Below are 57,671 nucleotides of genomic sequence, written 5' to 3' on the forward strand. Positions count from 1 at the left end.
GAAGATAGACTGATGAAATATTGTGAGCAGAATCAAATTGCTGTCAAAGGAATCTTCAGAGAAGATTTTTCAGCAAAGGACTTTAACCGGCCTGAATGGAAAAAAATTATTACAACTTTAAAAAATAACAAAAGACTTCATAAAATATACTATTCAGTAAGTGAGATCGATTAGTCGGAATATTGAATATGCTCATAAAATGCATTGGTATGGTGGCGATTTTATTGGCTGCCGGTGCTGTTTTTTTTATAATAAAAGGACCGCAATCAGGAGCCTATGTCTTCGCTGGAATTATGTTTCTATTCGCATGTGAATTCATTGCCAAAGTGGGCAGTACTGTTGTCATAGATCTGAACAGGAAGACAATCGTCCAAAAATCAGGGCTACTTTCATCTGGGCAGACGATTGAGTTTGGAGATATCAAAAGTTTTTCCATCAATAACAAGATTTACGCAGTCTTGTTGATTTCATCGGCCTATGCGATTATTGAGCATTCCAAAAAACAAAGAGGTCTTCTGTTAGGACAGAGTTTGATGAACACCAAAGTTACGGAAGCGTTACTTTTAGAAACCGAGGCGTTACTTGGTAGACGATGAAAGAACAACTGATGCATTGGCAGGGCGGTGACCTTGTTGTGACACCGAACCGTTGTTATAGCAAAAAAACGAAAGCCTTTTTCTTTGTAGGTTTACTACTGCTTGTGCTGGCTTTTTACCTGTCTATAAGGGTCGGCGATTTCTGGCAGATGCCCTTAATTCTGGGCGGATGCCTTACCGTTTCTGCAACGGTGTATGACCTGTTGGCTGTACGAAAGCAAATCTACATTCCTAAAGATGGAAGCATGATCAGCGTGCAAACCATTTTCGGAAAACGGGAAATCTGGAATAAACAGGAAGTAGAAATCGTTGGCAGGTCAGCAAATTATAAGCAGTTCATGGCCATCGCCCATAAAAGCAATCCATACGGAAGAGCCTATCAAATCAGCCCTTATCTAACCAAACGGAAAATAACGGCACTTTTTGAAAAGGAAATCCTGCCCATTATAATTAATCAATTAGACGCAAAATGATAATAAATTATAGATATCTCATTCCAGAGGGGAACGATTACAAAATAAAAAACTTCATTTCACTGCATCATGTCGTTTTTGTAGCATGGTGGCTTGCCGGAATTGCGATGACAGTGTACAGCACCTATCTGAAAACTGCAATGACGATTATTGCTTTTACTTCGTTAATATTAATACTGATGTTGCTAAAGTCATCCAAAAACAGGATAATACCCTCCGAAAAAATCATCAACATTGATACGGGAGTATGGAGAAAAGCGCCTATACAATATAGCTTTTCAGACTTTGACGGTTTTGAACTGCAAACAGTTTATTATTTGCGTATTCCATTAAATACAGAGCTTCATGGACGTTTTATTAATGCTAACGGGAAAATCAACCGTCATCTTTTGGGACAATCTTTCGGAAAAAGGTGCATGCAACAACTATGCAATGAATTAGAAGAGTTTCTTAAACCATAAATTGTCTACATGAAACAACTGGATAAAATAATCGTTTCTGAAAAATCTTTCGATAGTAAGATCTGATAATACTTAACTCAAAATTATTAAGTAATCACCCTAAATTAGAAGTTCTTACAATCGAAAATATATTTTCGGAACCAGAGATTTATAGGACAAAAATGCAACAATAATATTAAGAACATGAAAAAAACAATTTTAACATTAACATTTTTAGGAAGTTTAACCTTCTGCTTCGGGCAAAGTATCACCGGAAAGTATGAAGAATCTGCAATCATCGCCCCGGACAAGATCAGGAACATGATGAAGAGCGATGTTGTCATCACTAAGGACAATACCATGTCCAAAAAGATCTGGATCAGTAACCTTATAGGAAGCACCGCTTTTTATGCGATAAGAAATGCTGCAAATGATGAAAAAGAAGTTTACAACATTCCTCCGCAGAACATAGCTGGCTATGCTGTAAATATGGGTTGTGTTGTATTTGACAAAGAAGAGGAACAGGTTGTCATCGCCCTTAACGATAAGAGCAGTTGCACAAGAATGTCCCAATCAGGCTATGGCGATATTTCTGTAGTAAAGGACGGAGTTAAAGCCGGCGGAGTAACAGTGCGCACCAATGAAAAAACTTCTACGGGTACTACAAAAATGAATAAGAAACGTGTAAGCGTGAATACCAAAGAAGCTATTTATGGCGTGCAATATGTAGGCGTTAAAATATAAATAAGCATTAAAAATATGAAAAAAGCAATTGGTGTTATCCTAATCCTTATTGGGGTTGTATTAGCGATTATCCTTAAAATGGGCCCTGCTGAGGAAACCAGTTTTTTGTTTACCTATGGTGAGTGGCCACTGATAATCGGAACATTGGCAATACTTATCCCGGGTCTTATTATTTATAACAAAAACAGGTAAATGAAAAATTTTACAATAGAGGGAAACTTGTATAAGCTGAAACCCCAATGGGGAATGAATATACCATTGATCGGGGCTTTCATCATTCTCACAATCGTAGGCTTTGCGAAAATACCCGAATCCTCTTTTAAGTGGTGGATGCTGGGCATCAGTATCTTGCTGCTGATATCAGTTTTAAGCAGTTACCTGATTATAAATTTAGACCAGAAGGAAATACGCACAAAGATTGGATTTTTTGGGAGAGCAAGAATAATCTCGCTGGAGAGCCTGGAGGATTTTACAGTTCTTAAGACAAAGCATTACGGCATCCTTACTATCAATGTAAAGCTCCTTGCAAACTATGTCAACAGCAAAGGCAAAGATAAAACAACTGTGCTGGCACAAGCTTTTTTTGCCAGGCCGATACAGCATATCCTGAACGATGTAAACGAAATATTAGGTGATGAGTATCAAAGACAAACTGAAATTTGAAATTACCTCCCACAGCATTTCACTGCAGCCCAACCGAAAAATTGTTACCAATTTTATTTGGGATATGGTGGGTATGGTAGTGTTAATCCTTGTTTTTCTGGTGTTTAAAGAAAAAATTGGTGAAGGTGGTAGATTCTGTTATCTTGCAATCATTGCCTGCATTATTGCCCACCTATTGATAACTGTCCTTTTTCGGGTACCGGTGCGTTATATTTTTGATAAGGACGATAATGCGATCTATCGCGAAACTAAACCGTTTGGCAGACGACAACTAATGCTCTTAGACGAAGCAATAATATTTACCCGCACCGAGTCTGGAGATTGGTATTATTGCTTAGGAAAAAAGAAGAAACAGTTTCTGAAAAGCTATAAAGTCAGTCCAATATTCAGTAGCGGCAAAGCCTCGCAAAAACGTGCCGAAGAATATGAGGTGGAAATTTTAGCACCTATAATGGAATTATTACCACATATCCATAATCTGCAGACCACGCCATTTTCCCTTATTAATAAAAACAATTCTTAACTCTGGATGTTGCTTTGATTTAATGGAATTGTCGTAGTTCAAATGGAAAAATATTCCACGCAAAATTCTGTGCATTTTCTAGAGAATTAACCTCATAAAATCCTCCAATACTATTGGAACCAAAACATCACGAGATGGAAACAGGTACCTTAAATTGCTTCAATTGGAATAATGGCAATTGTAGCCACTTATTTTACTACACCAGGATGTTTTATAAATCAGAAATGATGCATTCGTAAAAGTATTATCAAATAATTTTCATCACCGACTCCTAAATAAAAGTATTTAATTTCGCATTTACTTAAATAAGCGCTCTTAAAATCAGCGTATATCCTAGAAATTCTCCTATTAAATTGACCTGTTATTACTAAGAAGACATATTGTTTTCAATGAGATTACTTTCTCATGAAGCCCTATATATCATTCATAAGTCTTATCGTTTGTATAGGTGCCTAAAATATTTTTTTATTTTTGTTGTGGTAACAAAGGAAAACTTACCAATAGATAATTAACCTCTTAAGGATATCCGCAATGATTTGCACAATCCAGAATCAAATTTAACAACAATAAATCTAAAAAACTATGAAAAAAAACGCTAAGTATCGCTATCCTTTTACTTCTCGCACAATTGAGCTTCGCTCAATATTTTAAACTGATACCCAAGGGCTTTGTCTCAAATGACAATAGTGATTTTACGGTAGTCAACGTACCGAATGCGAAACAAAAAGATTTATACAAGAATGTACTGAATGCCATTAACTCCATGTACAGCAATCCACAAAAAGGACTTAGTGTCGTTGAAGGTGAAAGTATTAGTATAACAGCGTACGAAAAGGAAGTTCTGCCTATAAAGCTTTCTAATGGGCTCGGAAAATCAATTCGTAAATATGATTTATCCTATAAACTAACCTTTCTTTTTAAAGATGGTAAGATTCGCATCAACAGTCCTGATTTTGAGGCTAGACGATATGTTGAAAGTACTTACAGAGGGGCAAGTGGTTGGACTGGGGATGAATGGGTCACGCTAAAACTGGTAAAAGTCGGAAAATCTAAATTATATCTTTTTGAAGATGATGGAAAAGTAAGATTTGAAGATGCATATTCTGGATTGAACAATCATTTTAATTCACTTTTAAAACAAATCATGGAGAAATCTCAAAATATAAATAACTGGTAAAAGATTGGGTGCCCAATCTATGTAAGCCTCTTAATATGATACGAGGTGATGAAGCCCATAGCAGAAAATTGCAACGAGGATAAGCAGGAAAAACCACAAAACATTGATCCCATTTCACCAAAAATATGTAATTAGCAATCAACTGGTTTACAGTTAATTTCCCTATGCTTTAAAATTGGTGGAATGGGGATCAATCAAACTGGTTTATGCAATACGTACATGCTTTTAAAATAAATGAGATCTATCAAATCCAAATGTTTTACTTAACAGCTTCTGCATACTGTTCATCGCTTACTGGCTCCAACCACTGATTTTCATTTGTTTGCGGATTGGCTGTTATGGCAATATGTGAAAACCACGAGTCAGGAGCCGCTCCATGCCAGTGCTCCACATTGGGAGCGATTTCAACAATGTCACCAGATTCAATACGGCGAGCCTTTTTTCCACGTTCCTGATAATAACCTGCTCCACCTACAGCGATGAGAATTTGTCCTCCGGTATGACTGTGCCAGTTGTTACGGCTGCCAGGCTCGAATGTTACATTGTTTATTGGAACATTAAGATCTTTATTTGCAGTAAGAGGTGCTAGCCACGATTTTCCGGAAAAATATTGTGCATAAGCGGTGTTTTCCTCTCCTGTAGGAAAATCACTGATTTTTGGGACTGCTGTTTCCATAATTTATTATTGTTTAGGGTTGCGACAAGAAGTATCCTATTTAAATACAGTTGCCGCGATTATTGTTTATAAATATTTCATCTAACATTTTTGCTTTCAAGCAAAAGTACAAATTTCCGAAAAGTGAACCATCCAAATGTATAGAAGTAACGGAAGTTAATACCATTTTCACTTATTTATAACCTTTCTCAATGCTTATCTCCATTCCGACATGCTTAACATCCTAAAGTAAGTTATTTTGCCCCCGAACTCAATTTATCTGCCAATTATTTCGGAGACCTTATTAAATGTATATTTCGGTGAAAGTGACCCCTCTGTTTCGGGCCAAACTGTCCACCAATTTGATTACCGGGAATGTTACTGCATCTCGCGTCCTGCAGTCCGCCATTACGCTAAATTTCCGATTGAAGAAATCGGAAGATATCGCTGTAATATGGTTTATTAACATTAACAGAGAATTGTTTATTTAATACAACATCGTACAATCCATCATCCCAAAAATATTCTTTTCCATTTTGCAACTGTATTTCTACTCAGTTTAAAATGGTTTGCCAACTTAGTATTGTTCAGTTTATGTTTTTTCTGGTAACCTAATATTTGTAGTATATCATCTTTGCAATAGGAATGGAGCTGCTGGTTTATTTTTGAGGACTCTGGTTTTGATTGCCCAAAGATCTTTTGGTTAAGATTGAGGATATCGATGGCAGATAAACGTTTTTTATCAAGCAGCGGCAAACATTTCTCGATTTTATCCGGAAATTTCTCAATCAAAATATCCTTATAAATAGCTTTATAATCAGGATAGGTATCTGGGTTTTGTTTCATTTTTTTTGTAATAAATTATATTGCAATTTTTAATATTATAGATGCAGATATCTCTTCCATATTCCGAATAATAATTATCTCCAAAAATTGAAAGCATTTCCCCTTTGGCTTTTCCTTTAAGTTTACCAGGGGTTTTAATTACGGCAATGTTCATTTGTGCTTTTGTAAATTGATATTAGAACTTTATCACCTTATATTCAGGAGTCTGACCTTCATAGTGGAATATATTTTTATATTCTTTCCAAAAAAAATATTGCCCTATCATAATATCCGCCACACAATCTTTTTTTAAAATAAATGCAATCTCGTCTTTGAAAATTCCCCAACGGTATTGGCTGTAAAACCAAATTTCATTATCAGAGCTTTTAAATGTTTTAACTGGTTTTCCCCATTCTTTCAAAACATCTGTACTTGATCTATGAAGGTAATCATCTACCAGACTTTTTAATTTTTGAATTTGCTTATCCATTTGTATAAAGTAGTTTTGGGAATTTTATATTTTATCATGACATCATCCTTTGTCATTTTGTTTAGTTCAATTTGTTCCAATATAAAATCTATGACCTCTTTGGTATAAAGGTTTTTTTTGAATTTCGGGAGAGAAGATTTCTTCACCTTTACATTATCGTTTGTCGTATTTGGTGGTGCATATAAAATCAAATGTTGAGAATATAATCTGAAAAAATCATACTCCAGAAGTTTACTCCACCTTAGCAAAATTTCAGAGTCAAGGCTTTTCGCATTATACATTTCTTCAATTTTTTCTTCCGTACATTTTAAAAAGTTACAGATACGGGAACTTTCTATCCCTCTTTCCGCAACTGCTCTGCTGATTAAAATTCCTATATGGATTTCCTTAAAATTCATTCTGTGTACTTTTAGGATTACGTTGGTCTTACTGCCGAGAAATAGAAGTACTAATATTTGGTAACTCTACATTAGTAGGATTCAGTACCGAAGCATTATTATAAAAGAATTAGCAGCAGTATATCCTGTGGTATATGGATAGAAGTTGTGGTTTCTGTCTGCTGCCGATAATGCTACTCCTCCTACATTCGGGATATTATTTGCACTGCTCGAATTATCTTTCCATGCTGTGGCAATAGCTCCCGAATCATTGGATTTCACCCAGAAATCTGGTGCAGTAAATCCTCCCGGAGATTGCCCAAATACATACAGCATGGGCAAAACTGTACATAATGTTAGTAGAATTTTTTTCATTGGTATATCTTTAATAGTTTTTTAATGATTTTTTTAATGATAATGAACATAAAAAAATTATCAATTCTGTGAAGCCTCAAAGACTAGGGTTTCCAAAAAGACCACACGAGTGTTTCATTTGTTTGTATTATTTAATCATTATATATTTCATCATGCTGATAGAGGAAGCCAAATTCTTCGACTGTTTCGCTGTGCTCCCAACTCAGGATAGCATTATACTATTATCCTGAGTGTCACGAAGCATTTCTTTGCATATTGAGAATACTCAAAATATCATCTTAGCGGCATGGGTGTTAAGCTTTACGGGTAACGGAAAGAAATATTTTCTTGAAACCACTTACCTCCATACACCACCATTTGAATTCATACCACCTATAGGTGTTGGCATCTACCTGTACCTGCACATTGGTAGTTTCTACTTCTGCGTTTGCTGTATTCCAGTACACAATATTATCGTTATCAACACTAAGCCATCCGGAAGTAACATTACCAGCCCATAGATTGGAAGTAAATGTATTTGCTGCAAAAGGGCATGGTGAGAGCGATTGGTTCAGAAGAGTTTTGTTTGAATTTACTACAGTGGCAAAGGATTGCAAACTAACCAATTGAGCAGTTGAGGCTGTATTGATTATTATCGGAACGTAATAGTTTGCATCGTATCCTAACAAATCGATCTGAATTCCATCTAACGAAGGCAAAGCCGTGAGCCCATTGGCAGTTGCGTAAGCTCCCAATCTGAAAGCACCACTACCTGCAGTTGCTGTTGCATTCGGCACAGAATATACAGCTGAAATAGTCTGTCCGACATTAATAGATCCTGTAGGTGGGGTTCCTCCCCCAGTAGTTGGTAATCCCGTTACGTATCCCAAAACACCGTTAGCATCTGCCACAACGGTTCGTGTTGCAGTAAATGTTTGATCCTGGCTTGCAGAAGCCGTACCTCCGGATGTTGTATTAATGGCATTAGTGATGCCGTTCAAAGGAAGTGTTCTTATTCTTGCTATACCGTTTACATCCAATTTTTCGCTTGCAAATCCTTGTGTGTTTATTCCGAAATTACCTGTAGGTGTTATGCGGGCTCTTTCTGTTCCGTTTGTATTTCCTGTATTTGTTATAAATGTTATAGGGGCAGGCTGTGTCGTAAATGATGTGCCTATACTTAATCCACGGGAATCACTGCCGACGATTATTTGTGACAATTGTTCAGGGTCTTGGAATAATTGCATATTAGAACTTACCCCGTCGCTGTTATTGTCATTTGACGTTAATGTTATGCTTGCTCTTTTACCTCCTGCTATACCTGTCTGACTAATCCCATTGTTCGGGAAAAATGAAGTAGACTGATTGGTTCCTAAGAAAGCAAGACTAAAACCATTCTGTGTTAGTGTACGTCCGCTTGTAAGAGTTCCGTTTGCATTGTAGATATTTACAGGAGCTGCTGCACCGTTGCCTACTTTCTGCCATACAGCACCGTCAAAATAGAAATAACCAATGCTGGTTACATTTACGGTTTGTCCTGCAGGTGCCGTGTCTGCGGTGGTTACATATACCAGTGTTCCTGTCTGGTCTGTGGTATAGGTTTTGGCTCTCAACTGCACTCCTGTAAGCCGTGGTGCGATGATACCGTCTAACGAACTGGTGTCGGTTGCTTTTCCTACAACATCCAGTGTTGCTTTTGGTGCGTCCGTATTGATACCCACCTGCGAGAATGCAATACCTGAAATTAATACTGCTCCTAAAAGGATAATGTTATTTTTCATTTTGTTTATGTGTTAAATTTTGTTTGTTATTGATTTTCTATATTCAACAGGTTTGGTACAGGCTGAAGGAAGCATCTCCTTGTCATGTTGAGCCTGCCACATCTCTTTTTTTATGTGGAGATCCTTCGATTCCGCTTCTGAACTTCGTTCGCAAATTTCAAAACAAGTTTCACTTGCTTTTCATTTGTACTCAGGATGACAATGCACGTCTTCACTTTGTCATGCTGACAGAGGAAGCATCTCTTTGTCATGTTGAGCCTGCTGAAACATCTTTTATTTTTTATGTTGAGATCCTTCAGCTTCGTTCAGGATGACAGTGTACTGTCTTTACAGCATGAGCTCCGGCGGAGGCCTTTGAAAATTTTGTAAAAAGTAATTACCGGAGAATGACCGGCTTTTATAGAAATTGATAAGAAAAATACCCGTAATTACGAGCAGTATGCTAAGAATCTTCACTTCATTTGCTAAGATGCATTTGAAGCTGAACGATGGGCCTGCGAAACTGGTACCCCTAAGTATCGGATGGCATAAATGCGTATCTGATTTTGGATTATTACTGAAGTTATAGGCGGTTTTTGGGGTTTGCCTAGTTTTAGCGATTTTACGTTCCGTTTTTTGGGACCGTATTTTTTTTACAGTCTTTGTTTTCTTACTATTTTTAGACTGATTTTGAGTTTTATTTATTTCCACAGTAATAATACGAAGATTCTCCAATCCGGAAACTGATATGCCTTCTGAAATTACTATTCTTGCATCTCCATCAATTTCCGTTCGGGTATAGGCTTCTTTCGGACTGTCAGCAGCCTGAATGATTTGGCATCCTGTCAATAACAAAAACAACAGAAAAAATCTTACCCTATCACAAGACAGGGAAGATTTTCGTTTCATCGTTATATTTTCAGAATTCATATCAGTGCATCATTGTATAATTAAACCTTCGAACATATCTGGCGGTCAATTGAAATAATGCTGCAATACTATCATTTTAAAGAGGCGCACACAAGATCCAAATCGGTATTATTCTGGAATAATACCGACCATAATATTTTACAAAAAACTAATTATCAATACATTACAATCAAACGTAATAATAATAGTCATTCTAACAATCATTATTGAAAAAGTGTCAAGTAGGTATTCATATCTTTGTTAAAATTATTTTATGATATGAAATATTTATTTTTTATCCTCTTATTTTTAATATCCGGTCCCGGTATAAAAGCACAAAATCTTCCGAAAACGGAAATCTCAATTATTGACAAGAAACTAGAAGATATAAGATTTAATACTAAAATTTCCGATGTAGAAAAAGAAAAAGATTTATATAAACTAAAATCTGAATCTGAAAAGATAGGATATAAATGGGGAATTTTAAAAAGCGGACGCCGCATCATAGAAATATATGAAAAGCAAAATAAAAATAAGGAGATTATAAAACTGGCCACTGAATTAAAAAAGATTGACGCGGGCCCGCAAGCAGATAGAACAATCGCAAATATCTATCGATCTAATGCATTAGCTTTAGGATATTTAGGTTTTGATGATGCCAGCATAAGAGACTTTAAAACATCAATAACATATGCAGAAAAAATTAATAATTCTAACATTAAAAATTATACTTTAGCACTTGTATACGAACAGATGACAATTTATTTTTTTAACAAAAGACTTGAAAATAAAAGATTCAAAGATTCGGTTATCAACTACCATAAAAAAAGTCTTGAGGCAGCTAAGCTCATCAAAGATGGAGATCAAGAAATCACAACTGAAAAAAAATACAGTCTTATTTCCTTTAATTATATCCGCTTAGGAATACTTTATCTGGAAGAAGCTGATAAACCCAAAAATATTCAAATTGCTGAAAAATACCTTACAAAAAGTCTAAACATTGTGAATAAGTATAATTTAGTTGAAGCTGATAAAGTACTTTTATTGAATCAGCTCAGTTGGTTATATTTAGAAAAAAAAGATTATCAAAAAACAATAGAATATGCAAAGATGGCATGGGATCTTGAAAGACAATTTCCTGATCCAAATAATAGAGTAGAATCTTTCGAATTTCTTGCTACTGCATATACTGAAATGGGAGATACTAATAACGCAAATATGTATATGAATAAATATTCTTATCTTAAAGATAGCATTAGAATTAGAGAAAAAAATAATACAGACAAGGCATATAACATATTACTTACAGACTCTATAAAAACTCAGGAGAAAAAGACCTACAATCAGTTTATATTAATTACAGGAATTGTTTTTATGGTAGCTGCACTCGCGTTATTTTCTTGGAGAAGACAAAACAGGCACTTTCATGAAAAATATGATACATTGGTTACTAAATTAAGCCATAAAGAAGGAGAAATCCAGACAAATGCAAATGCAAATGTAAAAAATAAAGAAACCAAGATTACCCAGCTTATAACAGACGACATTTCAAACTCGCTGCTTCAAAAACTTGAAAAATTTGAGAAATCTGAAAAATATCTTAGAAAGGATATTAGTATAGGCTGGCTTGCCCACCATCTTGACACCAATCTCAAATATCTGGCGGAAGGTATTAAAATACACAGAGATAATAGTTTTGCAGAATATATCAATAGGCTTAAAATCAATTATATTATTAACAAACTTTATGAAAACCCGAATTACAGGAAATATAAAATAAGCTACCTTGCTGAAGAATGCGGATATGCTACTCCTCGGGTATTTCTAAACGCTTTCAAAAAGGAAACAGGTATAACTCCTTCGTATTTTATTAAAGAGCTTCAAAATGAGAAAGTGTCATGATTCTTAACGATCACATGTAAAAAAAGGACATTTCTTGCTAAAGGTGTATACGGTCGAGAATTAATAATTTATGTGAGCCGAGCCTGTGATTTATCTGGAGTTACGGTTTGGTACTTTTTGCCTGTATTGCTGTGCGAATGATCTGTATGCTAATTGCCTGTTTTCTCAACAAAACACCTCGTGATAGAAATATATACCTTAAGCTACTTCTAATCGGAGTTATAGCCTCCTGGTTCAGCATCTGCGTGTTTATATAAAAGGCAGGTTTTATTTCTCGCTTTTAAACCCTTAGCTATTAAGTCCGAAACACTGATCAACTTCCATAAATTGATAAAATAAGCATAAAAAATGTTGACGCAAATGCCTGCGTCAACAGAGCGGCACATTATAACCACATTTCCTAATTTCTAGTACTATTTCTCCACATTCCTTAAAAACTATTCATTCAATCCAAACAAAATTTTGGAAATGGAACTGGAACGAATGTATTATAGTAGTCTATATTTTAAAGCATATAATTTGTACTAAAAATCAATACCACTAATATTGTCAATTCATATAATAAAAAGCTTCTTCCATTTTGCCACCGAGTTTCTGCTTAATCTAAAATGTTTTGCCAGCTGACGATTTACACCTATATGTACCAAAATTTTTAATTTAGCTACAAAATATGACATATCACAATTACACTTGAATTATCTCAAAATAAAACTATTCCAAAAATACTTTATACAGTGGTTCATTCAAGTACATAACTACCAAAAGTTATTAAAAATTATTATGATTCTTTACTATAACTGTTTCTAAAATAGGTTTTACAAGAGATACTGTAACTTATGCAATATTCATATCTGGTAACCCTCTAAACCTCACCCATGTGTTTTTTATGTGAAGTATAATGCTGACAATTTTTTATCAAATAATAGACTTCCACTACTGTACCTTTTAACGATAAAATTTAACAGATCAAGTCGATAAGGTCTAATTTTGGCGAGGGCGGCAATGTTAGACTACTGCATAACAAGGCACTTACAAAATTAATATATTTACGAAATTGAATGGTTAAACGAATATCGAACACATAATGCTGAATAATAGGGGTATTTTAAGGCCAATGCTTTTTTATTAAGGTAAATACTGAAAAAATCGAACACCTAATTACATAATCTTATTCAAATATAACACACTGAAAATCAATACATGGAGCCTATAAAAAAAGGAGACATTTAAATATAAACGTCTCCTTAAGCGGATGGGCGGGAGGCCTGTCGAACTCCTTATACCATTTCTATTATTTCTAAATGGAATTAAATAGCTAAAAAACTAGTTGCAATTAAATATATAAATTTCACGGATACTAAAAACTATATTTTTATCAGTATCAGTACTTGATGATTTTTTTGAATTTTTGATCTGAAATGAAATCAATCTAAATTATCGAAAACCTTATGGGATTAATATAAAATACTATGTTGAAAAATATAATAAGAACCATTATTGGAGATAACCCAGGTAAAATTGATGTTTTGTTCAGTTCAAAGATGTTTAGATACCCTCCTATACTCCACCTTAAATACTCATTTTTACAATCTTTTTGATCTTATTTCAAATAAAACAATACTCTTAAAACGTTGATACTACATAAACTATAGATTTTATGAAATCAGCGTATTTATATGTCAGAGTCAGTACTGATGAACAAATGAGAAATGGCTATTCTCTCCCAGAACAAGAAGATAGACTGATGAAATATTGTGAGCAGAATCAAATTGCTGTCAAAGGAATCTTCAGAGAAGATTTTTCAGCAAAGGACTTTAACCGGCCTGAATGGAAAAAAATTATTACAACTTTAAAAAGTAACAAAAAAAGACCTTCAGAAAATATACTATTCATTAAATGGGATCGCTTTAGTCGGAATATCGAATATGCTTATCAAATGCTTGGTATCTTAAGAGCATTAAACACCAAGCCATTCGCTATTGACCAGCCAATCGATTTTGATGTGCCTGAAAGCATCGTTATGCTTGCAATATACTTGTCAATACCCGAAGCCGAAAACAATAGGAGGGGTAGAAACGCGTCTGATGGAATGCGTAGGGCTCGAAAAATGGGGAGATGGCCAGGAAGAGCTCCAATGGGATATATAAACCAGTCAACACTAGAAGGCAGAAAAATCATGAGCCCTAAACAACCACAGGCAGATTTAATTAAATGGGCTTTTGAGCAGTTTGCAACTGGTACATATTCGATCAATCAGGTTAGAATGATGACTGTTCATAAGGGTTTACAATGTAGTAAGAATAATTTTTGGAAGATATTGCATAATCCTATTTATTGTGGAGTAATTACGGTTAAAGCAATTAAAGATGAAGTTGTTCAATTTGTAAAAGCAATCCATGAACCTATCATATCTGAAGATCTTTTCAGAACAGTCCAGCTCCTGCTCAAAAGCAGACGCAAACAGAATGAAGCAAAGTTTCAAACAAAGTTCTTATTCCCACTTAGAGGATTCTTAGTTTGTCCTTTTTGTGGACGACGATTTACGGGAAGCACTTCACAGGGCAAACTTGCAAAATACAGATATTACCATTGTACCACTTCGAAATGCAAAGGCAGATATAGAGCAGATATTTTGGAAGCTTCGTATGAAAACTACTTAAAAAGAATTACTCTCCTTCCCAACGTGTACGAGCTTTTTAATCTTGTATTGGAAGAAGAAAATATATTCTCTGCAAGAAGGCAGTCATTGAATGAAAGAAAAGCCGTTCTTGTAGAAATTTCCCAGCATAAGGAGTTCATATCAAAAGCAAGAAGATACTTACTTGCTGGAAAAATAGACTTTGATGATTTTAGGGATACAAAAAAAGAACATAATCAAATTATGCACTACTTAAATGATAGGTTACAACATCTTACACAGAAACTGATCGGAGATAATTCTGAACTTGCAGATATATGGTCAGATAATGGAATTAGTATTTTTCAATCCTATAGCACCCAAGATTATGTAGGTAAAAGGTTCATCGTAAGTATGTTTACACCTTCAGAAATAACTATATCAAAAGGAAATTTCAAATCCTTACAAATAAATCCAATTCTAAAAAAAATTATAATGCATGACGGCATAGTCAAAAAAGAAATTGATAAACCATTAAAAATTATTGAAAAAAGTATCAATCGAATTACAAAATCTTTTTCAGGACGAATGGTCTCCACTAATCAGGCATTAAAAATATTAAGGCATAATGGAATACGCGTTAATGAAGATGAAACAGTCATTATCTTGGATTTTCTATATATGTTAGCTGCTTCTTTCAAGAAGGCTGATACTGTAAATGAAACGCCGAATTGAATGGTTAATATTGAACAAATCATAATAAGTTGCTCTCAAAAATTATTACCTTCATGATTAGTCACAGCTTAATACTTTGGCAGCACAGGGAACTGCATGTTGTGAATTGCTTTCAAAAATTATTACCTTCGTGATTAGTCACAACCTCAAAAAACAATCTATTGACAATCAGTAGATTGTTTTTATTTTTAGAATTTAAAATTTAGAATAATTCAAGTTGCTGAAAGGTTGGAGGTGGCTCTTCTTTATTTCTGGCAAAGAAGATTTCAATATCGCCAAATTGCTTGTCGGTAATACTCATTATTGCAACTTTTCCAGCTTTAGGAAGCATAAATTTCACTCTTTTAATATGTACTTCTGCATTTTCCCGACTCGGACAGTGGCGAACATACATTGAAAACTGAAACAATGTAAATCCGTCATCAATCAAAGCTTTTCGGAAGCGATTTGCATCCTTCATATTAGCCTTAGTTTCAGTTGGTAAATCATATAATACTAAAACCCACATAATTCGGTAAGCATTAAACCTTTCGGTATTCATACTAATTCAGGATAAGAAATCAGACGTTTTTCTCCAGTATAACATTTATAAAGCGAGCTCGCTGTGATTTTTACAGCTACCAAAAGTGGTCTTTTTTTCCCGTCAATATTTACATCTCTTGTTGCAATCTGCAGGATATGAGCCTTAAAATCTTTTGCAAGCTCATCCTTATCAGAATTTACTTCAAGCCACTGCATCACCAACAAGTCTACAAACGGTCGATAAGGCTCCATCAAATCATCAGCAAGGCAGTAAGGATTGTATTTATTTTTATGAAAAATTCCCAATACAGGAAGTAGTCCCGTTTCCACTATAGCTCTTGCAACAATACTTCTCAGTACTGCATAGCCAAAGTTGAAGAACTGATTGGGAGAATCTCCAAAACGTTGTCTGAGAAAATCAAGACTAATTAAGTATTTCCAATAATGTTGGGCCGCGATACCTTCCATATTGGTAATATCTCCACTTTTCACGTTGTTTTGATAATCAATCATTGGTTCATAATAATTCCCCAACCTCATCAAAATATTTTTCTGATTTTCAATTTTACATTCAATCGTCTGCTTCCAAAGCTGTTTTTTGAGTGGTTCACTTGCTTCCAATTGATCTTTTACTCTATCCGAATGTTCGGTATGTCCGTATAGCGGCAACATGATCCCGTGTGGTAAATGATGAGTATCGCAACTTACCACTACCACATTATTACCCATCATTTTCTGAATAAGATTATGAGAAATGGTGATTTGAAAATGATCCAACATCAAAAGTCCTAAATCTTCCACAGGCACACTCCCTTTTTCCGTTTTGGTTTCAGGACACAGGATTTTCATCTGTTCGTCTTTGAGCTTCAGATACGCAGGACTTCCGATATAGATTGAGCGTGTAATCATGATTCAAATTTTAATTTAATATTCTCCTACCTGTACAATTTTGCCTAAATGATTAAGCCTAACTTTAACGATTGTTTTCATAAAATCTTTACTGTAAAAGTCTAAATAAGAATAATTTCTTAATTCTTTTTTTACATCAACTGATGTTTCTAAATGATGTCTAAACCAAAACCCTGACTTCGAAAGCTCCCCAAACTTCTGTACTCTAAACAAATTCTTAGCAATCAGTTTTAAATTCTTTTCATCATATAAATCAATTTCTTTAGGATTAAAATCTTCTGATGGAAATAAGAACATTTCATTTTGTTTCATTGTGAATAAAAACTTCCATCCCAAACCAGCGTTATAATCTTTATTTACAACAGAGAGTCCTTGATTTACCCTTTCAACAGCTTCATAGAAGCTTACCACCCTTTCCTGTAAGTTTCCTTTTGCATCTTCATAAATAGCGGCGTGATGGTTATTCCCTGTACTTACAAAATCAACAGGCATTCTATCACCCTTTTTATCTAAGATTTCCTTTCCCAGATGATCTTTTTTATAGTGCAACGCTTCCACATTGCTCATTCCGGTAATCGTAACCGTTTTTATTGCAATTCCTTTGGATTTGTTCAGCCAAATAGGATTTTTCTCTAAATCTGAAAATGCTTCTTTTGAATTTCCGTTAAACTTTCGCAATCTATCAGTTAAAACAGCACGAATCTTTTCATCCGTTACTTTGTCTATGTTTTTATAATCTTTAAAATTATCCGGGTTCACCGGTTTTCTTATGGTATATATCATTTCATACCAGGCTAAAGTCACACTTTCAGGTATTTGCAGCGTTTTTTCTTCATCAAGATATATCGGATTTTTTGAAATCACATTTTTACCTGTAAATGCCTTTTTAGAATCTTCCCCAAATTCTCTTAGTCTTTGCAATAAAGCATTTTTATACTTTTCATTCTGAACTTTATTAATCGTTTCTAAATCGAACTTTCCTGAAATTTTTTCATCTTTAGTTTTAAGAAATTTAGAACTTCCATAAATGGTTTCCTTATGAAGCTGTCCTCTTGGAGTAAGCTCAGTTTTTGCAACCACACTCCCCTTTTTCTTAATCTTATTTATATTTTTAGTAACAACTTTATTTTTTGCTTTATGTGAAATCAATATTTCATCCAAATGTTTTTTGGCATCCACTCTGAAATTATTAATTGGCTCTATAAATCTTCTCTGCTTTGCACCATTTTTCTTCTCAAATACTTTAGTAATTAAATTTTCAATATTTGATATTACTTTATGCTGCTTATGATCTTCATCTTTTCTCGCGTTGAGATAATTAAGGTACTGAATATGATTATGTGTAGTGAAAGCAACTGTGAGAGCATCCATTGCATGATGACGGTGGTCATTTCTTTTGGACCAATCTATAATTCGTTCTTTTTCTTCACCTTTAGAGTTTAGTAAAGTTTCCGTTAAACCTAATTTTTTATATTTATCCAAATTAAGCTCTTTCATCGTATTCACCAGATTCCAGTCTTCACGCAGTTTATCGGTGATTTTACCTGAAGTAGAAATAACAGAATGAGTAATTCCAAAAAGTATTTCTTTGGCTTTTTTGGCTATATATTGGGTATCGCGTAAATCTCTTTCAATAAAACCTTCGCCAATATCACTACCCTTTTTCTGGAGTTTTTCATATTTAGCTTTTGTTATTTCACCTTTATCATAAAGATTTTTGATAATATTGAGAAATTTTTCTAATTTTTGCTTGTCTTCATTTTCCAGATAATCAAATGCAGTCTGATTTGCTTTTTTAAGATTTGCACCTCTCGGAACCAAAACCTTATTAGAAAAGCTATCATCAAAAAATCGCGATTGCGGAATAATATGGTCTATATCATATTTATTTGTGAAAAGTTCCTCTCTTTTAATCTGAACATCTGTATATAAATCTTTATAGCCGTTATTTGCCAGTTCCAAATATAATTTATATCGAATAATATCGTTTCGAGATGGAACAGGAATATCAAATTCTTTTTTTAAAATCTCCGCATACTTTTGGTGAAGTAAAGTTGCCTTACCTATTTCTGAAGTCATATTTGCCCTTTCTTCAGCATTTTTTTTGAGCTCTCTGGCCAATTCTATTCTTACTTCATCTATTGTTCCATATTCTTCAACGGCTTCATTTACTAAATTTATCATTTGATTCAAAATCTTTTCTACAACGGGATTTCGCAATGAATTTTTAGGAAAAACTTCTAACTTCTCTTTCAGAACTCTTTTTGCTAAATCTTCTTTGGTATATGAATTTGAATGATTATAACCTGCCATTGCAGTTGCAGAAAGAATATTATCTTCTTTTGATTTCTTAGCAAATGACAAACCTGCTTTTAAATGGGGAATGATTTTTCGCATTGCTTTCGTGCTTAAATTTCCATAATCCAGAGGAAATCCAATATTGCTCAGTATTTTGGAATGCTCTTTCTTGAAACCAAACTTTTTCTCCAGAAGCTCATACAGTTTTTCATTTCCGGACTGAGAATCATCACCTTCATAAGAATAAAGTAAATGCCAAAATTGATAAGAAGCTTGTTTTTCAAAATCTTTCCCTTCAAGTTCAGGGTTAAAATCTAAAATAGATGTATTAATTCCTATTTCGGAAAATTTTTCTTTAACAAAATCCTTTATTTTACTTGCAGAACAGGCAATCTTCGAAACATAAAGATCATCATCACCATTCAATTTAAATTCTTTTGGAAGTTCAAATTCTTCGTCAGCAATTATTTTTAAATAAGCATTATACAGATTTTCGTTGGTATTATTTCCTTCAATATCTTTAAAATTGGGATTCCATTCTTTACCTGAATATCCCAATAAATCTAAAACTGCTTTCGCAGAAATTCTTCCTTTTATATTGACTTCATTAAAAATTGATTCTTTAAAATCTAAATCAATTGGAAATATTTCTTTAGACTCAATATTCTGAAACTGCAAATTATTAAGAATCTGCCAGATTTTAAACTCCTGAAACAATGGTGAAGATTTCGGAGCTACTTTTAATCCAACTGTTTTCTTCTTAATTTTTCCGTTCTCTTTAATTTCAATCTCTCGGTTTTCAAACTCACAAATACTTATCAATCCTTTCTGAGACTTTAGTTTTCTTTGATAGAAAATGATAATATCACGGATTTCTTCTTTCAGTTCTTTCGTTAATGTTGTATGATATTTGGATTGGGTTTCCCATATTTTTTCAAATTCATCCAAATAATCCTGACGATAAAAAACCTGATTTTTGAGTTTCGTATGAGGATTCTCTTTAATTTGATTGTACAGGTATTCTCCAACCGTCTGATTATTGAAATACAGTTCTTTACTTCTATCACTAATCGCTCCCAAATATCCGCTGGAATTATAAATATTACTATTAATCTCCTGAAAAACAACTGCTAATTTTTCATAGTCAAGCTGTTTTTTCACAGCATCACTTCTCCAAGAATATTTCTCCAGTTTTTTCTCCTGCAAAGTTCCCGTTTGCTTGATACCGACTAGTGAAAAAGGTATTTCTAAAGTCTTCCAGGTGGCATTTTTATTTTTCCCTTGTAATTCTTTATAAAGATTATCACTAAAATTTTCCGGATAAAACTGTTTTTGAAAATTCCAGATTTTATCAAATTCCGACTGTAAATCCGAACGATAAAAATCGGGTAACTGTTTCTTACTCTCTTTTAAAAGTTGATAAGAATATTCTCCGGGAGTCAGCTTTTCATCATATAATTTTTTGGCAATAAACATCCCGTCGATAATCTGTCCTTCATCTTCATTTTTGGCTTTACGACTGCTTTTATACCCTCTTTTTTTATTAATTAAAAGGAAAATTCTGGCCAATTCAGATAATTCTACTTTTTGTTTAGCAGATTTAGCCCGTATTTCCTGTGTCTGGAATGTTGAATTCTTTCCAACTTCTGCAAGCAAATCAGCTTGTTTCAGAATGTTATTTTTTTGTAAAATATCAATAAGATGAAATCTCCTTAGTTTAAATCTCTGCAGATTTCTTCTCGCGCCTCTTGCTAAAGTTCTTCCCGCATTAGTTGTTATAGGCTTTCCTTTTTCAAAATTGATTTGCTCGTCAACAGTAAGCGGATTAACACGAACCCCTAATTTTATAATCTTATTATTCTTTGGATTTTCAATATCCTCGTTAATAAGTGCCCAACCGATTGATGAAACTCCTACATCTAAACCCAATATATTTTTAGTCATTACTTTTAGTTTTTTGATACTTTATAAAAGTAATAATTAAAAATTTATTCAAATTGTGGATTTCCGTAAATCAGTAATGATTTTTTGACTTATATTTGTATTAATAATTTTGAAAAGCAATTCACAATAAGGATTTTTCCGTTGTGAAAACATTTAGAGCCTCGACTATCTTCGGGGCATTTTTTTATTTAAAGATTGTGTAGTCTTGAAAATAATGATAAAAAAAAGAGTCATTATTATGAATCATCATCCAATTATGCAAAATATAATCCGCGATACTACAGCCCAAGTTTTAAATTAATTATAGTGGAGGAATCGCTAAAGTAAAATCTTTATTGGAAATACTTTCTTTATTGGAAACGTTATTATGAAAATCATTGATAAGGCTCAAAAAATCAAATAAAGTAATTCTGATCGAAATAGGATTATTATCAAACTCGCTAAAAAATCACGCTTACAAACTTTAACAATTTTAAATAACCTTTTAAATCATATAATAATGTTTAATATAAAGTTGGTATTGTTGCAACACTACTGTTCCAAAGTTATAATCATAGGCATAATATCTTTAGCTACTGGTGTACCATATAATTTGTAAAAACTTTACGATAGCTGTTATTCAGGGAAAAGGACTAAGCATAAAGCATCAAAATCAGATTAAAACAATGCCAGAAGGCGTTTACTTCTGTGGTCAGATCACCGAGACGATGTATATTGATATTCATTCAGACACAAAAGCTATAATGATCCAGCTTTTTCCCTGGACACCTGCACATTTTGGAATTTCAAATGCCAAGATCTTTACTGATAAGATTTGTTCCATTAGTGAAATAGGGGTAGTCCCAGTATCGGATTTAACTGCAATGATTGGATTAGGCAGTGAAAAAATATGCAGCTATATTACAAAAGCTTTTTACCCTTTGTTTAGGAATACCATAAAAACTGCTTTGATTATTGAAAGCACACAAATGATTATTGCCAATAAAGGAAATATAAAAGTTTCATCAATTGCATCTTCTTTAAACTGTTCAGTACGTCATCTGCAAAAAATTTTTAAAAATTACATAGGAATAAGCCCCAAGGTATTCATTCGCATCATAAAATTACGGGAAGTGCTTGATAATATTGTCTACCCAGATACCAGCTCCATAACAATGACACAGCTAGCTGCAGCAAATGGCTATTATGACCAGCCGCACTTTAATAATACGTTTGCATCTGTAATAAGGACAACGCCTAAAAATTTCAACAAAGCAGATTATCTGCTAACACTAAAAAAATAATTTCCTGTTCGCATTTATACAATCATAATTCAAAATCTAGAAGTAACTTCGGCACATTACAATGAATATAATATGAATTATAAAATCAGACATTCAGACCGGTCTATACTATCTCAAAACCGAAAAGATCAAGGATCAAAAATAGGAGGATTAATGTTAAAAATAATTATGACTGCTGTACTTTCTGCCAGTCCCTTCTACATGCAGGCACAGTTGAATGAATCTGATAAAAGAAAAGCTTCCTTCGGAGATTTTGGTATTGAAACTCAGTTTATAAGTAAATCAGTGCTGCCGGGCAATGACTTTTATAAATATGTTAATGAGGGGTGGCTGAAATCAAAAACTATTCCGGCAGGGTCTTCAACATTCGGCAACTATGGTGATGCCGCTAATAAAATTAATGAAAGAATAGCACAGATAATTCATAATGGAACAAAAGCTACCGGCACAGCCAATAGTCCACTACAGCAGGTAGGCGCACTTTATTCAGGCTACCTTGACACCAATAACATCGAGAAACTGAGACTCAAACCGATTCAAAAGGATTTAAAACATATACTTGCTTTAAAAAGTTATGAAGGGGTCACAAAATGGATGGCAGACCCAAAATCGTTCTCAATCATCGCGATCCATACCGGACCGGACCTTAATGACAGAAGCCGATTTCTTGTTACACTAAGCGAAAGCGGTATTGGACTGCCTGCACCTGAATGGTACAAAAAAGAAGATGGTCCTTATCCCCGCTACCGTACAGCCTATAAAGAATATATAAGCCATATTTTTCAACTTGCCGGTATCAAAGACGCTGATAAACGTGCTAATGATATACTTGCACTTGAAACTAAATTAGCAGCAGTACAGTGGACGCCCGCGCAAATGCGTGACAGTAAGATTAATTCCCACCTGATGAAGATTTCGGAACTGAATACCTACGCTCCAGGATTTCCCTGGAAAACCTTTCTGGCAGAAAGAAAAGTAAGCAGTGTAAGTGAAGTAATACTGCAGGCCGATTCTGCGATAAAAGCAAAAGCAGCCCTATTTACGAATATACCTATAGAAACCTGGTCATCTTATCTGGCATTTCATTGGATCGTTAACCACTCTACACTTCTGCCGGAACAATTCCGCAAAAGCCAGTTTGACTTTTACTCTGCTAAATTGGGAGGTGTTACAGATGATATTCCCAGAGAACAAAAATCAATCCGATATGTTAATAACCGTCTGGGAGAAGTAGTTGGAAAGCTCTACGTAGAAAGATACTTCCCTTCTGAATACATCAAAGAAATCAAGGATTTAGTGGACTATATCCGACAGGCATTTGCAGTCAGGCTTAAAAACCTGGATTGGCTGGACGACAGCAGCAGGAAAGAAGCTCAGGCTAAACTGGATGCTGTTACCGTAAGAATAGGCTATCCTGAAGTCTGGCGTGATTATTCATCCATAAAGTTTGATTCGAAGAATCCTATCCGTAATGAACAGCTTATTGCAAAAGCAAGCTGGGACTATGAACGTTCTCTGCTTCAAAGGGCTTTTACCAGTAAAGATTGGTATCAGGTTCCACAAACTGTAGATGCAACCAGCAGTAAATTATATAATTCAATCGAATTTCCTGCCGGTATTTTGCAACCTCCATTTTTTGATCCTTATGCAGATCCAGCAGTAAACTTTGGTGCGATTGGTGCGGTCATCGGACATGAATTAGGCCACTGCTTCGACGATGAAGGATCAAGATTTGACGGCCAGGGTCTGGTACGCGACTGGTGGACTTCTCAGACACGAAAACAATTTGAAGTGCGCACCCAGCTACTTATTGAGCAGTACAATGCTTTTTCACCTTTAGAGGGAATTCATGTGAACGGAAAACAAACTGTTGGAGAGAACATAGGCGATCTGACTGGGGCAGTTGTTGCCTATGAAGCTTATCAGCTGTACCTTGCTGATCATACAGATGAGTCGTTACTTTTGCACGGCTATACAGCTGATCAGCGCTACTTTTTATCTCTTGCCCAAACCAGCCGTAGCCTTTATACACCGGAAGCATACCGTATAACGGTATCACAGAACTATCACGCACCTGCAGAATACCGCGTAAACGGTGTTGTTAGAAATATTGATGCTTGGTATAAAGCTTTCAATATCAGTCCCGGAGATAAGCTTTATATATCCCCTGAAAAGAGAGTCCGGATTTGGTAATTTTATAAAATCAGCTATAAAATCAAGAGATACCAGAAATTAGATATTGAAGTTATTTAAAGTAAAAAAAGGAAACGATTCAAATTATTTTGTTGACAATAGTTTTTCTATTTCTTCAATATTCAAGCTTCCAGAATAAATAACATTTCTATTCCCGTCCAGTAGAACCACTTGAGGAAATGCATCAACGCCGAAATCCCGTGTAACTTTTCCATTTTCATCCAATAACGTTTTAAACAAAGGCTTATTTTTTTGATAAAAAAATGCAATTTCCTTGCTATTATCAGAGCTATTTATACCAATAACACTTAAAGTTGTTTTATCAAATTTACTTAAAAGGCTATTTATTGTTGGGATCGATTGGATGCAATAACCACAATTTTTCATCCAAAATTCAATTAATACAAATTTGCTTTGCAGCTGAGCTAAAGAAATTGTGTCATTGTTATCATAGTAGGGCAAATTAAAGGGTGGTACTACTTCGTTATGTTTAATTATAGTTAGCCGCTTATCTGTTTTTTGTTCATACTCATTATATGTAGAATAATACCAAGATAATTCGGATGGAATATTGTCTTTTGTTTGAATGTTATCAAAAGAAGTCAACATATAATCTTTAGGCTCTGCATCGTTTGTCTGAATAACCTGAAGAGGAAGAAAGCTACTTTTATCTATAACAATTTTGTATAGAAAATTTCGTTTCAATGTTATTGGCGAAAAATTTCCAAGACCGCTAAGTGTTTTATTTTTCAAAACAAATGAAGCTAAATGGTAACTTTTATTATTAATTATTGTATCAGACAGATTTTTATGAATTTCTCTGTCAGCTATAATTACTGGTAATGATTTTTTTAATGTGATTAATGAGTTTAAGAAAAGCGATATATTTTCAAAGCTGCTTGATGGCGGACGTTTTTTTATCGAAATTGTTTTATCTCCTTTATCTAAAGAAAAATACTCAATGCCATTATATACTATTTTCATATCCTCATCTTCTAATTGGAACTTAAAGCCTAAACTTGTATTAGATTTATCAAAATTTATAAATGTTGTTCCTCTTGTCTCGGAATGATAGTCTTCCGAAAAATAGTTTATACTACGATAATATGAATAATTAACATTTTTTAAATTATTCAGTTTTTCAACAGTTTTTTTCAAAATGTCAGTCGGATTATTTTGTGGATCAATATTAGTTTCCTTCTGCCTTTCATTAAATGACATCATCATCAACATCAGAATTGAGAAAGTAAATGTCTTTATTGTCTTCATTTTGATTCAAGTGATTTTTTAAGATTACTGTTAACGGTTTGGCAAAGGATCATAAAAAAAAGCATAAAAATTTAATTTATAACTATCACAAGCAAAACCTTTTTTTCTTTTTGCTAATTTATAAAATACAATGAAGTTATTTAAAGTTTCCTGATTAGTTTAGCACAAAAAGCAATTAAGTGCCAGCACCTCCAATGTAAATCTTTGGTCTCAAACCTTACCAAAAATGCTTTAAAAGCGTCTATCCATGCATTTGTACGTTCAATTACAAATCTTCTTTTATATAAAGTGTTATCAAAAATATACTCTCTTTCAGATACTTTTCCATTTATGGGATTGAAGTCAATATTAGCAAAGACTTCATTACTGAAACAGTAATTCCTGAACTTATCGGTATCAAACCTAGCATCAGCATTTAGAAAAAGTCCATCAGTCCTGATATTTGAGCTTTTAATATCCTCAATAACTTCCCCCATAAGCTGTTCCAGTTCAAAGGTATCATGATGATTCCCTGCTAGAGGTTGGTTATACGCAATAGGTATTCCCTGATTATCACATACAAAAAGCATATTAGTGGTTTTACATTTCTTTCTTCCTTGGTATCCAAAGGATTCACCTCCTCGCTTAACTGGAGTATGGGAACCATCCAACTGAATACAACTCATATCTAATCTATTCTTATACTTGGCAAAGAGTTCTTTTTTAATATTGTCCCAACTACCATCTTTACACCAACGACGAAAATGCTGATAAACGCTATTCCAGCTATATTCTACTTCAAAAAACTGTTTACACGGTAGTTCTCGCCACTGACATCCTGTTTTTAAGCGATATAAGATAGCATCCACAACTTGTAACAGTAATACTTTTGCATTATTTTTCTTAATACCTAGTGATAATTAGCAGCATAGCTCTTTTTTAATCTATCTTTACCTTCTAAGCTTTTTTTGAAAGAATGATACAACTTTTATATCAAAATATCATTCTTTCTTACTTTAAACAACTTCATTATACTTACCATCAGAATCTAAAAAAAGTATCATAAAATAATAAGATTTTTAAGGCACAAAAATATTAGCGCAATTGCATATTTTATATTAGTGTAATTCGTAAATTTAGCGTTAACAGCCACCTTATGACAGACCAAGAACTTGAGGTATTATTGACAGAAAGAGTTGAGATGTTTGACTTGAAAAAAACTGCATTTATAACTCTAAACAAAATATTCTCTGACAACTCAGAGAACAAGGATTTTTTCAATGGTTTTATTCAAGATGAAATTATTACAAAGTTTGATGGTTTTGAATATCTAATTGACAGAAGACATAGAGATTCTATTATCAGAACTAAAATAGGTCTCTACGTTGAAAGTCAAGATTGGCTTGACAATATAGAACCAATAGGCTATTACGAGCTTGAAACTAATCTGAATGGAGATGTAATAGATGACTGGTTTGTAATTGAAAAAGAGAAATACTTGAAGGACATCGGAATAATTTCGCACTTTCAAAGCATGAATGAAAATCTGCCAATTGAGTATTTAAGAAGAAATCATATTCAATACGAATTTGTTTCTTATATTTCTATGGTCGGGACACTATTTGTAAGTAAGCAATACGAAGATACTGGAAGATTCATTATGAGAGCATATAGCAATCTAGCAGCTGTTGACTGTGCAAAATTCGAGAAGGAGTATATAAAGAAAGCAAAAGTATTTTTGAAAATGATAAGTGGTTATTTAGTAAAAAATAACTTATTGACAGACAGCTTGAAAAAAGAGTTAAGCGAAAATAAAAAATTAGACTAGCATCGGTTTTGTATTACGATGACTGAAGTGCTTCTATGAAACATTTATACAAACTTCAATGGGAGTAATCTATTGAACATTTGTGCTAAAAATCATCAACATCGCAAAGGGTAAACTTCCCTATTTTTCAAACCAATTAAAATTAGATAATAAAAATAATAATAAACTTTAATGTACCAGCAATTGCAGTTTATGAAATTAGTGTGGAGGTCTTTTTTGGGATTAAGCCTTCATATATTTTTTGCCTTAAAACAATGCTAGAATTAAAATTATTACATTAAAGTATATCATCACCTAAATTAAGGCAATGATACACTTCTATGTACCAAAATTTTTAATTTCACTCCAAAATATGACATATCACAATTACACTTGAATTATCTCAAAATAAAACTATTCCAAAAATACTTTATATAGGGTACATTCAAGTACATCACTTGAGAAATCCTAGCAGGATCTGATAAACGCGAGCGAGCTCAAAGCTCGAAATTTAATGACATTTGGCATCGATGCCACAGTACTTTCTAATAATTAAGGCAGAACCAAGGGTGGCCAGTTTGATACGAAATAAGGTGACCACTTTTCCCGAAATACCCACCTTGATCACTGTGAACTTTTTTCTTCGTGTGATTTACCGAGATCATCCAAGTAGTGAATGTTATACACATTTAATTGCTGTTATTATACACTTCAAACAAGGAAGCGCTACGACGGGATCAATTATTTTATTTTCCTAAAAAAGACTCAAGTTCTGCTACAATTCGTTTAGATTGTGTATGATGTAGATAATGAGAACCAGGCAATAAGATTAGTTTTCCCTTATCCACGCTGTTGGCTTGCGCTTGATGCAGTTCTGTCCAGCCTTTGACAGCTGAGTTTTCGTCTGCAAATAATAAAACCGGTAAATCCTTCGGGAAAGATAATTTTTGAGCATCTTTAAAACTATTACTTAATGAAGTTGCTTCTCTGTGCAAAGTATTGTTTCCGGTTACTTTCATCGTAATCATGTGTTCTTGTTCAAAACGGTGTACTTCTGATTCTTCTTTAGGTTTTTCATTTCCAAAAAACTTTAAAAATGCACGCATTACACCTACTTTGGCTAAAAAGTCCATAGGTGTAGAATTATAACCCGGCCAAGGTTGTGTTGGTACACTGGTATCAACACCTACAAATGCGATTGCTTTACCTGGATAATTGTTAATGTATGCTAAGCTGTAAAGCCCAGCAATGGAATGCCCCATTAATATAAAACGATTAAGATTTAATTGTTTCACAACTTCATGGATTTCTTCCGACATATTATTCAAACTGCGTTCACGATTTGTTTCACTACTCAATCCATAACCAAAAGGTTCAATCGTGATCACTGTATACTTTTTGTCTAATTTTCTGATTAATGGTTCAAAATCTAATCTTGGGCTTGCCGTTCCAAATCCGGTGAGTAACACAATCGTGTCTGGATCATGGCCATCTATTGTAATATTCATTGTACCGTCAAAAATTTTTATTTTTTGACCATAATCTTCAATTTTATCAGATTCGATGCTTGAATTGACTTGATGAATCAGGAATGTCGTGATGAGTAGGATAGCGATTATGGCTACAATTCCTAAGATTGTTTTTAAAAATATTTTTGATATTCTCATTATGAGCGAAGGACGGTTTTTATCCATTTTTTTAATTTCGGTATTATTTTGCAAGATTACAGCTTCAATATTTAATCACTTGGGCATTTCGGAATGTTGATGCCAGTGTTTTCGGTCAACCTATGCCAATTATAAGATCATACAAATTTATAAAAAATACTGCGATTATTCCTGCTCTTAGTTCTTGCGCTTTCATTGCTACCACTTAATAAAAATGTCTGTAAATTTGTATTAAGTTAATACTGTGCCTACGACAGATCTCGGCGATAGAATTCTCTGCACGTAGCGCTTCCATCACGATCAAAATTTCTATTCTGCAGTGAAGATTCTTCGGGTACTGCGACGTACATCCTTGATAAAATTTTCGGGGATTGTTTTTTTGGGTCTTCCCATAATGATTAAAGTTAATTTTTTTTAGGAAAACACTCTATTAGTTTTTAATGAATTATGTCCAAAAGACAAACTTTCTGAGCATAAAATTTCTGCGACCTATCATGTTGGAGAAGATTTTTGTTTTAAAACATTTATACCTAAATTTATTATACAGCATTTGCAGCTATAAAAGATATTAAGATTGGTGAGTGATTCGGTGAGTCACCAATCTCTACCCCTCGATACAATACTTTAAAGTGGGATTTTAAGTTAGGAACAATTCCCCCACTCTCCACCTTAAATACTCATTTTCACAATCTTTTTGATCTTATTTCAAATAAAACAATGCTCATAAAACGTTGATACTACATAAACCATACATTTTATGAAATCAGCGTATTTATGTCAGAGTGAGTACTGATGAACAGATGAGAAATGGCTATTCTCTCCCAGAACAGGAAGATAGACTGTTGAAATATTGTGAGCAGAATCAAATTGTTGTCAAAGGAATCTTCAGAGAAGATTTTTCAGCAAAGGACTTTAACCGATCTGAATGGAAAAAAATTATTACAACTTTAAAAAGTAACAAAAAAAGACCTTCAGAAAATATACTATTCATTAAATGGGATCGATTTAGCCGGAATATTGAATATACTTACCAAATGCTCGGGATCTTACACCAAACCATTCACTACTGACGATCCAATCGATTTTGATGTGACTGAAAGTATCGATATACTTGCAGTATACTTGTCAATACCCGAAGCCGAAAACAATTAATCAGTGATAATTATTCTGTAGAAGGAATTATCGCTGTAGCCTCAACTTCAATCAGTACATCGTCTCTGAAAAGTTTACTCACTTCTACCAGCGTACTGGTTGGTGGTATTTTGGTATTAATGTATTTATCCCTCACTTGTCTTACTGCACCTATCTGGTTCACATCTTTCATAAAATAGTTTAGCTTAATCACATTATCCATACTACCCCCAGCACTTTCCACTATATTTTTTATGTTGATGAAAACCTGTTCGGTTTGTTTGCCAATATCGCCTGCACCTACCAGATTGCCTTTAACATCAAACGCCACCTGGCCTGAAAGGATGAGCATTTTGCCTGTACCCAAATTAACTTCTGCAAGTTGGGAATAGCCTTTAGATGAATTTACTTCTGACGGGTTGCTTAGCTTTACAATACTATTATCTGACTGCGCAAAGACAAACGTAGTGATGAACAAAAATGGAAGCAGGAGGATGTTTTTCATGATCAAAAATAAACAAATGTGTTTCAACCTACAAGTCACCGATTATTTACTTACCAATCAACGCTTATTTTGTTAAGATCTGTAATTGCTCAATTATTTTTCTTGAAACTTTATTATATGAAAGCTGTAAATGATTTTTCAGGATTTTTTTCGAATGTTTCTTTTGAAGGATTGATTATACAAATTCACTACATGATGCCATACTTCGGATGTAGCATAAGTTTATTATGCTCAGTAAAGTCAATGCCAAAAATCAAGGAAATCATCAAAACCTTTTTTTGTAATGATATACTTCTATGTATCAAAAATTTTAATTTAACAACAGAGTATAATCTATCAAAAATGCGCTTGGATTATCATATAATAAACCTGTCTCAAAATAAATTCTTGTTAAGATCACCGAATAAGGTCGTATTTTAAGTATATCGCCTTTTAAGTTTCTGTAGTGTAAATGAGTTAGCATTAGAATTAATGAACCTCACTTTGTGGTATAATTTAAACAATACGATTAATAAGGGTATCTCTAAAACTTCTCGCTACCGGTATTTGATGAGAATCAACTTTAAGAATATTTCCATCAATAGCAATGACATGATTTAAATTAACAATATAGCAGCGGTGAACCTGTAGGAAAATATCCTCTGGCAGCCTTTCCATCATTTTTTTAAGTGTCGTATTCACAATCTCTTTAGAATTTAATGTATGAATAATCACATAGTTCTCCATACTTTCTATGAAAAGTAGATCTTTAATTTGTATCTTTTTTAACTGTTTTCCACTTTTTACAAAAAGATATTCCCTCTTATCGGCTTTTTGTTCTCTTTGAAAAATCTCATAAACCTTATTGACCGATTTAAAAAACCTCTCGAAGGATACGGGTTTCAGAAGGTAGTCTACTACATTAAATTCATAGCCTTTAAGTGCATATTGCTCATAAGCAGAGACGATTATGACCTTGGGCGAATTTTCAATGGTATTCAATAATTCCAATCCAGTCATGTCCGGCATCTCAATATCCAGAAAAATAAGATCTACAGATTGGTTTTTCAGTTCGGCACTGAGTTGTAAGGCATCTTCACACTCACCAACCAAAGATAGAAATCCAATTTTTTCAATATAGCCCTTCAATCCTTTTCTAGCTAGAGGTTCATCATCTGTGATAACACATTTTATTTCCATACTACTCTATATTAATTTCCAGTTTTGCAATAAATAGATTGCTGATATGTTCTGTGTAAAAGTTATACTTACCAGGGTATAAAAGATCAAGACGTTTTTTTAAGTTATCCAGGCCTATTCCCGCATTGGTGTTTTCTTCGTTTTGCCAAATTGAAGATGTTGTATTTTCAACATAAAATATGATCTTATTATCCTCCATTCTAAGCTCTATCTTTATTTTATATTCTCCTCCGGCATATTTAAATGAATTTTCTATAATCGGCTGAAAGATCATGGGATGTATTTTTTGCTCTTTCAATTGAGGATCAAAATACGCATTCAATAAAAGTTTGCTGCTCATTCTTATCTTTTGAAAAGCTATGTATGCCTGCAGATAATTGATCTCCTGTTCAAAGGTTACTTCCTTCTCTATATCGTAAAGTTGGTACCGCAATAGATCAGATAATAATTCTATGCTCCGCTTGGCTTCAATATTATTGTCATCGATCTGGAAATAAATAGTGTTTAAAGCATTGAATAAAAAATGAGGATGGTACTGTGATTTTAAAAATTTGAGCTCTGACTCAGATTTGTCCGACTTTAGTTTCTCCATAATCAATATTTTGCTTCTGTAATTTCTGCTTACCTTTTCATTTCTTATCAGCGTATAATAGATCAGAAGAAACGGTATAAAACATACGTTGATCAGCATATAATCAATCCAGCCGCTCCCCATATAGAATATTCCTGCACATTGTCCGATTAAAAGGAATAAATTGATGCCGGATAACTGTAAAAGTATCTGCAAATATTCTTTTATTATTGATTGATGACCCTCTGGGAAAGCAAAACTGTTGACCTGCCTTCGCCATAGGAAATCATAAAAATAGCAGAGTGAGATTGTAAAACTAATACCTATCAAATGTAGTGTTATACTGCCTGACCAAAAGACCTCATGTTTGGTGAGGTCTGTGATTGCACGCAACGTATTGAACAAAATAAGCCCGAGAAAAAAGGGATATATACGGCGCAGTGATATTTTCATTTATTAGAAAAGTATTTAATTAAACGTAAAATTACAAAATATGAAAATTTATGTTTTCAACCCAAATAAAGGCCTGACCCATTTATAACGCCTGATCCCGAATTCGTAGATAATCAAACTGAATCCGAATGTGCCGAGAACCATTAATAAAAATTTTATTGCAAGGTCCCATCCCGTGTGCTTCAAATAATAACATAGAACCACAATGACCGTCTGGTGTAAAATATAAAGTGGATATACGGATTCATTGGCATATTTGAGAAATTTACCGGACTTGTTGAGATAGGCAGATCCATATCCAAATATGGTCAGAATCCAGGACCAGAGATTAAATACTTTTACAAAAGAGGAGATATAGGACTTTCCATGGAAATCATCAGTGGCAAACCATAAGACCATCAAAAGGGGAAATGCTATAAAACCAAACGACAGGTACAGCTTTCTGTTATTCGTTACCGTATGCCAGAATACGTCCTTGAGAGAAATAAGCAGGAATCCGAAAATAAAAAAAGTTCCGTAATTGATTAGGTTATACCAGTCTCCGATTAGCGCATGGGTGGATGGGAAAATCGGAGCAAGATATTGTTCATAAATAAAAAATGGTATGATGAACACATATAGACCAAAAGTTTTTCTGCTTAACGATTGTAGTTTTCTGATAAGCAACACTTCAGGATTTTTTCTTAAATATTGAAAACCAGGGATCATTATCAAAGAAAATATAAGAAGATAAAGTATGAACCATAGATGATGCCAGGAAATAGCTCCTCCTTCAGGATACGGCCTCCAAAATGATTTATCTAAATAAAATTCCAGATAATTCCCTTCAAAAATCCCTTTGTCGAGCCATTCGAAATATACCTGAGGAGGGACAATAAATGCCATTCCGAAAAGTAGCGGTATTAGCAGTCTCTTCATACGTTCTTTGGCCAATTGGCGTGCACTTCTTCGTGACATCGCAAAATATGTTCCCATACCTGAAATTACGAATAGAATGGAAAGTCTCCATTGATTTAGGAAAAGCATCGGAAAAACAAATCCTTCGTAGGTTTTAACGTCCTTTATATGGTTGGGCCATGGTACGAATACCATTCCTACATGATAAAAGATTAGCAAACCAAAAGCGATAACCCTTAGGTTATCCAGATCATATCTACGCATAGTAAATTCTTTATGTAGCTCAAAAGTAATTCTACACTTAAAAAACTAATAATAAATATGACCAAACAGTTTATTTTCTTGATGAATGGAAAAAAGAGCCTTATTTCAAACAATTAGTTTGAGCAAGATGTTCCATCAATTTTCTGTAACAGATTATATAGTGCGTATTCCAGAATAGGATTGCTATTATCAATGAAAACTACCTAGTCTATATTTTTACTTTAGATATTTCTGTACGTATACCATCAGCATCTGCTTTTTAAAGTCATTCAATCCTTCTGATAATAGATCAAGGTAATTATATACAATTTTACATTAACCCTACTCTCTTATTATTATGACTCTGTCATTCTGAATGTAACGTAGTGAAATGAAGCATCTAAGCTATCATGGGATTCTTCCTTCGTCAGAATGATAATGGTGTAAAATTGTATATAGTCGCCTAAATAATCATATTCGTACTCGATACTTCTCCAAAAACGTTCAATGTAAATGTTATCCGAAGCTTTTCCTTTGCCATCCATTGAAATTTTGATCTGTTTATCAATGGAGAATTGTGTAAAAACAGGTGAAGTAAAATGCGAGCGCTGATCAGAATTCAGAATTTCGGGTTTATCATGCATCCCGATGGCGTCCTGATATACTTCTTTACACCACTCCACATTCATCGTGTTCAATATACTCCAACTCATCACGCGCCTGCTATATACATCTATGATGGCTACCATATACATCAATCCACGGAATAAAGGGATATACGTAATATCTGTCTCCCACACCTGTTGGGGCGATCAATAACCAAATCCTTGAGCAGATAGGGATAAACAGGATACGCCTTGTTCCGCTTAGAGAGATCCTTTTTTGGACAGATGGTTTGCAGTCCCATTTTCTTGTAGAGCCTTTCTATACGTTTGTGGTTGACAACAGACCCCAAGTCTTCAAGTAAAAACTCTGGTTATACGCCGAACATCATAGAACGGACAGTCGGTGAACTTTCGATCGATCACATTTATGAGCTCCATATTCAGCCATTTTTCCTGCCTGGATTTGAAGTAGATAGCTGAACGATGGATATCAAGCAAATTACATTGACGAACTCAGGGACTTACATTCAACTGATGCCTGGAAACGACGTTCCAAGCGGCTCATTTGCACAAGACCTTTTTTAAGAAATCAACTTCTATTTGAAGTTGCCCGATTTTCCATACAAACGCTCCTTCTCTTTGTCTTCATCTTCTTTTTTGGAAGGAAGCTCTCCTGAGAAGATCGCTTCTGCACCGTCTCAAAATTCCTTTTTCCAAATCGATATCTGGTTAGGATAGACCTCGTATTTGGAGGCAAGGGGTTGCATCGTATCACGCTATCTAATGGCTTCTAAAGCCACTTTCGTCTTAAATGCTGCACTAAATTTTCTTCTTTCTCTTTTCATTGTTCAACTGTTTAAAGATACATTTTAATCAGTTGTCCTTATTTAGGGGCACATTATACCCCCATCTGTATGTTAAAGAATATCATTTAAAACTCCTTCCTTATTTTCTTCTAGTCTATCAATTTTTACTTTAATACGTCAGCTTTGGGCAATTAAACGTTGTATACTTTCTGTAATATTTCATCACAATCATTACCTATTTTTAACTCTAATCATCAGTGCATTAAATTAAAATCCATAAAAATATAATCTCTGTTTTTAATACGTCAACTTCTGTCGCTTCCGGCATTGATCTTTGCATTATAGAGTAACAAACACAATATAATGAAAGTCGAGATTAGATTTTAGGGTGGATATCTTTTGCCTGACACCACGTAAAAAAATAAGGCTAAAATCTGAAGTCACTCTCATAAATAGAGCCTTCAAATCTTAACCTAAAAAAACCAAACAAATTTACACAAAAAATGGAAGCGATTAATCAAAATAATAGCTCACAAACACTATTCAGGTTTGCTACAATGCGAAATGCTGAATTATCCGATCCTAAAAACAAAGAAAGAAGATTCATCTTTAGAGACTATGATACCCAAAAAGGGCTGATTGATAAAAGAGTTGAGTTGGGTGAATCCTTGCAAAGAGTCTGTGAGACGCCTACCAACTTGATTATAAAAACAGAGACCTCTCTAAAAGAACAAGATCCCGCGTTCTATGAACTGGCCGTTTGGGTAGCAAGGAATAAAGCTAAGGCTACAAAAGCAGAATTTGACAAAAAAATCAACGATTACAAAACCCTTCAGCATCAGGATATTTTAATTGATTCTAAAATTTGGGATAACTTAATCTACCAGGTAGTGACACAAAAAGATTTTTATGCAAAGGAAACTTTAATGCAGTTTTTGCATCTTAATCATATTCTATTGAATTATAATGGCTCTGATGAAGATCAGTATGAAGACGTTGTAAAAGCAAAAGTAGTTCTTCCGAAAGAACTTTTCAAAGTAAATCATCCCACTTCTGCAAATGGAAGTGTTTCCAAAAGAAAAGAAAATTCTCAAATCATACCTTATGATAATACAGACATGAATTTTGCAGAAGCTACCATTAATCTCAAAGCGAACCGAGAGTTGTCATCTGCAATGGAAAAATTGGAAAAATCATACTACAAAGAATATGAAGAAGCTTATAAAAATACTTACAACAGATATGTAGAAGGGGTAAGACCTATACAGGCAGAGTATCAAAGTCTTGTTAATGAGCAGGAACATCAGAAACAAATGTTTCTTGCGACAGAAAACAAAGAAGGACTTTCTAATTTAAAATATATTCCGGTTCCTGAAGTCCCGAAATTTACCTTCGAATTTCGCCCGGAAATCCAGAGAGAAGATCTATTGAAAAACCTAGATCAGAAAAATATTCTCGCTTTATACAGAGTAGTAGGTGCCTCAGATTCTGCCACAGCATTAACAGGAATTTCTACATTTGCAGAGATTTCGGAAGCTATTGCGAAAAGCAATCAAATGTTAGAACAAACAGTTCTGAACAATACTGTTTTAAATCAACAGGTATCAACAACAGTAGGAGGAGTGGTTGTTCCTGTTACTAACTCAGTAGGTAATGTTGAGGTTATTCCTTTTTTTGCAAGAACTATGTATCTGAGCTGGTATGCTCATACCATGCTTATTGTAACAGATATTAATGATCCAAAACATATTGTAAGTGGGAATTACCAAATTAAAGCTTATAATCAACAGGTTATCGCCAGTGCTTCTATGGCATATACCTACGATGCTCCCAATGTAACTACCCTATTTAGTGGTGCGGAGGTTATTCCAAAAGAAAATCTTGAAAAAATAGAAGTTTTATTATTGGAAGGGGAAGTTACTCTTAATAATGGGCTTGTATATATCATGCAGGCTACATTAAATTGGACAGGAAATAATACCTACAAATTTGAAGGACCAGGAACATTTACATTAAAAAACAGAGGTACAGATAATCCGACAGACCCCACTGATCCAACCGATCCCGAAATACCGACTAATCCGAATGATATATTTATTCCTTCAGGATTTGGAATGAAAAATATTGGAATTGCTGATTATCGAAAAGTAGAACAAAGTACATATTGCTACGTGGAAGGAGATGTTGCACATATCGAAAACATTATGGCAAGGGAGTACAAAGAAAGAGCTACCCGAAGATTAAAACGCAGTGAATCTCAGGTTACAAAATCTACAGAGTCTGAAAAGGAAAAGCTTACAGATACTACTTCTACCGAGAGAAACGAAATGCAAAGTGAAGTTTCCAGAATCCTTCAGGAATCCAAAGATTTTGCAGCACAGGCAGGATTTAGCGCATCATGGGGATCAGGAAGCGGCGTTTCACCAAAATTTATGCTGAATACGGCTGCCAACTATGCGACTCATAACTCCAGAGAGGAAAGCAACAGACAGGCTCTTACTGAAGCCAAAGATGTTACTGCAAGAGCCTTAGACAGAATCATTACTAAAGTAAAGGAAGAACGTATTGATAAAATTCTTGAAGAATATGAAGAAAACAACAAACATGGCTTTGATAATACAAAGGGAAGCAGTCATGTTGTAGGCGTTTACCGTTGGGTGGATAAGGTGGTAAAAAACCAGATTTTTAACTACGGGAAACGTATGATGTTTGAATTCATGGTTCCTGAACCTGCCAAATTACATTCATTGGGAATGAAAGTAAGCAATAATGCCGAAAACCAATTAGTAAAGCCCATTGATCCAAGAGAAGTTCCTGGCATGCAGATCAAAGACTGGAGCGCTCTGACAGATTCGACAAAGCTGAAATACTGGTTAGGACATTATAATGTGGAAGTCGATGAAAAATTAGAGTCTATAGTTTATGTAGGAAAATCAATTGATTATTCTTCTACAGAATCGAAACAGGCTTCTTCAAAATCAGATTTAATTGCAATTCCTGAACATTATATTACTGAATCTTATGTTGTGAGCCGCAGTGATGCTTTCCCTGGTTATAACGGATGGGGTAATGGGGCAAGTTTACTTGTAGGGGGAAATAACGCTGCAAATGCATTCTTGCAATTCGTAAGAGAAGTTCCAATTACTATCGCCACAACAAATGCCCATTATTTCCATGCCACGATTAATATTAAATGTGTTTTGCAGGAAGAATACAAAAACGGATGGTTGCAGAAAGCTTTCAATAAGATCATAGAAGCCTATGAAGTGGAATTGACCAAATATGAAGCCGCTTTAGCAGATGCAAAAGCAGTAGGTGTTCAGATTAAGGGCACAAACCCTGGTTTCTACAGAAAGATAGAAAATACAATTCTGAGAAGAAACTGTATTTCTTATATGCTGAATCAGAATCCAAACGCATTATTGACTTTCGGTAAAAAGAAATATTATACCAATGATAATTCTTCGACCGAAACATTTACAAATGCAGATATTTTAGTAAATCATGAACTGGACCAGTATTCAGCGTTCATAAAATTCATGGAACAGGCATTTGAATGGGAGATCATGAGCTATAATTTTTATTCTTATTACTGGGGAGAAAGAAAATCATGGTCAGATCTATATCAGTTTGATGATAATGATCCGATCTTCAGAGCATTTATGCAGTCCGGTATGGCAAGAGTTATTGTTACGGTAAGACCGGGATTTGAAGAAGCGGTAAGGCATTTCCTTTCTACAGGACAAATCTGGAATGGCGGAGAAGTCCCTGTGATCGATGATGAATTATTCTTGTCGATTGTTGATGAAATGCGTTCCCCGAAAGCTACAAAAGAAGGCGAACCATGGAGAGAAAAGATCCCGACTTCGCTTACTATTCTTCAGGCTGATTCTATTGGCTTGAAAGTAGAAAAGGCTTTGCCTTGTAATTGTGAACCGGGAGTGAAATTCGATGATAGTCTGGGAGAAATGTGTGGAAGCAATTTTGAACTAAACAACAATCAGATTGGTCAGTCTTCCGATAAATGGATGGAGATTAGTTTTAGTGATTTAGATAATGCCTATACTACCATTGGACAAGTAGATTTTGACCATGCTTTCCCCAGAATTTATAAGTGCTTGGACAATACAATTATCATTGATAGAGATGCATCATGGTTGCCAAATGATTCTATAGTTAAAATCCACAAAATATTAGCAGAAGAAATTTCCTCTATTGAGGGAGTCGAAGCTTATATTTTAGGAGATGAAGGTATTACTTTCAGAATCAATATAAGCAAGATTAAAACTTTCACTTTTATAAAACCGGGTAATGACGATGGACATGATACATTAAAATTTTCGGTTGATTTGGATGCTTCAACGCTAAAAATTACTACTCCGGAATTCAATAAGTATGGAAGAGAAAGAATCCTGGACAAAAACGGACAGATTATTCCTGAAACCGAGTACCTGAACAAAGTATCATTAAGCAAATTCCTGGTATAATCTATAATCTAAAGATTTATAATTTAAAAGATGAGCAAGGTAAAACCTGAAGCTATTTGGCAGCACGATAAAGTGCTGCCTTATATCCTAACGAGTCTTAAAGACAAGATTAGTGAGATAACTGCCGTGGAAAAGATAATGGTTTTCGGAAGCAGAGGCAGAATTCCCTTCGAAAAATGGAATGAGCTGGAAGGAAAAGACTGGGATATTGTCGTGCAGGCAAGATGTAAGCTAAAAAATGCCCATGTTCTGGTAGATAAAAACTATCATTTGGATCTTTTGGTGTTGGGTGAAAACCAGATAAAACAATTTTGCCAAAATAAGATCACCAAAGAACTTTTTCCGGTTAATGAGCTGGACTGTTTAACAAAAAAAGAAAAACACAATGGAAACTCTGGAGATTAAAGAACTCATAAGTCAGGACTGGCGTACTGATGATTATATAAGAAAACAGCTGCTCTGTAATAAACTAAGATATGGTAATGATTTTCAAAGACGTTTTCGTTTGGATTATAATATTACCGATTACGATGGAATTGCTGAAGAAAAAAATATAAAAGATGAAAAAAATAACCCAATAAAACTCAAAACCTACCTTAATAAAAATGTTGAACTGGTAGATTTATCACAAAAGCAATGTGAAATAGATTTTGATATTGATGCTGCCAATGAAGAAATGTCCTGTAAACTTAAATATTTTTATCATAGAGAAGCAGACAAAGAGGAATTGAGAAGAAAAAAAGCCATTATACTTGAAACCTTTTCCTATGAAGAATTTAGGAATCTGGTCATGTATGTTGGTTATGATGACTTTGAAAACTATGTGGAGTATAAAAACTATTTTATCGAAGTTTTTAAAGTGCACTTTCTTAAAGCCAAAAGCGCTGAAGAACTGAAATTTCTCTACACCAATACCCCTGAATTTGTAATTAAAGGAATGGCTCTTGCCAATGAAACGATATTAGGACATTTGCTCGCCTTAACAAAGCTGGATGATACCGGAATATTCAGTGGATGGTCAGATGGGAGTTGCGCATTGGTAAATATATTGAAAGCCTTTTCAGATCATCTTTTTTTGCTTGATAAATTTAAGGATAACCCTGAGCTTTGTAACAGAATTTATTTCAATTTAGACGGGGTAAGTGAGATGAACGGAGAAATGAAATCCAACCGTATCATCTTTGCCACTATTCTGATGGAATATTGTCTGTTTTCTCCCAATCGTCCAACAGTGGGATCTCCCACTTTCAGAATAGGAAAAAATTTTAAAGTAAGTACCAATGTTATGGAACTTTCGGGGCCTATTCTTGGTTTTGGACAATCGGATGAAAAAAGTTTTTTCCTGCAACAGCAGAAAGAAGTACTTCAAACTGCTAAAGTTATTCCTAAAGAAGGAGATCCAAATGCAGTAGAGCTGGCAACACAAGATTTAGAGGAAGGGAAACAATATTTCCCGCTCGAAATGGTCTATTTCATGGATGAAAACAAATCCGGAGTCAAAAATGAAGAAACTGGACATGAAGAAGGTACTGTTGTAATGATGGTTCCTGCTATCTATGTAAAAGCATTGGCTGATGCGGAAAACTGGGAAGATATCAATGATACCATTCGTATTGTAGCGGATATGGTAGGAGTGGTTTTAGGAATTGGAACGCTGGCTCTCTCAGGAAATCCATATGTATTATTGGCAGCGGCGGCAGACCTCAGTTTAGTATTACCTGACTTAACTATACAGACATTGAGGGAAGAAATTGCTAAATTAGAAGGTGGTGAAGAATTCCTCAGACAATGGGATCTAATTTATAATACCGGAGGGGTCATTATAGCAGCACCACAGCTCGTAGTTGGGTTTTATCGAGGCTGTTTAAGCTTACTTAGATTACCTCAGACTGCAGAAAATGTAAGACAGGGTTTGCGGGCAATGGCAATTTCCGTATTTTTGGATTTGAACAGCGGAGTTTTCCAGAGGAAAGATCTTCGGATGTTTCAACCATCAGAATGGGTAATCCCAAGCGCAGGGTTCTTTTCAAAAACTTCAGAATGTGATGCTTTAGTGCAGAATGGTGCATTCTTCATGGAACTGGATACAGCATCTATTATGGAAAGCATGAACAAGGGTATTAATCCGGATGTAATAGGCGCAGTAAGTTCAAATAGAAAGTTTGGATTGGTGTACAACAGTGAGATTGTAGCCCAAGGAAGCCGTTATGACAAAGCTTATCAAAAAGTTTTAATGGACTTAAAAAAGGTAAGTTATAGTTCAGAAGAAGTTGGGAAATATTTAGAAGATATCTTTAACCGAAGAAGGGTTGTTTCTGTAGAAGATGCTTCACTTTTAGGAAAAGCACCAGTAAAAGGGGTGAAAATGTCATTGAATTTGTTTGATGAATTAGGTAACAATATAGGACAGCTTGTTAGATCACCTAATAAAAATGAACTTTATTATAAATTGATATTTAGAGGTAAAGAAATTGATATTAAAAGTATGATTAAACTTTTGGATGATAAATATAGGTTAAGAGGTTTGCCAATAGAAGAAGGAGAACATTTGCTATATGGTGATCTTAATATTCCGAAGGAAGTTACAAACAAATATGCTGCATTGGGACAGATCATCTATGAGGATGGATTAAAATATTTCTTAAATGCTAAAAAGTATGGCAAAGTAGATGGAACTGTAAGTGCATGGATAAAGGCAGATATTTATACTGATTATGGAGGACAATCCATAAACTTGGATCAATTCTGGAAAGCAAGAGATGCTGGAATGAGCATAGAACAAGCTGCTTTTTCAACCTTTGCCGGAAAGCAAGCCAAAAAGTTTAGTTTCACTAAAGTAAGAATTTTGGACGATGAAAAAATAACTAGAAATTACGTAGAACTTAACTTTTTAAAATAATTACTTATGCAAATTAATATACATAACACTACTAAAAGCGATAAAACAATAGATGAATGGACAAAAAATGATAATTATAGAGGTTCTTCTTGGAAAAATTTTGCTTTTGCAGAAGGTTTGGCGTTAGATTTATTTAAAGAAAAACTATCAAAAGTACCCTTTAAAGATGACCCTTTAAGTCGAGAAGAAACAGAAAAATTAAAAATAATTCTTGAGAATAAAATTAAAGAACTCTTATCTACTCGAGAACCAGAACCTAATGTAAGAACTAAGATTAACTTTTTAGGACAAATAATAGGCTTAAATGGTTCACCATTTGGAAAAAATGACCAAGATAACTGGATAAACGATTTTTTTAGAGCTTACAAAATCTGTGAAGAATGTTTACAAGAAGATAAACCTGTATATCTCAGCATTTCCAAAGATGATAATTAATTAAAGGCTGCTTTTGCAGCCTTTTGTTTTTGCATCATTAATTTCTGAAGTTTTATTAAAATATTTTTTAAATGCTAAAAAAGTATGGTAAAGTAGATGGAACGGTAAGTGTTTGGATAAAGGCTGATATTTATACTGATTATGGCGGACAATCTATTAATTTAACCAAATTCTGAGAAGCTGTGGAGAAAGGAATGCCATATGATAAAGCGGCTTTAGAAACTTTTACAGGATCTAAAATGAAAGCAAAAGGATTTGGGAAGGTAAGATATGACACACCTAAAAATACAGTTAAAGAAAACGAAGTAATTGTTAATTTTTTAAAAAATTAAAATATGGAAATGATATTAATTTCAAATGCTATTAGATTTAATCAATCGTTTGAAGATTTCACTAAAAATTTTAAAAATAAATACTCCGCGTTTGGAATGGAGAATGTTTTTATGATTCCTAAAAGTGTACTTTCAAGAATAGGAAAAGAAAAGTTCAAAGATGAACCCTTATCAAAGAATGAATCTGAAGAGATGAAATCTATTTTGGAAAACAAAGTAACAGAACTTTTAAAACAAAGAGAGCCTTATAAAAAAGGAGAAGGCGTTTATGTTATTAATTTTTCTGGAGAAGAAATAGAAATAGATCCCCGTCCTACTGGTCATAACGATAGCGATCATTTGATTTGGAAATTGTATAACTTAATAGAAATCATTGACTCTTGTCTGAATGACGATAAGCCTATCTATTTAAGTATTACAGATGACAATAATTAATATTTCGGCTCTTAGGAGCCGTTTTTAGTTTTACAAATTAATTTTTAAAAAAAATAAAATGAAAATTATATTTAGTAATGCAATGAAGCATAGTCAAGACCATTTTGATTTTATTGCAAATAAAGCGAACAGATATGTACATGGAACAAAATATATGTACTCTGATGAAGATTATCTGCAAATAATTCGTAAGTCTATTCCTAATCGTTTAGAAATCATAGGCTACAAAGATTCACCTCTTACTAAAGAAGAAATACTAGCTTTTAATGAGGCCCTAGAAGAGCAAATCGAATATTGGTTATCATTAAGGGTTCATATTCCTATTAAAGAAGGGACAGATACCATAACTTATAAAGAGGAAACGATTGAGCTTGATATTCGCCCAATTGATATTAATGATAATGATAATGATAAAGCAATACGAGATTTGTTACGTCTCCATGAAATTATAAAAGAATGTTTAGCAGAAGAAAAGCCCTTGTATTTAAGTGTCTATGAGGAAGAATAAATAATAATTTTTAAACCGCTCAAAATTGAGCGGTTTTGTTTTTTACTAATAAAAGACTACGATTTCTTATTTTTGGATTTGAACACCTTGATGTTTTTGAAACAGATTTAACACCTGAACAATTTGCAGCCGCCAACAATGCCTTAACAAATTTTGACTTCAGGAAGGGTTTACCAAACATAACAGCTCCCACGCTTGTAATAAGTGGAAAGTATGATGGTTTAAATCCTCCAAAAGATGGAAAGGAAATCACAACATTAATTCCAAATGCAACATTTACGGAATTACAATTTTCAGGACACGCCCCAATATATGAAGAAACCGAAAGGTATTTAAAACTGGTAGAAGATTTTTTATTGAACTAAGTAACATACAGACAAAAACACGGCTGTAATTGTAATAAATAGCTGCTTAATAACCACAAATAACAATAAACGTCATTTTTTTATGTCTTTAAGATGCAAATGGAACCAGCTTTTTATGCTTTAAAAACTGCCATTAATTTCGCCAGCATTTTCTTCTACTCTATTGTATCAAGTTTAGTGATTTAGAAATTAAGATTCATAGAGAGTGGAAAAGAGATTGGTAAGGTTTATTTATATTTGAGCATCCTTATATAGCATTCTCCACTCCACAGACAGATTAATAGCCAATTTGGCCCGCAATAGGATGGGCCACCTTCACCGAAATATACACATTATCCTGAATTTTCAATATATACTAGTAGCTTCTTTGAAGGATGTTAATGATATTTATGAAATGGTTAAACGAATATCGAACACATAATGATGATGAATAGGGGTATTTTAAGGCTAATGTTTTTTTATTATAGTAAATATTGAAAAACTCGAACACCTGTTCATATAATTTTACGCAAACATAACACATTGTAAATCAGTGTATAAATCCTATAAAAAAAGGAGACGTTTAAATATTAACGTCTCCTTAAGCGGATGGGCGGGAGGCCTGTCGAACTCCTTATACCATTTCTATTATTTCTAAATGGAATTAAATAGCTAAAAAACTAGTTGCAATTAAATATATAAATTTCAAAGATACTATAAACTATATTTTTATCAGTATCACTACTTGATGATTTTTTTGAATTATTGATCTGATGTAAATTCAATCTAAATTATCGAAAACCTTATGGGATTCATATAAAAGACTATGTTGAAAAATATAATAATAACTATTATTGGAGGTAACCCAGGTGCCTTGATGCCTTCTTCAGTTCAAAGATGTTTAGATAAATCCTATACTCCACCTTAAATACTCATTTTCACAATCTTTTTGATCTTATTTCAAATAAAACAATGCTCTTAAAACGTTGATACTATATAAACCATACATTTTATGAAATCAGCGTATTTAAGCTATGAAAGAAAAGTGCCTGATTTACTTAATTAAGAACATGGATATACATGTACACCCATGTTTTATATGAAATGGATTGAAATTTAGTTTTGTCCTGCTAGTAATCCACCGTCAACAGTCCAAGTTGCTCCGGTAACCCAGCTTGTTTGGTCTGAAAGTAAAAAGTCGATGGTTTTGGCAACATCTTCCGGTTGACCAACACCTCCTAATGGATGGTATGCATCAAATGCAGATAGATTTTCAGCAATTTTATCTTCTGGCATAAAGGTCTTGAAGATCGGGGTAACCACAAATCCTGGGTTGACAGAATTTACGCGGATGTTAAATTCAGCTAATTCAATAGCCAATTGTTTCGTAAGTGCTACCAATCCAGCTTTTCCAACCATATAGGCTGATGCTGGTCCTGCTTTAAGCGCATGATGCATCAATGCCGCACCAATATTAACAATAGATCCACCTTTATTTTCTTTCATAATTAAAGCCGCTGCTTGTGTAATAAAAAAGAAAGCTTTGGTATACGTTTGAAAGCTATCATAGTCTTTCTCCGTATGATCAAAAAATGAAATTGGATTATAATGTCCTGCCCCATTAACCAAATACTTCAAATTTGGCAATTCATTTTTTAGGTTACTATTGAAATCAACGACAGCATCCATATCGGAAAGATCTACCGAGTAAATCTTGACTATACCACCTTTTGCTTCCAATTCTGCTTTAGCTTTATTCAAGCTTTCAACACTTCTTCCTACTAGTGCTACTTCAACTCCTCTTCCAATTAATAATTCTGCTGTGGATTTACCTATTCCAGTTGAACCACCTACGATTAATGCTTGTTCCATTTTTCTATATTATTTATATTCGTTATGTTATTTCCGTCTTGGAAATAATTAAAATTAATTTTGATGTGATCTTACCTTCGGATTAAGCACCGTAAGTAAATTCATAATTTTTTACAATAGCAGGATTAAGACTGTTGCCAACGTGACATAAATTCTTTGCTGAATTTTCAATCAATTCCTTTTGTTCTGCTGTATAGTCTTTATCAAAGAACAACTTCACGTTGATCGTTCCTACTTGTCCTCCTTCTACTGACATTTTATAAGACAGCTCACTTCTTGAACAGTTTACTTCAAAATCTTTTTTTCTGGCGTAAAAATCAACTGTAGCTAACATACAGCTTGCATATGACCCCATAAGAAGATCGATAGAACCAAATTTCAGATCTACTTTAATCGGATCAGCATTCGATGTTGATTTTGTACTTGAGTTATATTTACCTTCGTAGGTACTTGCTATTACTTGTGACATGTTGTTAAATTTTTATTATTAATATGTATTGATTTAGAATGTTGATGCGGACACCACCTACGCTACATCTGCTCCGATCTCTAATGGTGACCGCATAACATTCAGTTGTAAATAAATCTTTTCTAACGTTCAGATTAGTAAAAGATTTACTCTTTTTATTTTGCCTCGTAAAAGAATTCGTAGTTTTTGACGATTGAAGGATTAAGGCTGTTTCCTACGTGACATAAGTTTTTTGCCGAATGCTCGATGACTTCTTTTTGTTCTGCAGTATATGCTTTGTCAAAGAACATCTTCACATGGATCGTTCCGACTTGTCCGCCTTCTGCTGACATGTCATAAGAAAGTTCACTTCTTGATCCATTGACCTCAAAATCTTTTTTTCTGGCATAAAAATCTACTGTTCCAAGCATACAGCTTGCATATGAACCCATAAGAAGATCAATAGGACCAAATTTTAAATCGACTTGGATTGGATCAGTGCTTAATGGTGATTTTGTGCTTGAATGATATTTACCTTCATAGGTAGTTGCTATTATTTGTGACATTTTATTTAATTTTTTATATTGTGAATACGAAATGACTTATATGTTGAAATTAGATGCTACATCCATCAATTCCACACATATTATCTCCAGATTCTTCAGACAGATCGACAATGCTTTCCTGGTAGGTTTGTGCAAGGGCCTTAGCAAAAAGTTCCACAGGTTGTGCTCCTGAAACGGCATATTTACCATCAAGAAGGTAATAGGGTACACCAGTTATTCCTAGATTTTGTGCCTCCATGATATCCTGTTTCACTTCATAGTTGTACTCATCTTCAGCTAATACTTTTCGGGCTTTGGATTGATCTAAGCCAAGTTCCTCAGCAAGGGAGGCCAAAAATTTAACATCCGCAATGTTTTTTCCGTTGACAAAATGAGCTTCAAATAAAGCTTCTTCCATATCATCAGCTTTACCATGTTCTTTTGCCAAATGCAATAACTTATGAGCAGGAAAAGTATCAGCAACAATGACCTGATCGTAATTAAAAGTTACTCCAGAATTTTTACCCATTTCTTTTAATTGATTCAAAAACTGATCAAGGTGAGCTTTAGAAAAACCTTTACGATTCATCATATACTCACTGATACTCAAAGTTCCAGAGCTTTCTTTTAAAGTAGGATCCAACTGGAAACTTTTCCAATCTACTTCCACTTGATCTTTGAAGGAAGAATCTGCTAACGCTTGCTCAAAATTTTTCTTAGCTATGTAGCAAAAAGGACACATGATGTCCGACCATACCTGTATTTTCATTGTCTTGTTATTTTTAAAGTTATTTAGAGGTTCTTATTCACGATTTCAGTAAGTTGCTCAGATGAAAGTACACCGGAATGTCTCCATTTCATTTGGCCTTTTTTAAACAGCATCGTCGTAGGTACTCCTCTAATCTCGAATATTTCTGCTAAACCCGGGTTCTGATCAATATCAACCCTTTCATAATGAATCGCCTCGCCATAATTTGCTATGGTTTGATCGAGATGCGGTTTCATGGCGATACATGGACCACACCAAGAGGCGTGAAAATTGATCATGGTTAATTGATCAGATTCTATTTTGTTAGCTAAATTCATTTTTCTGATATTTTAAAATGGAGAACAACAGCAACATTTCGATTCGGAACATCGCTGTTGTCATACACGAAATTAGATCACAGCATTTAAGCTCTTATTGATACTAATTTTTACGGGTTCTGCAATGGTTCTGTATCCCGGAGATACTTTACGTACATGTTCCGCAATAGCTGCGTAGTCTTCTTCAGTTCCGCTACCGCTAACTTCAAAATTGAATTGAAGTTCTTCAAATCCAACCGAAACATTCGGATCAACTTCTAAAAACCCACGGAGATCAAGATTACCTACAATAGTTAAGTTAACACTGTCAAGCTTGATTCCTTTACTGGTAGCCCCTACCACAAAACCCACCATCATACATCCAGCTAAACCGCCTAAAATATAATCTTGAGGATTCGGATTCAGGTTGTCTCCCAACAATTCTGCGGGCTCGCCGATCTGATATTTGAATTGTTTTTCAACGAAAGCTCTTCCTATCTTTTTACTATGAGTGGTAATTTCAGTATGCACACCACCTTTCCAGGTTGCTGTTACACCTAATGCTGCAATTGCTTCAGCAGGTTTGTTAGTAATTACTTCTACATAATTTCCTAATGCTTCTAAATTTACATTGTTTAACATAACCAATTGTTTTAAATTTTGTACTACAAAGGTACTGGCTAGACAGCTTCAAGAAAATGGACAAAACTGAAAACAAATAGCACTTATTGATCCGATTTTACCCCTTTAGATAGTCAAATTTCATTTCAAAAAGATATTGGCGAAAAGATAGGTCGGACCATCCGAACCCACTTTAATTGAAAAATCAAATCATTAGTTACCTTACACTTATAAAAAAAGGAAGTTCCCCAAATTATGGGAAACTTTCTTCTTATCAAGAGGCATTTTGCTGTTTTGAATGACGTAATTTAGTTTCGGATAACAACAGGATAAATAGCTCACTTGACTTCTTCACAAAATCTTTTATTAGAGCTAAACTCCTCAAGTCAGCATTAATGAACTACTCTGCAAAAAATTCTTTTGCAATACCGTGAGCTGATTTAAGCGCATTTGAAAACTCTTTATCCGCATCCGGATTCACTAGATTTCCTAAAAATTTAACCGAATGAACTTCAGTAATACCTACAAGTTCTAACCACCAGTTTAAATAGGTAGACTGGAAATCTAATCCAAGTTCAATCGGTACGCCTGCACCATATACGCCTGAAGTATAAATAACACATGCCTTCTTATCTTTCAATAATGGAAAGTACCCTTCTGCTCCAAAGCCAAAAGTCAAGCCCGGCTGTGAGATGGTATCGATATAGTGTTTCAATACCCATGGAATACCACCATTCCACATAGGAACAGTGATGAGGTATTCATCTGCTGAGGAAAAACGTTCCGTTACTTCCACAACTTTATCCCATGAACTTTTTAATTCCTCATTTAACGTGCCTTCACCGAAGAAAGTCATCTTGGCCGCAGCTTTGTCCCCATCAAAAGTAGGAATGCTTAAGTCCCATAGATTCAATTCATCTATAACAGCATCCGGATTCAACAGTTTATACTGTTCCATAAATTCCTGAGCGATGGCTCCTGATTTAGATTTTTCCTTTCTCGGCGAACTGATAATGTGCAGTAATCTTTTCATGTTAAGTTCAAGTTTATAGAATTAAAGGTTCTCCTTTACCAACTGACCAAGCTCATGAGAGGGCACAACACCGGAATGTCTCCATTTCATTTCTCCTTTTTTGAAAAGCATCGTAGTCGGTACACTTCTGATTTCAAATAGGGTTGCTAAATCTGGATATTTATCGATATCCACACGTTCATAATGAATAACATCATCAAATTCTGCAACCACTTCATCTAAATTTGGTTTCATGGCCACACATGGAGGACGCCAAGTCGCATGAAAATTAACCATGGTCAATTGTTCCGATTCTATTTTATTTGCTAAATCCATTGTTTTATATTTTTAAATTATTAACAGTTGTATTGTATTGTATTGTATTGTATTGTATTGTATTGTATTGTATTGTATCGTATTAAGGCAATGCAGAATATTTCTTTTTATAATGATCATGTGAGTCATTAAATATGCTCTTAAACAAGCATTACCTGATTACAGAAAAAGGGAAACTTAGCGATTTAAATCATCCATCACCTCTTTCATGATCATCATACTTTTTAATTTTTCCTGATGATCATAGATAGGCGAATGGATCATCAATTCGTGCACACCTGTCTGTCCTAAAAAGGCCTTTAAGTCATGACTGATTTTCTCCTTACTTCCAACAAAAGAACCGGCCGTCATTTGCTTCACTTGTAAACGCACCTGCTCATACATGCTGTCCAAGAGCCCTGCTAACGAGTCCACTGGAGGTTGTAAAAATTTCCCTGAGTTTTGTGCTAAACTTTGAAACATCTGATACAGACTGGTGGATAAGATTTCTGCTTGCTGATCCGTTTCTGCAGCTGTAGCATTCACAGCTGCTATCGTGTAAGGCTGTTTCAAAACATCAGAAGCTCTAAAATTCTGACGATACAGTGCAAAGGCCTCCAACATCTGTCTTGGAGCAAAATGCCCCGCAAAAGCATACGGTAATCCCTTGGATGCCGCTAACGCGGCACTTTCTGTACTCGATCCTAATATCCAGATCGGAACATGTGTATCTTCCGCTATAAAAGCACGCACCTTCGCGTAGGGATTCTTATGAGAAAAATACATTTCTAATGCTTCCACATTTTGAGGAAACCGTTGAGATTGCTCATAAAAATCTTTTTGAATAGCTAAAGCTGTTTGGATGTCGCTTCTAGGTGCTCTTCCCAAACCCAGATCAATCCGATCGGGATAAAGCTGAGCTAAGGTTCCAAATTGCTCAACAACAATCAGAGGCGAATGGTTGGGTAACATGATACCTCCCGAGCCAACTCGTATATTTTGCGTGTGGCCAGCAAGATGTCCAATCAAAACTGCAGTTGCTGTACTGGCGACATGAGCCATATTATGGTGTTCAGCCAACCACAGACGTTTATATCCTAAATTATCGACCAATTGGGCCAATTCTTTAGTTTTTCCGAATGTAGAACGAGCATTGCTATCTTCAGAAATGAACGCTAATTCTAATAATGATATAGGTATCATAATTCTCCTTTTTTTAATATGAATGACAGCTACTGATAAGTGTAATGCTTCTTTGATTTAGAAATTGTTGAGATTAAATTTTAGTTTTTTATCGACAATCTACAAGTAAGGAAGAACATATACGGTCTTGAAGCTCAGTACGCATCTGTTTTTAAATTTTATACTACAAAGGTAGCGGCTGGAAAGCATCTAGAAAATGGACAAAACTGAAAACAAGTGGTACTTATTGATCGGATTACCCCCTCAAATTTCCACGCGACAACTTTGTAATGAACTAATAATAAGAGGACAACATCAAGCTGGGTGGTCGTGTTTTTGCTGCACATGGAATGCCACCTTTTTTTAAAACGAATACCTAAGACTTAACAGTAGATGAATTTTGACTGTTGAAAGATTCCTGATCATGATCGTTCTTCTCCCTTAACAGCAATTATTATTCAGATATAAATAATCAAAGATTTAGGGGTAGGTAGATAAGAAACAGGGGCAAATCAAATTACTTGAGGACTTAACTGAAATTCCCCAAGAACCACAATTTCAGCTTTTCAGAAATCAAATCATAGGTGAGTAAACTCTACATGTTCATATCTTTTTTCATAGATCGAAGCGTGAAAAGTTTGCTCTGAGCGGAGCTGAATTAAGATTTCATTTTGAAACTGTACTTCTTTCTCTAACAACTGGTGCCAAAACTCAGGACGATCAGAAAAATTTTCATAATAGTCCAAGGTGTCAATAATTCCAATTAAAAGTGGAACTAAAGGTGCAGAGAATTTCAAATCAGAAGTGATACCAGCAAATGCATATAAGATCAAGAGTTCGATTGGCTCCGGCTCTTCATAGTTGTCTGCATACACGTCTGCTTCAGCATTACTTATTTCAATAGTATCTACGTAATTTTGAAGATGGCCAGTGCGGATGTCGGAGATTAGCTGCCGTTTTTTTATGTTGATATGAAGGTATCCTTAAAGTTGGGCAATTGACTATAAAAGCCCAATAGGGCTATGGTTAAACTTTTTCTTTGCTCCAAGGAAGAATGCATCAGTCCATCAATCAAGTTCCGGCTATGCTGGCTGATGTGTTTTACAATATCCATATCCCAATAGAATCTCCTGCCCGGCCAACTATTGAAAGGATTTTCGGAAAGATGTTGGTGATTGACCGGTATATTTTTTAAAGTATCTGATAAAATAAGATGAATCTTCAAAACCTATTTTATCAGCAATCTGATTGACATTGAGCTCTGAATGAAGCAATAGTCTTTTTGCTTCCAATACGATCCTTTCATGGATCATTTCAGATGGTTTTTTATTGAGCAGTTGCAGTGTAAGATTCGATAACGTTCTTAGGGAAACAAAAAGCATTTCGGCATATTGAGATGCAGGAAGTCCTTTGGTATAGTTTTCTTCGATCAGATTGACAAAATGGATCAACTGGGTACGTTTCTCATCCACAATAAAAGGCGCAAGTCCCTTATTGAGTTGTTCAAGTTCATATTTACGGCGCTGAACCTGAATCAAAAATGCTTTCAGATAAAGCCTAAGCAATTCTTCCTGACCGTATTTATCATGCTCTTTAAGTTCAGTCTGCATCTGGACAATATACTCATCCAATTTGTACTCATTTCCACTTCCTACACAGCATGAAGGAATCTGATAGGGATTATTGAACATGCTGCACTTCAGGAAAAAATCAACATCGTTTTCCTTTTGAACCAAAAAATCCTCAGAGAAATGGATAACAAATCCTTGGTAATCTGGATTATGATCAAAAGCATGAACCTGGTTTTTAGCAATAAAGAAGATCGTATTTTCCGATACATCGTATTCGTTGAAATCAACAAAATGTTTTCCATTACCTGACTTGAACCAGATAACCTGATAAAAACTGTGGATATGAGGTTTGGACATATCTTCCTGATGATCTTTAATACCATCTTGTAGAGACTGGACCTCAAACTGCATTTTACCTGGAGAATCAGCGTGTAAATGATATTCGTAAATCGCCTCCTTTTCCTGCTTTTTCATATTTTGCCTCGGTTTATGCTTAACTTTATTACTATGCAAATATAGTAGTATTTCCAGATTCACTCATAGTGATGATACTCGAAAAGTATCTTGAAAATCTTATGATAATGATCGAAAATTACAAACAACAATGGTTGATATTTTAGGATTTTTTTTAAAGGCGTCGTTTTACCTTGAGTCAATTATTACATCAGGAATATTTTAAAAGGTGATATCTTTGAAAAATATTATATTTACAAGCTAATAGTAATAGCATCAATAAGTGAAGCGTCCCTGACCGAATTGACTACACAGATTTATTTTAATCGAAATCGATTAAATGTCACCTCTAAATCCAGTAAGAGTCACAATGGAAATTTTAAATGTAGTTAGAATATAATGTTTTCCACAGACAGTAAAACTAAATGTTGCTATGGTTGAGTAACTATATAATAGTTTGACAGAAAGTAAAATAATGAAGACAAAACTTAGAGACCATATCGCAGAAATCGTAAGCTTTTCAGATCAAGAATTTGAGTACATCATCGCACACTTCCATTATAAGAAAATGAAGAAAAACCAGTTTCTTATACAAGTTGGACAGCAGAAAGTCAATAAATATTTCGTCCTAAGTGGAATTTTAAAATCTTATTATGTCGATAAAAGTGACAAAGAACATATTATACAATTTGCACAGCCTGACTGGTGGATCACAGACTATAATGCATTCTTTAATAATAAAGAAGCAACCATCAACGTCGATTGTATCACAGATTGTGAACTGTTGTATATTAGTAATGAAGATCTGGAAAAGCTAAGTGCCGAATTTCATAAAATGGAACATTTTTTTCGTGTCAAATCAAATGCAGGTTATGTGGCATCACAGGAAAGGATACTGACTATGCTCAATCTGACTTCTGTAGAACGGTTTAACCATTTCAACAGGCTATACCCAAATCTAATTCAATCTATTCCAAAATACTTGATCGCATCCTATATCGGTGTGTCAAGAGAAATGTTAAGCAGGTTGAGTAAAATGTGATAAATCACACAAAATAAAAGTGTGAAAGTTCATTTTTCATTCATGTAAATTCCTCCAATTTTGTAGTGTAATAAAACATTATTAGTTATGAAATACGGACAAATTTTCACTTACAAGCTCGAATTGGATTCTAAAGAAGAATATATCAAACAATTCGTAGATCCATTTGCAGAAACCATTTCTAAAGCCAAAGGGTTAATCTCAAAAGTATGGATGGCAGATTTTGACAATCAGTTTTCTAGTTTCTATTTATGGGAAACGAAAGAAGACATGAATGCCTTTATGGCGACACCAGAAATCGATGTGGTTGCTCATTTACCATTTTTAAAAGACTTAAAAATAGTTGCCATTCCGGTTGTAGATGAAGCATCTAAAATTACCAGAGGTATTTAAAAAATATCCCTTACAAGTTGAAACAAACCATTTCAGGACATGTCCTGAAATGGTTGTTTTATTTACTTGGTTCCTTTTAATAGATCTAGTGCTGGTAAGGATTTTTTAGACTAAATGTTTTTAGCGTAATGCTTGACATAAACCATCTGTAGATTAGAGTATATGATCTCATATTAACCTAAATTCATTTTCAAATTACTAGATAATAATTATTTATCAACAGATATCTGCCTCAACGAAAACTATGGTCGAACTTGGCCCGGAATAGGAGGGACCACTTTCACCGAAATATATACATTATCCAGGATTTTCAATATATATTAGCAGCTTTTTTGAAAAATATTAATGAGTTACAAGATTGAATGGTTAAACGAATATCGAACACAAAATGATGAAGAATAGGGGTATTTTAAGGCCTGTGTTTTTTTATGATGATAAATACTGAAAAACTCGAACACCTATTCACATAATTTTAGTCAAATATAACGCATTGTAAATCAATGCACAAAACCTGTAAAAAAAGGAGACGTTTAAATATAAACGTCTCCCTAAGCGGAGAGAGAGGGATTCGAACCCCCGGACCTGTTACAGTCAATAGTTTTCAAGACTATCGCAATCGACCACTCTGCCATCTCTCCTGAATAACGGCTATACCGTTGTTTTCAGTGGTGCAAATATAAAAAGTTTTTTGTTATCTGCAAAATATTTTTCGGCATCTTCACTAAAAAAATCACAGTTTTCAACGTTGATTTCTGACAATCAGACTTATATTTCAGATTCGAAGAACCAAATTTTTCAATAAAAAATCATCAAGTAAGACCATCGAACAAAAATCTTTATAGAATTACGATAAGCATCTTCCGAACTACTGTTTATCTTACTGTTCTCTCCAGAATTTTTTCATCATATTTATCATAGAAAACGCCTACTCTATCCGGATTCACTGTTCCCTCCGGAGTTAATACTTTTTCTTTGAAAAGCCAGGCCATCAGCTTCTCCATGCTTTTTTTAGAATTCATTCCCAATCCACTCACTACCCGGCTGAAATCGGTACACTGAACTTTAACCCTTTGCTCAATAAAGTTGATTACATAATAATCATCAGCCTGATATTGCGGAGTTTCGTTGTCAAACATTCTGAACATTACAATTTCATTGTCATCTAATGTATAAAATGAATATTGGAACACATTGATCTTCTCTGATTTAAGAATTGCTTTACCATCCAGTAAAACCTTGTCATCTTTGATCTCAATTTTCTGGGCATTCAGAAAGGCAGCTCCTGCGATAAGAAGCATCATCATAGTTTTTTTCATGCAATATAAATGGTTTATCATCTTTTTATAAGAGTTCAAATTATAATCAGACGGTAAAAATCATATCTAAACTTATGTATGAGCCATTGGTACCGCCTGTTTACAGACGGCCAAAATACAAAAAAGATCGATACTTTTAAAGAAGATCGTAAAAGGAAAAACTGTTCGATAAAAATCAGTTGTCAGGTACCACATATTGTGATTAAAACTATAAAAACTAATGTACTGCTGATAAGCTTTAATTTGTGTGATCTGTTTTATCTATTTTCAATAGCTGCTTAACAGCATTATGATCTACCCCTAATTTACCGCGCCAAGCTGAAAGTGGGAAATTAACTTCTGTACGATGGTTGGGTGCCTTATTATGCAACTCCAACTCCCATTCCAGCTTCTTCCAGTAAGGAATAAAACCGTTTAATGAGCTATAATCAGCCACAAGGCTGTTTCTGATGATCCCTAATTCTGCCAAAATCCTGATAAGCCAGGTTCTCGAAGTAGTATTGCTTTTCGGCAGTAGTTTTTCTTTGGAAATTCTATTCAATAACTCAGTCGGAGTTTCATTTTCCGGTGCATGATCAATAGCTTCAATGAGCTTATGGAAAATTTTCAGATCATTTTCTGTAGATTGTATATCTTCAAATGTGAGGACTTCCTGAAGGTCTAAGAGTGTTTCTGTATAGCCTCCAATTCTGCAATATCCGATATACAGATCGTATAAATTTTTTCCGTCATTTTCCCAGGATTCTTTGGTTATTCCGCAAATCCTGCATGGATTGCGAAATCTTTCATCTTCAAACGTTTCAAAAGTATGGTCTGGTATATGGGCAGCAAACGAATAACTGATGACAGGCTGTAATCCTCTGTGGAAACCTGTTCCGATTGCTTTTAGAAAAAG

57 protein-coding genes and 1 tRNA gene (1 of these 58 running past the window's edge) are annotated in these 57,671 nt (G+C 34.3%); 25 read left to right on the forward strand and 33 right to left on the reverse strand.

Going from position 1 to position 57,671, the window contains the following annotated elements; genetic code table 11:
* The first annotated feature begins 188 nt into the window (after nt 1-188).
* The 8 genes from IW15_RS21270 to IW15_RS21300 all read left to right on the forward strand — a co-directional run bounded on the left by IW15_RS21270 (nt 189) and on the right by IW15_RS21300 (nt 4,616).
* Nucleotides 189-596, forward strand: a complete 408-nt coding sequence (locus IW15_RS21270; protein WP_034715553.1) for a hypothetical protein — start codon at nt 189-191, stop codon at nt 594-596.
* Complete coding sequence (locus IW15_RS21275) at nt 593-1,069, forward strand: hypothetical protein (protein ID WP_034715555.1); 477 nt, start codon at nt 593-595, stop codon at nt 1,067-1,069. The genes IW15_RS21270 and IW15_RS21275 overlap by 4 nt, the downstream gene beginning before the upstream one ends.
* Nucleotides 1,066-1,530 carry a hypothetical protein gene (locus IW15_RS21280; protein WP_034715557.1) on the forward strand — a complete coding sequence of 155 codons (465 nt, stop codon included), beginning with the start codon at nt 1,066-1,068 and terminating at the stop codon, nt 1,528-1,530. The genes IW15_RS21275 and IW15_RS21280 overlap by 4 nt, the downstream gene beginning before the upstream one ends.
* A 183-nt stretch (nt 1,531-1,713) precedes the next feature.
* Complete coding sequence (locus IW15_RS21285) at nt 1,714-2,253, forward strand: hypothetical protein (RefSeq protein ID WP_034715558.1); 540 nt, start codon at nt 1,714-1,716, stop codon at nt 2,251-2,253.
* 15 nt (nt 2,254-2,268) lie between these two features.
* On the forward strand, nt 2,269-2,445 hold the full coding sequence (locus IW15_RS22910; protein WP_165585237.1) for a hypothetical protein: 177 nt from the start codon (nt 2,269-2,271) through the stop codon (nt 2,443-2,445).
* Nucleotides 2,446-2,916 carry a hypothetical protein gene (locus IW15_RS21290; RefSeq protein ID WP_034715559.1) on the forward strand — a complete coding sequence of 157 codons (471 nt, stop codon included), beginning with the start codon at nt 2,446-2,448 and terminating at the stop codon, nt 2,914-2,916.
* A complete protein-coding gene (locus IW15_RS21295) occupies nt 2,888-3,439 on the forward strand; it encodes a hypothetical protein (protein ID WP_051882282.1) in 552 nt (183 codons plus the stop codon). The genes IW15_RS21290 and IW15_RS21295 overlap by 29 nt, the downstream gene beginning before the upstream one ends.
* Nucleotides 3,440-4,067: 628 nt before the next feature.
* Nucleotides 4,068-4,616: a DUF4468 domain-containing protein gene (locus IW15_RS21300; RefSeq protein WP_034715560.1), complete on the forward strand. Its 549-nt coding sequence runs from the start codon at nt 4,068-4,070 to the stop codon at nt 4,614-4,616.
* Nucleotides 4,617-4,875: 259 nt separating this feature from the next.
* Here the strand turns inward: IW15_RS21300 and IW15_RS21305 are convergent, their stop codons facing one another.
* The 7 genes from IW15_RS21305 to IW15_RS21335 all read right to left on the reverse strand — a co-directional run bounded on the left by IW15_RS21305 (nt 4,876) and on the right by IW15_RS21335 (nt 9,098).
* Nucleotides 4,876-5,292, reverse strand: coding sequence for a cupin domain-containing protein (locus IW15_RS21305; RefSeq protein WP_084681533.1), 417 nt, complete (start codon nt 5,290-5,292; stop codon nt 4,876-4,878).
* 489 nt (nt 5,293-5,781) lie between these two features.
* Complete coding sequence (locus IW15_RS21310) at nt 5,782-6,117, reverse strand: hypothetical protein (RefSeq protein ID WP_034715562.1); 336 nt, start codon at nt 6,115-6,117, stop codon at nt 5,782-5,784.
* Complete coding sequence (locus IW15_RS22915; protein ID WP_034715564.1) at nt 6,089-6,271, reverse strand: hypothetical protein; 183 nt, start codon at nt 6,269-6,271, stop codon at nt 6,089-6,091. Before IW15_RS22915 ends, IW15_RS21310 begins: the two co-directional genes overlap by 29 nt.
* A 21-nt stretch (nt 6,272-6,292) precedes the next feature.
* Complete coding sequence (locus IW15_RS21320) at nt 6,293-6,586, reverse strand: hypothetical protein (RefSeq protein WP_034715567.1); 294 nt, start codon at nt 6,584-6,586, stop codon at nt 6,293-6,295.
* Nucleotides 6,562-6,984, reverse strand: coding sequence for a hypothetical protein (locus tag IW15_RS21325; RefSeq protein ID WP_034715569.1), 423 nt, complete (start codon nt 6,982-6,984; stop codon nt 6,562-6,564). Before IW15_RS21325 ends, IW15_RS21320 begins: the two co-directional genes overlap by 25 nt.
* An 81-nt stretch (nt 6,985-7,065) precedes the next feature.
* The gene (locus IW15_RS21330; RefSeq protein WP_131368615.1) at nt 7,066-7,338 is read right to left on the reverse strand and encodes a hypothetical protein; all 273 of its coding nucleotides are present in this window, start codon (nt 7,336-7,338) and stop codon (nt 7,066-7,068) included.
* A gap of 293 nt (nt 7,339-7,631) precedes the next feature.
* The gene (locus IW15_RS21335) at nt 7,632-9,098 is read right to left on the reverse strand and encodes a hypothetical protein (RefSeq protein ID WP_034715573.1); all 1,467 of its coding nucleotides are present in this window, start codon (nt 9,096-9,098) and stop codon (nt 7,632-7,634) included.
* A 29-nt stretch (nt 9,099-9,127) separates the two neighbouring features.
* On the opposite strand from IW15_RS21335, the gene IW15_RS21340 reads away from it, so the two are divergent.
* Entirely contained in the window at nt 9,128-9,412 is a 285-nt protein-coding gene (locus tag IW15_RS21340) for a hypothetical protein (RefSeq protein ID WP_034715575.1), read from the forward strand.
* Between the two features lie 13 nt (nt 9,413-9,425).
* On the opposite strand, the gene IW15_RS21345 is transcribed toward IW15_RS21340, so the two are convergent.
* The gene (locus IW15_RS21345) at nt 9,426-9,986 is read right to left on the reverse strand and encodes a hypothetical protein (RefSeq protein ID WP_131368616.1); all 561 of its coding nucleotides are present in this window, start codon (nt 9,984-9,986) and stop codon (nt 9,426-9,428) included.
* Nucleotides 9,987-10,265: 279 nt separating this feature from the next.
* Here IW15_RS21345 and IW15_RS22255 point away from each other — a divergent pair, with 279 nt between their 5' ends.
* Complete coding sequence (locus IW15_RS22255) at nt 10,266-11,888, forward strand: helix-turn-helix domain-containing protein (protein ID WP_051882285.1); 1,623 nt, start codon at nt 10,266-10,268, stop codon at nt 11,886-11,888.
* Between the two features lie 1,657 nt (nt 11,889-13,545).
* Nucleotides 13,546-15,240: a recombinase family protein gene (locus tag IW15_RS21355; RefSeq protein ID WP_084681535.1), complete on the forward strand. Its 1,695-nt coding sequence runs from the start codon at nt 13,546-13,548 to the stop codon at nt 15,238-15,240.
* A 202-nt stretch (nt 15,241-15,442) separates the two neighbouring features.
* Here IW15_RS21355 and cas2 read toward each other — a convergent pair whose 3' ends face one another.
* The 3 genes from cas2 to cas9 are packed head-to-tail and all read right to left on the reverse strand — an operon-like array spanning nt 15,443 to nt 20,913.
* On the reverse strand, nt 15,443-15,781 hold the full coding sequence (gene cas2 / locus IW15_RS21360; RefSeq protein WP_034715579.1) for a CRISPR-associated endonuclease Cas2: 339 nt from the start codon (nt 15,779-15,781) through the stop codon (nt 15,443-15,445).
* A complete protein-coding gene (gene cas1, locus IW15_RS21365) occupies nt 15,778-16,671 on the reverse strand; it encodes a type II CRISPR-associated endonuclease Cas1 (RefSeq protein ID WP_034715581.1) in 894 nt (297 codons plus the stop codon). Before cas1 ends, cas2 begins: the two co-directional genes overlap by 4 nt.
* Nucleotides 16,672-16,686: 15 nt before the next feature.
* Nucleotides 16,687-20,913: a type II CRISPR RNA-guided endonuclease Cas9 gene (gene cas9, locus IW15_RS21370; RefSeq protein WP_034715583.1), complete on the reverse strand. Its 4,227-nt coding sequence runs from the start codon at nt 20,911-20,913 to the stop codon at nt 16,687-16,689.
* 665 nt (nt 20,914-21,578) lie between these two features.
* On the opposite strand from cas9, the gene IW15_RS21375 reads away from it, so the two are divergent.
* Both IW15_RS21375 and IW15_RS21380 read left to right on the forward strand, forming a co-directional pair.
* The gene (locus tag IW15_RS21375; RefSeq protein WP_084681537.1) at nt 21,579-22,196 is read left to right on the forward strand and encodes a helix-turn-helix transcriptional regulator; all 618 of its coding nucleotides are present in this window, start codon (nt 21,579-21,581) and stop codon (nt 22,194-22,196) included.
* A 153-nt stretch (nt 22,197-22,349) separates the two neighbouring features.
* Nucleotides 22,350-24,389: a M13 family metallopeptidase gene (locus IW15_RS21380; RefSeq protein WP_034715642.1), complete on the forward strand. Its 2,040-nt coding sequence runs from the start codon at nt 22,350-22,352 to the stop codon at nt 24,387-24,389.
* Between the two features lie 84 nt (nt 24,390-24,473).
* Here the strand turns inward: IW15_RS21380 and IW15_RS21385 are convergent, their stop codons facing one another.
* Together IW15_RS21385 and IW15_RS21390 are read right to left on the reverse strand one after the other, a co-directional pair.
* On the reverse strand, nt 24,474-25,658 hold the full coding sequence (locus IW15_RS21385; RefSeq protein ID WP_084681539.1) for a TlpA family protein disulfide reductase: 1,185 nt from the start codon (nt 25,656-25,658) through the stop codon (nt 24,474-24,476).
* A 140-nt stretch (nt 25,659-25,798) separates the two neighbouring features.
* A complete protein-coding gene (locus IW15_RS21390; RefSeq protein ID WP_117584592.1) occupies nt 25,799-26,545 on the reverse strand; it encodes an IS5 family transposase in 747 nt (248 codons plus the stop codon).
* A gap of 248 nt (nt 26,546-26,793) precedes the next feature.
* On the opposite strand from IW15_RS21390, the gene IW15_RS21395 reads away from it, so the two are divergent.
* A complete protein-coding gene (locus tag IW15_RS21395; RefSeq protein ID WP_034715588.1) occupies nt 26,794-27,465 on the forward strand; it encodes a hypothetical protein in 672 nt (223 codons plus the stop codon).
* Between the two features lie 725 nt (nt 27,466-28,190).
* Here IW15_RS21395 and IW15_RS21400 read toward each other — a convergent pair.
* Nucleotides 28,191-29,138, reverse strand: a complete 948-nt coding sequence (locus tag IW15_RS21400; protein ID WP_034715644.1) for an alpha/beta fold hydrolase — start codon at nt 29,136-29,138, stop codon at nt 28,191-28,193.
* Between the two features lie 773 nt (nt 29,139-29,911).
* Here IW15_RS21400 and IW15_RS21405 point away from each other — a divergent pair.
* The gene (locus tag IW15_RS21405) at nt 29,912-30,181 is read left to right on the forward strand and encodes a recombinase family protein (protein ID WP_262483684.1); all 270 of its coding nucleotides are present in this window, start codon (nt 29,912-29,914) and stop codon (nt 30,179-30,181) included.
* 92 nt (nt 30,182-30,273) lie between these two features.
* On the opposite strand, the gene IW15_RS21410 is transcribed toward IW15_RS21405, so the two are convergent.
* From IW15_RS21410 to IW15_RS23240, 6 genes are all read right to left on the reverse strand, one after another.
* Nucleotides 30,274-30,747, reverse strand: coding sequence for a RidA family protein (locus IW15_RS21410; RefSeq protein WP_051882292.1), 474 nt, complete (start codon nt 30,745-30,747; stop codon nt 30,274-30,276).
* Nucleotides 30,748-31,242: 495 nt separating this feature from the next.
* A complete protein-coding gene (locus IW15_RS21415) occupies nt 31,243-31,926 on the reverse strand; it encodes a LytR/AlgR family response regulator transcription factor (RefSeq protein WP_034715591.1) in 684 nt (227 codons plus the stop codon).
* Nucleotide 31,927: 1 nt separating this feature from the next.
* Nucleotides 31,928-32,713: a sensor histidine kinase gene (locus IW15_RS21420; protein ID WP_228384416.1), complete on the reverse strand. Its 786-nt coding sequence runs from the start codon at nt 32,711-32,713 to the stop codon at nt 31,928-31,930.
* Between the two features lie 285 nt (nt 32,714-32,998).
* Nucleotides 32,999-34,111, reverse strand: coding sequence for an acyltransferase family protein (locus IW15_RS21425; RefSeq protein ID WP_034715595.1), 1,113 nt, complete (start codon nt 34,109-34,111; stop codon nt 32,999-33,001).
* Nucleotides 34,112-34,446: 335 nt separating this feature from the next.
* A complete protein-coding gene (locus tag IW15_RS22415; RefSeq protein WP_084681541.1) occupies nt 34,447-34,890 on the reverse strand; it encodes a DDE-type integrase/transposase/recombinase in 444 nt (147 codons plus the stop codon).
* Entirely contained in the window at nt 34,845-35,045 is a 201-nt protein-coding gene (locus IW15_RS23240) for an IS3 family transposase (RefSeq protein ID WP_084681543.1), read from the reverse strand. Before IW15_RS23240 ends, IW15_RS22415 begins: the two co-directional genes overlap by 46 nt.
* Before the next feature lie 959 nt (nt 35,046-36,004).
* Between IW15_RS23240 and IW15_RS22555 the strand changes: the two genes are divergently transcribed.
* The 8 genes from IW15_RS22555 to IW15_RS21465 all read left to right on the forward strand — a co-directional run bounded on the left by IW15_RS22555 (nt 36,005) and on the right by IW15_RS21465 (nt 44,962).
* On the forward strand, nt 36,005-39,988 hold the full coding sequence (locus tag IW15_RS22555; RefSeq protein WP_131368617.1) for a hypothetical protein: 3,984 nt from the start codon (nt 36,005-36,007) through the stop codon (nt 39,986-39,988).
* A gap of 30 nt (nt 39,989-40,018) precedes the next feature.
* Entirely contained in the window at nt 40,019-40,393 is a 375-nt protein-coding gene (locus tag IW15_RS21440) for a hypothetical protein (RefSeq protein ID WP_034715596.1), read from the forward strand.
* Nucleotides 40,374-42,887, forward strand: a complete 2,514-nt coding sequence (locus IW15_RS21445) for a hypothetical protein (protein WP_034715598.1) — start codon at nt 40,374-40,376, stop codon at nt 42,885-42,887. Before IW15_RS21440 ends, IW15_RS21445 begins: the two co-directional genes overlap by 20 nt.
* 6 nt (nt 42,888-42,893) lie before the next feature.
* The gene (locus tag IW15_RS21450; protein ID WP_034715599.1) at nt 42,894-43,322 is read left to right on the forward strand and encodes a hypothetical protein; all 429 of its coding nucleotides are present in this window, start codon (nt 42,894-42,896) and stop codon (nt 43,320-43,322) included.
* 182 nt (nt 43,323-43,504) lie between these two features.
* Nucleotides 43,505-43,654 carry a hypothetical protein gene (locus tag IW15_RS22920; RefSeq protein ID WP_165585238.1) on the forward strand — a complete coding sequence of 50 codons (150 nt, stop codon included), beginning with the start codon at nt 43,505-43,507 and terminating at the stop codon, nt 43,652-43,654.
* A 3-nt stretch (nt 43,655-43,657) separates the two neighbouring features.
* A complete protein-coding gene (locus IW15_RS21455; RefSeq protein ID WP_034715600.1) occupies nt 43,658-44,089 on the forward strand; it encodes a hypothetical protein in 432 nt (143 codons plus the stop codon).
* 58 nt (nt 44,090-44,147) lie between these two features.
* On the forward strand, nt 44,148-44,597 hold the full coding sequence (locus tag IW15_RS21460) for a hypothetical protein (protein WP_034715601.1): 450 nt from the start codon (nt 44,148-44,150) through the stop codon (nt 44,595-44,597).
* A gap of 35 nt (nt 44,598-44,632) precedes the next feature.
* A complete protein-coding gene (locus IW15_RS21465; protein WP_051882296.1) occupies nt 44,633-44,962 on the forward strand; it encodes an alpha/beta fold hydrolase in 330 nt (109 codons plus the stop codon).
* A gap of 1,095 nt (nt 44,963-46,057) precedes the next feature.
* On the opposite strand, the gene IW15_RS21470 is transcribed toward IW15_RS21465, so the two are convergent.
* The 10 genes from IW15_RS21470 to IW15_RS21520 all read right to left on the reverse strand — a co-directional run bounded on the left by IW15_RS21470 (nt 46,058) and on the right by IW15_RS21520 (nt 54,046).
* On the reverse strand, nt 46,058-46,813 hold the full coding sequence (locus tag IW15_RS21470) for an SDR family NAD(P)-dependent oxidoreductase (RefSeq protein ID WP_034715602.1): 756 nt from the start codon (nt 46,811-46,813) through the stop codon (nt 46,058-46,060).
* An 82-nt stretch (nt 46,814-46,895) separates the two neighbouring features.
* Nucleotides 46,896-47,282, reverse strand: a complete 387-nt coding sequence (locus IW15_RS21475; RefSeq protein ID WP_034715604.1) for an OsmC family protein — start codon at nt 47,280-47,282, stop codon at nt 46,896-46,898.
* Between the two features lie 155 nt (nt 47,283-47,437).
* Nucleotides 47,438-47,827, reverse strand: a complete 390-nt coding sequence (locus tag IW15_RS21480; protein ID WP_034715608.1) for an OsmC family protein — start codon at nt 47,825-47,827, stop codon at nt 47,438-47,440.
* Nucleotides 47,828-47,876: 49 nt separating this feature from the next.
* Entirely contained in the window at nt 47,877-48,575 is a 699-nt protein-coding gene (locus IW15_RS21485) for a DsbA family oxidoreductase (RefSeq protein WP_034715611.1), read from the reverse strand.
* A gap of 23 nt (nt 48,576-48,598) precedes the next feature.
* Nucleotides 48,599-48,892 (reverse strand): thioredoxin family protein, encoded by a 294-nt coding sequence (locus IW15_RS21490; RefSeq protein ID WP_034715613.1) that lies wholly within the window; start codon nt 48,890-48,892, stop codon nt 48,599-48,601.
* Between the two features lie 72 nt (nt 48,893-48,964).
* Nucleotides 48,965-49,513 (reverse strand): OsmC family protein, encoded by a 549-nt coding sequence (locus IW15_RS21495; protein ID WP_034715614.1) that lies wholly within the window; start codon nt 49,511-49,513, stop codon nt 48,965-48,967.
* 379 nt (nt 49,514-49,892) lie between these two features.
* On the reverse strand, nt 49,893-50,525 hold the full coding sequence (locus IW15_RS21500) for an FMN-dependent NADH-azoreductase (RefSeq protein WP_034715615.1): 633 nt from the start codon (nt 50,523-50,525) through the stop codon (nt 49,893-49,895).
* A 21-nt stretch (nt 50,526-50,546) separates the two neighbouring features.
* Nucleotides 50,547-50,840 (reverse strand): thioredoxin family protein, encoded by a 294-nt coding sequence (locus tag IW15_RS21505; protein ID WP_034715616.1) that lies wholly within the window; start codon nt 50,838-50,840, stop codon nt 50,547-50,549.
* 177 nt (nt 50,841-51,017) lie between these two features.
* Entirely contained in the window at nt 51,018-52,022 is a 1,005-nt protein-coding gene (locus IW15_RS21510; protein ID WP_034715618.1) for an LLM class flavin-dependent oxidoreductase, read from the reverse strand.
* A 1,121-nt stretch (nt 52,023-53,143) separates the two neighbouring features.
* On the reverse strand, nt 53,144-54,046 hold the full coding sequence (locus IW15_RS21520; RefSeq protein WP_034715619.1) for a helix-turn-helix domain-containing protein: 903 nt from the start codon (nt 54,044-54,046) through the stop codon (nt 53,144-53,146).
* Nucleotides 54,047-54,500: 454 nt separating this feature from the next.
* Between IW15_RS21520 and IW15_RS21525 the strand changes: the two genes are divergently transcribed.
* The gene (locus IW15_RS21525) at nt 54,501-55,067 is read left to right on the forward strand and encodes a Crp/Fnr family transcriptional regulator (protein ID WP_034715620.1); all 567 of its coding nucleotides are present in this window, start codon (nt 54,501-54,503) and stop codon (nt 55,065-55,067) included.
* Nucleotides 55,068-55,154: 87 nt separating this feature from the next.
* A complete protein-coding gene (locus IW15_RS21530; protein ID WP_034715622.1) occupies nt 55,155-55,460 on the forward strand; it encodes a YdhR family protein in 306 nt (101 codons plus the stop codon).
* 553 nt (nt 55,461-56,013) lie between these two features.
* Here IW15_RS21530 and IW15_RS21535 read toward each other — a convergent pair.
* The 3 genes from IW15_RS21535 to IW15_RS21545 all read right to left on the reverse strand — a co-directional run.
* Nucleotides 56,014-56,098 (reverse strand) — tRNA-Ser (locus IW15_RS21535).
* Nucleotides 56,099-56,332: 234 nt separating this feature from the next.
* Entirely contained in the window at nt 56,333-56,776 is a 444-nt protein-coding gene (locus tag IW15_RS21540) for a hypothetical protein (protein WP_034715627.1), read from the reverse strand.
* A 238-nt stretch (nt 56,777-57,014) separates the two neighbouring features.
* A protein-coding gene (locus IW15_RS21545; RefSeq protein ID WP_034715629.1) for a hypothetical protein crosses the window boundary here: on the reverse strand, nt 57,015-57,671 show its 3' portion. Its footprint extends 240 nt past the window's final position; only the last 657 of its 897 coding nucleotides appear in the window; its start codon lies off the right edge, out of view — the gene reads right to left on this strand; its stop codon occupies nt 57,015-57,017.

Origin of the sequence: Chryseobacterium soli (assembly GCF_000737705.1) — a bacterium.
GTDB lineage: Bacteria > Bacteroidota > Bacteroidia > Flavobacteriales > Weeksellaceae > Chryseobacterium > Chryseobacterium soli.

What these genes read in the sequence shown, in the direction of transcription:
- IW15_RS21355 (WP_084681535.1), top strand. Translation starts at nt 13,546, where the DNA reads ATGAAATCAGCGTATTTATATGTCAGAGTCAGTACTGATGAACAAATG.
- IW15_RS21275 (WP_034715555.1), top strand. Translation starts at nt 593, where the DNA reads ATGAAAGAACAACTGATGCATTGGCAGGGCGGTGACCTTGTTGTGACA.
- IW15_RS22555 (WP_131368617.1), top strand. Translation starts at nt 36,005, where the DNA reads ATGGAAGCGATTAATCAAAATAATAGCTCACAAACACTATTCAGGTTT.
- IW15_RS21440 (WP_034715596.1), top strand. Translation starts at nt 40,019, where the DNA reads ATGAGCAAGGTAAAACCTGAAGCTATTTGGCAGCACGATAAAGTGCTG.
- IW15_RS21400 (WP_034715644.1), bottom strand. Translation starts at nt 29,138, where the DNA reads ATGGATAAAAACCGTCCTTCGCTCATAATGAGAATATCAAAAATATTT.
- IW15_RS21375 (WP_084681537.1), top strand. Translation starts at nt 21,579, where the DNA reads ATGCCAGAAGGCGTTTACTTCTGTGGTCAGATCACCGAGACGATGTAT.
- IW15_RS21280 (WP_034715557.1), top strand. Translation starts at nt 1,066, where the DNA reads ATGATAATAAATTATAGATATCTCATTCCAGAGGGGAACGATTACAAA.
- IW15_RS21305 (WP_084681533.1), bottom strand. Translation starts at nt 5,292, where the DNA reads ATGGAAACAGCAGTCCCAAAAATCAGTGATTTTCCTACAGGAGAGGAA.
- IW15_RS21455 (WP_034715600.1), top strand. Translation starts at nt 43,658, where the DNA reads ATGGAAATGATATTAATTTCAAATGCTATTAGATTTAATCAATCGTTT.
- IW15_RS22255 (WP_051882285.1), top strand. Translation starts at nt 10,266, where the DNA reads ATGAAATATTTATTTTTTATCCTCTTATTTTTAATATCCGGTCCCGGT.
- IW15_RS22910 (WP_165585237.1), top strand. Translation starts at nt 2,269, where the DNA reads ATGAAAAAAGCAATTGGTGTTATCCTAATCCTTATTGGGGTTGTATTA.
- IW15_RS21495 (WP_034715614.1), bottom strand. Translation starts at nt 49,513, where the DNA reads ATGTTAAACAATGTAAATTTAGAAGCATTAGGAAATTATGTAGAAGTA.
- IW15_RS21335 (WP_034715573.1), bottom strand. Translation starts at nt 9,098, where the DNA reads ATGAAAAATAACATTATCCTTTTAGGAGCAGTATTAATTTCAGGTATT.
- IW15_RS21295 (WP_051882282.1), top strand. Translation starts at nt 2,888, where the DNA reads ATGAGTATCAAAGACAAACTGAAATTTGAAATTACCTCCCACAGCATT.
- IW15_RS21395 (WP_034715588.1), top strand. Translation starts at nt 26,794, where the DNA reads ATGACAGACCAAGAACTTGAGGTATTATTGACAGAAAGAGTTGAGATG.
- IW15_RS21415 (WP_034715591.1), bottom strand. Translation starts at nt 31,926, where the DNA reads ATGGAAATAAAATGTGTTATCACAGATGATGAACCTCTAGCTAGAAAA.
- IW15_RS21380 (WP_034715642.1), top strand. Translation starts at nt 22,350, where the DNA reads ATGTTAAAAATAATTATGACTGCTGTACTTTCTGCCAGTCCCTTCTAC.
- IW15_RS21425 (WP_034715595.1), bottom strand. Translation starts at nt 34,111, where the DNA reads ATGCGTAGATATGATCTGGATAACCTAAGGGTTATCGCTTTTGGTTTG.
- IW15_RS21270 (WP_034715553.1), top strand. Translation starts at nt 189, where the DNA reads ATGCTCATAAAATGCATTGGTATGGTGGCGATTTTATTGGCTGCCGGT.
- IW15_RS21480 (WP_034715608.1), bottom strand. Translation starts at nt 47,827, where the DNA reads ATGTCACAAATAATAGCAACTACCTATGAAGGTAAATATCATTCAAGC.
- IW15_RS21320 (WP_034715567.1), bottom strand. Translation starts at nt 6,586, where the DNA reads ATGGATAAGCAAATTCAAAAATTAAAAAGTCTGGTAGATGATTACCTT.
- IW15_RS21485 (WP_034715611.1), bottom strand. Translation starts at nt 48,575, where the DNA reads ATGAAAATACAGGTATGGTCGGACATCATGTGTCCTTTTTGCTACATA.
- cas9 (WP_034715583.1), bottom strand. Translation starts at nt 20,913, where the DNA reads ATGACTAAAAATATATTGGGTTTAGATGTAGGAGTTTCATCAATCGGT.
- IW15_RS21410 (WP_051882292.1), bottom strand. Translation starts at nt 30,747, where the DNA reads ATGAAAAACATCCTCCTGCTTCCATTTTTGTTCATCACTACGTTTGTC.
- IW15_RS21290 (WP_034715559.1), top strand. Translation starts at nt 2,446, where the DNA reads ATGAAAAATTTTACAATAGAGGGAAACTTGTATAAGCTGAAACCCCAA.
- IW15_RS21525 (WP_034715620.1), top strand. Translation starts at nt 54,501, where the DNA reads ATGAAGACAAAACTTAGAGACCATATCGCAGAAATCGTAAGCTTTTCA.
- IW15_RS21540 (WP_034715627.1), bottom strand. Translation starts at nt 56,776, where the DNA reads ATGAAAAAAACTATGATGATGCTTCTTATCGCAGGAGCTGCCTTTCTG.
- IW15_RS22915 (WP_034715564.1), bottom strand. Translation starts at nt 6,271, where the DNA reads ATGAACATTGCCGTAATTAAAACCCCTGGTAAACTTAAAGGAAAAGCC.
- IW15_RS21385 (WP_084681539.1), bottom strand. Translation starts at nt 25,658, where the DNA reads ATGAAGACAATAAAGACATTTACTTTCTCAATTCTGATGTTGATGATG.
- IW15_RS21405 (WP_262483684.1), top strand. Translation starts at nt 29,912, where the DNA reads ATGAGAAATGGCTATTCTCTCCCAGAACAGGAAGATAGACTGTTGAAA.
- IW15_RS21520 (WP_034715619.1), bottom strand. Translation starts at nt 54,046, where the DNA reads ATGAAAAAGCAGGAAAAGGAGGCGATTTACGAATATCATTTACACGCT.
- IW15_RS21505 (WP_034715616.1), bottom strand. Translation starts at nt 50,840, where the DNA reads ATGGATTTAGCAAATAAAATAGAATCGGAACAATTGACCATGGTTAAT.
- IW15_RS21345 (WP_131368616.1), bottom strand. Translation starts at nt 9,986, where the DNA reads ATGAAACGAAAATCTTCCCTGTCTTGTGATAGGGTAAGATTTTTTCTG.
- IW15_RS21500 (WP_034715615.1), bottom strand. Translation starts at nt 50,525, where the DNA reads ATGAAAAGATTACTGCACATTATCAGTTCGCCGAGAAAGGAAAAATCT.
- IW15_RS21475 (WP_034715604.1), bottom strand. Translation starts at nt 47,282, where the DNA reads ATGTCACAAGTAATAGCAAGTACCTACGAAGGTAAATATAACTCAAGT.
- IW15_RS21445 (WP_034715598.1), top strand. Translation starts at nt 40,374, where the DNA reads ATGGAAACTCTGGAGATTAAAGAACTCATAAGTCAGGACTGGCGTACT.
- IW15_RS21460 (WP_034715601.1), top strand. Translation starts at nt 44,148, where the DNA reads ATGAAAATTATATTTAGTAATGCAATGAAGCATAGTCAAGACCATTTT.
- IW15_RS21530 (WP_034715622.1), top strand. Translation starts at nt 55,155, where the DNA reads ATGAAATACGGACAAATTTTCACTTACAAGCTCGAATTGGATTCTAAA.
- IW15_RS21510 (WP_034715618.1), bottom strand. Translation starts at nt 52,022, where the DNA reads ATGATACCTATATCATTATTAGAATTAGCGTTCATTTCTGAAGATAGC.
- cas1 (WP_034715581.1), bottom strand. Translation starts at nt 16,671, where the DNA reads ATGATTACACGCTCAATCTATATCGGAAGTCCTGCGTATCTGAAGCTC.
- IW15_RS21285 (WP_034715558.1), top strand. Translation starts at nt 1,714, where the DNA reads ATGAAAAAAACAATTTTAACATTAACATTTTTAGGAAGTTTAACCTTC.
- IW15_RS21310 (WP_034715562.1), bottom strand. Translation starts at nt 6,117, where the DNA reads ATGAAACAAAACCCAGATACCTATCCTGATTATAAAGCTATTTATAAG.
- IW15_RS21470 (WP_034715602.1), bottom strand. Translation starts at nt 46,813, where the DNA reads ATGGAACAAGCATTAATCGTAGGTGGTTCAACTGGAATAGGTAAATCC.
- IW15_RS21330 (WP_131368615.1), bottom strand. Translation starts at nt 7,338, where the DNA reads ATGAAAAAAATTCTACTAACATTATGTACAGTTTTGCCCATGCTGTAT.
- cas2 (WP_034715579.1), bottom strand. Translation starts at nt 15,781, where the DNA reads ATGAATACCGAAAGGTTTAATGCTTACCGAATTATGTGGGTTTTAGTA.
- IW15_RS21325 (WP_034715569.1), bottom strand. Translation starts at nt 6,984, where the DNA reads ATGAATTTTAAGGAAATCCATATAGGAATTTTAATCAGCAGAGCAGTT.
- IW15_RS21490 (WP_034715613.1), bottom strand. Translation starts at nt 48,892, where the DNA reads ATGAATTTAGCTAACAAAATAGAATCTGATCAATTAACCATGATCAAT.
- IW15_RS21450 (WP_034715599.1), top strand. Translation starts at nt 42,894, where the DNA reads ATGCAAATTAATATACATAACACTACTAAAAGCGATAAAACAATAGAT.